Raw genomic sequence first — 57,543 nt, 5'->3', positions numbered from 1 at the left:
TACCTCGGCTCCCTGATGCTCAGCGCGTCCAAGCGCACCCAGCATCCCAAGGAGGTCGCCCAGTTCATCGACTTCATGGTGCACGAGCCCGAGGTTGCCAAGATCATGGGCTACGACCGCGGGGTGCCCGCGACGCAGGCCCAGTACGACGCGTTCCAGCCGACCGACCCGGTCAACAAGGCGATCGCCGCGTACGAGGAGTCCCTCGTCGCGGCCGGTGTCCTGGAGCCCATCACCCCGCACCCGAACGGCGCGGACATCTGCGAGGCCGCGTTCCTGCGCATCGGAGAGGAACTCGGGCTGGGCACGCGCTCGGTGGACGACGCCGTCAAGCAGTTCTTCACCGAGTCGAAGACGGCTCTCGGCATCTGATGGGAACCGCCGTGACACACGCCCCTGCGACGGAGGACCCGACCCGGGACTCCGAGCCGCGGCAGCGTCCGGCCAAGGCTCCCCGCCCCGCCGCGCTCAAGCGGCGGGGCCGCCGGGAGAACCTGGCCGGCTATCTCTTCATGTCCCCCTGGATCGCCGGATTCCTGCTGCTCACGGCAGGCCCGATGATCGCCTCGCTCTACTTCGCCTTCACCGACTACAACCTGTTCGACGCGCCTCGGTGGATCGGCCTCGACAACTTCTCCGAGATGTTCGCCGACCCGCGCTGGCGCCACTCGGTGCGGGTCACCCTCTGGTACGTGGCCGTGGGCACGCCCCTGAAGCTGATCGCGGCCCTCGGCGTGGCGCTGCTCCTGGCCCAGAAGCGGCGCGGGCAGGCGTTCTACCGGGCCGCCTTCTACGCGCCGTCGCTGATCGGCGCCAGCGTCTCCATCGCGATCGTCTGGAAGGCGATCTTCTCCGACGACGCGATCGTCGACCGTACGCAGAAGATCTTCGGCATCGACGTCGGCGGCTGGACCGGCGATCCGGAAATGATCATCTACAGCCTGGTGGCGCTCACCGTCTGGCAGTTCGGTGCCCCCATGGTCATCTTCCTCGCCGGTCTCAAGCAGGTGCCGCGTGAGCTGTACGAGGCGGCCGAGGTCGACGGGGCGGGGACGTTCCGGCGGTTCTGGAACATCACCCTGCCGATGATCTCCCCGGTCCTCTTCTTCAACGTCCTGCTGGAGACGATCCACTCGTTCCAGATCTTCAGCTCGGCGTACATCGTCGGTGGCGGCGCCGGCGGCAATGCCTGCGGTCCGGCCGACGGCTCCATGGTCTACACCTGTTATCTGTACGTCCAGGGCTTCGAGAACAGCCGGATGGGACTGGCCTCCGCGATGGCCTGGCTGCTGCTGGTCGCGGTCGCCCTGGTGACGGCGGTGCTGTTCTGGTCCCAGAAGCGCTGGGTGCACTACGAGGAGGGTGCCCGATGAGCGCACAGGCCACCGAGATCACCCCGGCCCCGGTACCCTCCACGCGGACGGGGGCCCTGCGGCGCAGACTGCCGGGCTCCCTCGCCTGGCACCTCGGGTCGCTCGCGATCCTCGCGGTGATCCTCTACCCGGTGATCTGGGTCGTCGGCGGCTCGCTCAAGAGGAGCGAGGACATCGTCGGCAGCCTGGACCTGCTGCCCGGCGACCCGGTCATCGAGAACTACACCCGGCTCGCCGACGGTATCGCCGACATCCCCATCTCCACGTTCTTCCTCAACTCGCTCACGCTCGCCGTCGGCTCGGTGATCGGGATCCTGGTGTCCTGCTCGCTGACGGCGTACGCCTTCGCGAAGATCAGGTTCGCGGGCCGCAACCTGCTCTTCACGCTGATGATCGGCACGCTCCTGTTGCCCTACCACGTGCTGCTCATCCCGCAGTACGTGCTGTTCCGCAACATGGGAATGATCAACGAGTACACCCCGCTGCTGCTTCCGAAGTTCCTGGCGACGGAGGCGTTCTTCGTCTTCCTGATGGTCCAGTTCATGCGGAACCTGCCCAAGGAGCTCGACGAGGCGGCCCGGCTCGACGGCTGCGGGCACTTCCGGATCTACTGGTCGATCGTGCTGCCGCTGTGCCGGCCCGCGCTGATCACCAGTGCGATCTTCACCTTCATCAACTCCTGGAACGACTTCATGGGTCCGTTGATCTATCTGAACGAGCCCGACAAGTACACGGTCTCGCTCGGTCTGAAGATGTTCGTGGACCAGGACGCCGTGGCCAACTACGGCGGCATGATCGCGATGTCGCTGGTGGCCCTGCTGCCGGTGCTCGCCTTCTTCCTCGCCTTCCAGCGCTATCTGATCGACGGCATGGCCACCTCGGGCCTGAAGGGCTGAGGGGAGCTGACCATGGCCCAGTCCCGTGCCCGGGCGAGGACCGCCGCTCCCCGCGAGGAGTCGGTGCTCGCCGAACGGTTCGCGCTGTTCGCCGAGTGCCTGCTCACCGGTTTGTGGATCGCGCTGGCCTCCCTGCCCCTGCTGACCTACCCCGCCGCGTTCGCCGCCGGCTCCCGGCACCTCAGGCGCCGTACGGCCCATGAGGGCGGCGGCTGGCGGGAGTTCTGGGCCGACTTCCGGGCGGCGGTGCGCGGCGGCCTGCTCGTCGGGCTCGCCGGATGGGTGGCGCTCGCGGCGGTGTGGGTGGACGTCCGGGCCGTACGCGCCGGGATTCCGGGCGGGCCGCTGGTCGGCGTGGTCGGTGTGCTCGCGCTGATCGGCGCCGTGGTCGCCGGACTGCGCGCGGCGGCGGTCTGGCGGCCCGGCGACACCTGGCGCGCGCTGCTCGGTGCGGCCGGGCGGCGGACCGTGCTCGACCCCGCCGGGTCGTTCCTGCTCGTCGGCGGACTGGCCGTGGTGGTCTGTTCCGCCTGGTTCGTCGCGCCGCTGGCGATCCCGGTCCTCGGGGCCGTCGCGGCGGCGGCCGTGGCCGTGGAGGAGCGGTACCGCCGTCGCTGACCGCGGCGGGCGGTGCCGTCCGTCCAGGCCGACGCCCCGGAGGCGTCGCATTGCACCACTCTCTGTCATGCCCCTGACCACCAGCACGCAAGACGTCCCGTACGGAAAGGAAAGGCCATGTCCCCGATCGACCGCAGGTCCCTTCTCAAGGCGGCCGCCGTCGCAGGAGCCGCCGCGCAGTTCAGCTGGGCGCTGGGGAGCGCGGACGCGCAGGCCGCCCCGCCGGCCGAGGCGGCGAAAGCGGATCCGGTGACCCTGGACTGGCTCGAGGACGGAGGGCTCGGCGCCGCCCCCGGTTCGACCGTGGGTGTGCCGTGGCCCAAGGGAGCCTGCGAAAAGGAACAGTCGTTCTCTTTGGTCGACGCGGACGGCAAGGCCGTCCCCGTGCAGTCCTGGCCGATCGGCTACTGGCCCGACGGCTCCGTGAAGTGGACTGCGCACGCGGTGGGCGCGGGCGCCGGCTCCGGCAAGCTCACCCTCGCGGCGGGCACACCGGCGGCGCCGGCGAAGAAGGTCACCGTCGACGAGCGCGCCACCACCATCGACGTGTCGACCGGAGTCATCACCGCCAAGATCGGCAAGTCCGGCTCCACGCTCGTGAAGTCCGTGCTGCGGGGCTCCACCGAGATCGCCCACAGCGGCCATCTGGTACTGCTGCGCCAGCCCGAGGTCGAGGAGGGCGACCAGGGCACGGAGAAGACCCAGCGCTACGAGAGCCTCATCGACGAGGTCGAGGTCGAGCAGGAGGGCCCGGTGCGTGCCGTGGTCCGCATCGACGGCAAGCACCGCAGAGGAAGCCACAGCTGGCTGCCCTTCTCGATCCGCCTCTACTTCTACGCGGGCGCGGAGTCGTTCCGCATGGTGCACACCGTCACCTTCGACGGCGACCAGCAGGCCGGAAAGGCCGGCGGCGACTTCGTCCGGGGCATCGGCGTCCGCTTCGAGGTACCGATGCGCGACGCCGCGTACGACCGTCACATCCGTATCGGCGGCGAGGGCACGGGTCTGCTGCGCGAGGCGGTCAAGGGCGTCACGGGGCTGCGGCGCGACCCGGGGGCCGCGGTGCGCACCGCCCAGTTCGAGGGGAAGAAGCTGCCCGACCCCTCCACCTGGGACCAGCGTGTCACGACCCGTCTGCAGTACATCCCCGAGTGGGGCGACTACACGCTCTCGCAGCTGTCCGCCGACGGCTTCGGTGTCCGCAAGCGCACCAAGAAGGGCCACGGCTGGATCCCGGCCGGCGGTGGCCGGCGGGCCAGCGGCTTCGGGTACGTCGGTGGCGCGTCCGGCGGGTTCGCCTTCGGCCTGCGGGACTTCTGGGAGAAGTTCCCCGCCCAGCTCGACATCCGCGACGCGCAGACTGACACCGCCGAGGTCACCCTCTGGCTCTGGTCGCCCGAGGCACGGCCCATGGACCTGCGCTTCTACCACGACGGCATGGGCCAGGACACCTACGCCGAGCAGCTCGAAGGCCTCAACATCACCTACGAGGACTACGAGCCCGGCTTCGGCACCCCCTACGGCATCGCCCGCACCAGCGAACTCCTCTTCTGGGCCCACGAGTCCACGCCGGGCGCCGAGGCGATGGCCCGGCAGGTCGAGGCCGTCCGCACGCCCCCACAGCTCGCCGCCCCGCCCAAGCAGCTCGTCAAGGCGGGCGTCTTCGGCAGGCTGTTCGCCGAACCCGACCGGTCCACCGCCGCCAAGGCGAAGATCGAGGACCACCTCGATTTCCTCTTCACCTACTACAAGGACCAGGTGGAGATGCGCCGGTGGTACGGCTTCTGGGACTACGGCGACATCATGCACAGCTACGACCCCAGCCGTCACCAGTGGTGCTACGACGTCGGCGGTTACGCCTGGGACAACTCCGAACTCTCGCCGGACCTGTGGCTCTGGTTCGCGTACATGCGCTCCGGCCGCGCGGACATCTTCCGCTTCGCCGAGGCCATGACCCGCCACACCGGCGAGGTCGACGTCTACCACCTGGGGAAGTGGGCCGGACTCGGTACCCGCCATGGTGTCCAGCACTACGCCGACAGCGCCAAGCAGCAGCGGATCGCCAACACCACCTACCGCCGCTATTACTACTTCCTCACCGCCGACGAACGCGTCGGCGACCTCATGCACGCCAACGTCGACTCCGATGAGACGTTCCTCGTCCTCGACCCCATCCGCAAGATCCGCACCGAGCCCTACACCCCCGACCGCAACGCGCTGTCGATCGGCTTCGGCACCGACTGGTCCGGGCTCGTGTCCGCGTGGCTGACCGAGTGGGAGCGGCGCGGCCCCAAGTGGGAGAAGGCCAGGGCGCGCGTCCTGTCGACCATGGAGACGATCGCCGCGCAGCCCAACGGCTTCGTCCAGGGCACCGGGCTGTACGACCTGGACACCGGGAAGTTCGCCGTGGCGGACAAGCCGGTGGTCGGGGTGTCGCACCTGTCGGCCATGTTCGGGCTGGTCGAGATGTGCGCGGAACTGCTCGACCAGATCGAGATGCCCAAGTTCAAGGAGGCATGGCTCGACTACTGCCGCTACTTCAACGCGACGAAGGCGGAACAGGCCGCGCGGTACGGCTCCAACTTCGGCACCCTGCTGCTCTTCCAGGGCCACTCGCGGCAGGACGCGTACGCCGCCGTGCAGTTGAAGGACGACAAGCTCGCGGCCCGTGCGTGGCGGCAGTTCTACAACAGCGCCGACACCTGGGACTACAAGGAGTCGACCGACTGGACCACCAAGAAGATCGAGGGGCCGACAGCACTCGTGCCGGGCAGCGAGGCCGCGTGGGTGTCGACCAACGCGACGGCGCTGTACGGGCTGGCGGCGATCCAGAACCTGGCGTTGGTGGGCGACAAGATGCCGTGACGCTCCGCTGGGTGGGGCGCAGGGCCCGGGGAGTCTGGGGCCGGTTGGGGAACTACGGGATCGTTGTGGCTGGTCGCGCAGTTCCCCCGCGCCCCTGAGGGGCGCGCGCCTCAGGTCAGTCTGCCCAGCGCGTCCCGTACGCGGCGGGCGTCGCGCAGGCGTTGTTCGTAGGTGGCGCCCGCTGCCAACAGGACCAGGCCCGCCAGTGCGGGAGGCGCCCAACGGGGGAGGGCGTCGACGACCTGGGCGATGTAGGGCGCCAGTTCGTGCAGGGTGACCAGGGCGAGGGTGGCGCCGCCGAGGAGCAGCGGGGACTGGAGGCGGTGGCGGGCGCCCAGCAGGGTGACGGCCAGGGCAGCGGCGCCCAGCAGCAGCGGGCGGAGCCAGTGCGCGTCGCCCCAGGCCGCGACGAGGCTCGGGACGAGCGTGACGGCGAGGCCCGGTCCGTACGCCGTCCAGGACGAGGCGGCCGGGTCCCGGCGCCTGCGCAGCAGGCCGACGAGCAGGGCCGGGACGGTCACCGGCAGGGTGTACGCCTCCGGGGAACCGACCTCCCAGGCCGCGAGCCGTACCCAGGAGGCCAGGACGAGCAGGACGGTGGCCGCGTGGCCGAGCCGGCGGCGGTCCGGTCGGACGGCTGTGCCCATCACGATGACTCCGCAGAGCGCGAGGGTCAGGGCCAGCAGGGGCGGGTGCGTGGCGGAGAGGCCGATGGCCAGGAGGCCGGCGGCGGCGCCGGCCGCCTCGACCGGGATGGTCAGGGGTGAGTCGCCGAGGCGGGCCGCGAGCAGGGCCGCGCCGGCCGGGACGGCGAGGACGAGCAGCGCCGTGTGCCGCGGCTCCCAGCCGACGGAGGCGCCGATCGCGCAGGCCAGGGCGGTGGCGTGGACGAGGGCGGCGGGCGCCGTGAGAGGGCCGGTGCGCCGGTGTCGAGCGGCCGCCGCGAACAGGGCCGTCAAGGTGGCGAGGACGGTGAGCGTCGCCGCCTCGGTGGCCAGGGAGAGCAGGGCCAGGCTCACGGAGGTGACGAGGGCCAGTACGACACCCGCGAGGGGCAGCGGGGCTCGGAGGAGCCCGGGCTCCGCCGACCGGACGGACACGGCGAGCCCCAGGGCGGCCGCGACCAGGAGGCCCTGCGCCACCAGCCCCGCCGTGAAGGGCAGTTCGAGGACCGGGGGGAGCACCAGGGCCGTCGCCCAGGCGAGGACGAGGGCGCCGACCAGGGCCGGGGTGCGCCAGGAGACGGTGCGGGCGGCCACGGCCAGCACCCCGGCGACGACGGCGAGCACGAGGGGCACGGTCGCCGGGTTCGGCGGCCAGGGCACGTCGAGCGTCACCGCGGCGCGGGCGTCGGCGGGCGCGCCCGACCAGACCCGCTCGATCCGGCCCACCGGGCCGAGCAGCGCCACGACCACGGTCGGCAGCGTGGTGGCCACGGCCAGTCCCTGAACGACGCGGGAAGCGTGCACGAGGCCCCGGCGTACGGGCTCGGGGGCCCGCGTCCGAACGGCGGCCAACAGGGCTGTACCGCACAGGAGATGGGCCGGGACCGTCCAGACCCCGGGCAGGACCGAGCGGGCGACGCCACCGGCGCCGACGACCACCAGGAGACCGCCGGCGAGTGCGGTGCCGAGGGACAGGGCGGGCTTCGGGGCGAACCGGGCGGTCGTCAGGGCGATCGCCGCGGCGAGGGCGAGGAGCGCCGCCGCACGGACGGCGGCCCCCGGGCCGGCGGCGGCCCACGACAGCCAGCCGGCCGACGCCACACCCCAGGCGCCCCAGCCGAACGCGCCGACGACGGCGACGGTCCGTACCGGCCTCAGGGACACCCGGAGTGCGATCGCGGTGTCGGCCGCCGCGGTCACCAGCAGCACGGCCGCGACCGCCTCCACTCCCGCGCCCCTGGCGAACGTCCAGAGGAGAAGGGGGAGTTGAGCTGCGACCAGAGCGAGCGGGAGGGGCAGGGCAAGGGCGCTCCAAGAGACCGCCGGGTCCGCCGCCCCCGGTGCCGGCCGCAGGACGAGCCCGTACGCCGCCCACGCCGCCGCCAGCACCGCCGACGCGGCCGCCGCGTAGCCCGTGCCGTCCGCCCCGGCGAACGCGACCTCGTGCAGGGCGTACGCGTCCAGGACGGTGAGGGCGAGGCCGAGGCCCGAGACCGCCTCCGCGGTCGAGCGCAGGCCACGACGCAGGAGCGCCCACGGCGCGCCGAGCGCGGCCACGGTCACTCCACCGAGCACCAGGGCCCGGCCGCCGATCCCCAGGTGCCCCCAGCTGACCAGCGTGAACGCGATCGCCGCGACGGTCAGCAGGACGCCGCCGAGGACCAGCAGCACGTTCTGGACGTTCGGCGCCGTCGCCTCGGGGCGCCGCGCGGGCGGGGCAGTGGGCGCGCCGGACACGGGCGCCGCCGTGTACAGGGCGTTGACGAGCCAGGCGCGGCGTGTCAGCAGGAACACGCGGCGGGCGTCGAGCTGCCGCAGTTCGGCGTCGAGGACCCGCAGTTCCTCGGCAGGGGACGGAAAGGGCGTCATGCCACGCAGTGTGGTCGGCGGCACGCCGCGCGACATGAGTCCACGTACTCAGGTGGTACTCAGATCCCGCACGCAGGGCCTCCGCGCGGGCACAATCCGACCATGGACTGGTGTCACTACCGCTTCCGCAGCCGCTGGAGCCTGCCCGCGCCGCCCACCGCCGTCTACGACGCGCTCCAGCGCCCGGAGGACTATCCGCGCTGGTGGCCCCAGGTCCGCGAGGTGGTCCGGATCGACGACACCACCGGCACCCTCCGGATCCGCTCGGTCGTGCCGTACGAACTCGTCCTGACCGCGCGGGCCGTACGGCGTGACGCTACGGCCGGCGTCCTGGAGATCGCGATGACCGGCGACCTGAACGGCTGGGCCCGCTGGACGGTCACCGCCGACGGGCCCGGCACCCTCGCCCTCTACGACCAGGAGGTCGACGTCACCAAGCCCTTGCTGCGGCGCCTCGCCGTACCGGGACGGCCCCTGTTCCGCGCCAACCACACCCTGATGATGCGGGCGGGACGACGCGGACTCCTCGCCCACCTCGGGTCGCACGGCCAAGCGGTTTGAACCAGACCCGTCGGGACCTGTATGGTTCAGTCCGTTCCCGGGCGATTAGCTCAGTGGGAGAGCGCTTCGTTCACACCGAAGAGGTCACTGGTTCGAACCCAGTATCGCCCACCGGGTAGAGCCGGTCCGCACACGCGGACCGGCTTCTTTCATGCCGCCGCCGGCATGTCCGGACGCAGCGGCCACGCCGGGTCCACCGCCTCCTCCGTGCCACTGCGCGCGAACCAGGCCTGCAGGCCGCGGGCCTGCGCCGCGTGCCACACGGCCTGCAGCGTGTGCAGTTCGGCGGGGGAGAGGCGGGCCAGTCGGGTCGCGAAACGCTGCCCCACCGCGCGGACGACGTCCATCGCCGCCTGGGCGTCGGCTCCCGCGTCGTGCGCGCCGTCGAGCACCACCTCGTAGTGCGCGCACAAGTCGGTGAGCGTGCGCCGGCCCTTGCGGTAGCGGTCCAGATGCTTGTCCAGGACCCGGGGGTCGAGGACCCGCAGCGGTGTCGTCTCGAACCAGCGGTCCAGCGACGACGCGCGGTGCCGCCGCAACTCACGGTCCAGCAGCGTCAGATCGAACGGCGCGTTCATGACCACCAGTGGGCGGCCGCGTACCGCCTGCTCGGCCAGCGCCCTGGCTATCTCCTCCATCACCGGCGCCGGCCAGCGGCCGTCGCGCTGCAGCCGCTCGTCCGTCAGCCCGTGCACCGCTGTCGCCGCGGCGGGCACCGGCACGCCCGGGTTCACCAGCCACCGGGTCACCCGGGGGCGGGTACCGGGCGCGTCCTGGACGACCACGGCGGCCGACACGATCCGGTCGTTCTCGACGTCCACACCCGTGGTCTCCGTGTCGAACGCCGCCAGGGGCCCCTCGTACCAACACGTCATCTGTCCACAACTCCTTGTTCACCCACGGCAGCTGACGTCCCGTCTTCTGCCAGTTTGGTGATACCCGGGCTGTTTGCGCCGTACGCCGGAAGGAGACAACAGAAGTACGGGTCTGCGCAGTTCAGCGGCTCGGTACGGGGAAACACCAGCACTGGAAGGCTGTTGGTCATGGCCATTGCGCAGCCCGAGCGGGGCGGGCTGCTGCCCGAGCACGCGGCACCGCTCCGCGGCTCCCTCGCCACCACCGCCTGCATGGAGACACTGCAGGTGGGATATCTGCACGCGGTGGCCGCGGCGGCGGGCTGCTCGCTCTCCCAGCCCTTTCCGGACAACGGCATCGACTGGCACGTCAGCCACGGCTCGCCCGGTCACACGGTCGACGACGAGGTCACCATCAAGGTGCAGCTCAAGGCCACCTACCAGCTCGCGCCGAACCCGGCGGGCCGGTTCTTCTCCTTCACCCTCGACAACCAGCACCTGGCGAAGCTGGCCCGCACCCCCGTCTCGGTGCACAAGATCCTGGTCGTGATGATCGTCCCCCGCTCGCAGGAGCAGTGGCTGCGGGCCGGCCACGACCGGCTCGACCTGCGGCACTGCTGCTATTGGATCAACCTCGCCGGACACCCGATCACCGGCCGGCGGCGCACCACCGTGCGCATACCGACCTCGCGCATCTTCGACGACCGAGCGCTCTGCGAGATCATGACGCGGGTCGGAACGGGAGGCAGACCGTGACCCACGGCCCCATCGACGACGACTCCGGCGCGCGCCGCTACGACGAGGGACCCGGACGACGGCCCCACGACGACGCGTCCGCCCGGCGCCCACACCGCGCGGACACCTCCGGCCGCCACCCCTACGCGGACGACGGGACGCCGAGCCGCCCGCAGGGCGAGGACGGCCGGACACCCCGTCCGCGCGAGGAGGGCGCGCCCGTACGCCGCCCCATCGGAGAGCCCGTACGCCGGGTGCGCCCCCACGTCGTCGAGCCCACCTGGACCCGGCCGCCCGACCCCGACCAGGTCGACCCGGCCGTCCTCGGCGCCCTGCTGCGCCGGCACGGCTGGCAGCGGCGCGGCGGAGCCGCCGGCCGGTACGGCCGCTGGACCCCGCCGGGGCCGGCCGGGCGGGGCATGAGCCTGCTCGTGCCCGAGAACCGGGCCTTTCCCGACAGCGACGACCTGCTCGGCGAGGCCCTCACGGCGCTGTCCCGCAGCGGCTCGCCCGCCGCGCGGGACGTACTGGTCGCGCTCACCGTGCCCAGCGACGAGATCCACTGGTGGCGGGACGTGCCGACCGGCGCCCTGGGCACCGCCTCCTGGGGTGTCGAGGACCAACTGCGCGCGGCCGCCCGCCAGATGCTCCTCGCGGCGGCGCTGGCCACCCGCGCGCGAGCCGGGTACTACGGCGCCCGGCACCGGCTGCCCGCCGCCGCCTCCCTGGACAGCGTCCTCGTCGGCGCCGCCCCCGGCGGCCGCCGCCTCACCGCCTTCGTCCCCGTGGCCACCGGCCGCCCCCTCGCCCTGCGCCTGCACCAGGCCCTCTACGCCGCCCGCGAGGCCATCGACTACCGGCGCGCCACCGGTGGCATGGAGGCCTTCGACGGTGCCGTCGAGGCCGGGGTCAGCCATGAGCTGACCGAGGCGCTCGTCGCCCTCGTCCGCGGCACCGAGGGCGCCCGCGTCGCCGTCGACTGGGCGCCGGCTGCCGGGGTCCCCGAGGGCGGCGCATCACCGGCCGAGCCCGTCGAGTTCTCACCCGGCGACCTGCCCGTGCTGCGCGAGGCCGGGGCCCGCTATCTGCGGGAGGAGCCCTCGATGCCGGTGCGGATCACCGGAGCCGTGGTGCGGATGCGCCGGTCCGCCGGGCGCGGCGAGGGCACCGTACGGCTGCGGGTCCTCGCCGGGGCCGCGGTTCCGCACGTCCGTATGACCCTGGACGAGGAGGCGTACCGGATCGCGGGGCAGGCGCATCTCGTGGGGCTGCCGGTCCGGGTGCGCGGGAGGCTGGAGAGCCGCGGCGGGTTCCGGCGGCTCACGGACGCCGACGGGATCGCGCCCGTGCAGGTCGACGAGGCGGAGCGGGACCGGCTGATGAAGTCGCTGCAGGAGACCGCGGAGATCACGGCCTTCTTCGAGGAGGCCTGCGGAGGGGACTGAGGTATCTGTTTCGCGAGGAGCACCCCGGGCTCGGTACGATCCTTCCCAATGGCCCAGGCCGCAGCAGACCGGCCGGGCCGCCCCTTCAGGTAGGAGAAACCGGTGTCCGACGTCCGTGTGATCATCCAACGCGATTCCGAGCGGGACGAGCGCGTGGTGACGACGGGCACTACGGCCGCCGACCTCTTCGCCGGTGAGCGCACCGTCGTGGCCGCCCGCGTGGCCGGGGAGCTCAAGGACCTCGCGTACGAGGTGCGCGACGGCGAGACCGTCGAGGCCGTGGAGATCTCCTCCGAGGACGGCCTCAACATCCTGCGCCACTCCACCGCCCACGTCATGGCCCAGGCGGTGCAGGAGCTGTTCCCCGAGGCGAAGCTGGGCATCGGCCCGCCGGTGCGGGACGGGTTCTACTACGACTTCGACGTCGAGAGGCCGTTCACCCCCGAGGATCTCAAGGCCGTAGAGAAGAAGATGCAGGAGATCCAGAGGCGCGGCCAGCGCTTCTCGCGCCGCGTCGTCACCGACGAGGCCGCCCGCGAGGAGCTGGCGGACGAGCCGTACAAGCTGGAGCTGATCGGCCTCAAGGGCTCGGCCTCCTCCGACGACGGCGCGGACGTCGAGGTCGGCGCCGGCGAGCTGACGATCTACGACAACCTGGACGCCAAGACCGGTGACCTGTGCTGGAAGGACCTCTGCCGCGGTCCCCACCTGCCCACCACCCGCAACATCCCGGCGTTCAAGCTGATGCGCAACGCCGCCGCGTACTGGCGCGGCAGTGAGAAGAACCCGATGCTCCAGCGCATCTACGGCACCGCCTGGCCCTCCAAGGAGGAGCTGAAGGCGCACCTCGACTTCCTCGCCGAGGCCGAGAAGCGCGACCACCGCAAGCTGGGCAACGAACTCGACCTGTTCTCCATCCCGGACGAGATCGGGTCCGGCCTCGCCGTCTTCCACCCGAAGGGCGGCATCATCCGCCGGGTCATGGAGGACTACTCGCGCCGCCGGCACGAGGAGGAGGGCTACGAGTTCGTCTACACCCCGCACGCCACGAAGGGGAAACTCTTCGAGGTCTCGGGCCACCTGGACTGGTACGCCGACGGCATGTACCCGCCCATGCAGCTCGACGAGGGCGTGGACTACTACCTCAAGCCCATGAACTGCCCCATGCACAACCTGATCTTCGACGCGCGCGGTCGCTCCTACCGTGAACTGCCGCTGCGCCTCTTCGAGTTCGGGACCGTGTACCGGTACGAGAAGTCCGGCGTCGTGCACGGCCTGACCCGGGCCCGCGGCTTCACCCAGGACGACGCGCACATCTACTGCACCCGTGAGCAGATGGCGGACGAGCTGGACAAGACGCTCACCTTCGTCCTGAACCTGCTGCGCGACTACGGCCTCACCGACTTCTACCTGGAGCTGTCCACCAAGGACCCGGAGAAGTTCGTCGGCTCGGACGAGGCGTGGGAGGAGGCCACCGAGACGCTCCGCCAGGTCGCGGAGAAGCAGGGCCTCCCGCTGGTCCCCGACCCGGGCGGCGCCGCGTTCTACGGCCCGAAGATCTCCGTCCAGGCGAAGGACGCGATCGGCCGTACCTGGCAGATGTCCACGGTCCAGCTCGACTTCAACCTGCCCGAGCGCTTCGACCTGGAGTACACCGGCCCCGACGGCTCCAAGCAGCGACCGGTCATGATCCACCGCGCGCTGTTCGGCTCGATCGAGCGGTTCTTCGCGGTGCTGCTGGAGCACTACGCGGGCGCGTTCCCGGCGTGGCTGGCGCCCGTCCAGGCGGTCGGTATCCCGATCGGCGACGCGCACGTGGAGTACCTGCAGAAGTTCGCCGCCGAGGCGAAGAGGAAGGGGCTGCGCGTCGACGTCGACGCCTCCTCCGACCGGATGCAGAAGAAGATCCGCAACGCCCAGAAGGCCAAGGTGCCGTTCATGGTCATCGCCGGCGACGAGGACATGGCCGCCGGTGCCGTCTCCTTCCGCTACCGCGACGGCTCCCAGGAGAACGGCATCCCCGTCGAGGAGGCCATCGCGAAGATCGCGAAGGTCGTGGAGGACCGCGTCCAGATCTGAGGCCGTACCCCGCGGCGCGGTGACGGAGGGAGGCCCCCGGAGCGTTCAGCTCGCCGGGGGCCTCCCCTCGTCCTCCCGCGCGAACACCTGGATCAGCCACGACCCGAACGACCCCGTCACCGTGCCGAGCAGGGCAAGGCCGCAGGCCATCAGGAACACGGCGATCGTCCGGCCCATCGGGGTCACGGGGGTGACGTCGCCGTACCCGACCGTGGCGAGCGTCGAGCAGGTCCACCACACGGCGTCCCCGAAGGTCAGGATCGTCGCGCCCGGTGCGTCGTGCTCCTGCTGATAGACGGCGAGGGCGCCGGTGAAGCCGAGCAGGGTGACCGAGAGACCCGCGTAGACGGCCACGCGCGCGTGCAGGGAGAGCCGGGGCCGCTCGTGGTGACGCTGTACGGCATCGTGGATCTGCACGACGCGCAGGGGCCGCAGCAGTGGCAGCACCAGCACGACGGTGTCCAGCCAGTGGACGCGTACGAACCTCGGCCCCAGCCCGCTCAGCCGCCAGCGCACCGCGTAGTCGATCGCGAAGACCACCCAGGCCAGCACCGTCACCGCGAGACAGAGGTCGAGCCAGCCCTGGGGAAGGTCGTTTGCGAGCACCCGCACCGCGTACGAGCAGAGGAAGAGGGCCGACGCTCCGGCGAGGACGCGTCCGGTGCGCTGCTCCCAGCGGAGCGCGCGGCTGTCGAGGTCCATCGGCTCAGCTTGGCCCCGCCCGTCCCGCGGCGGTACCCGCCGACACGCCGCGAACGGGCGAAGCAATATGCTGCACTGCATGACGAGTGAGCCGGAGCAGCAGATCGGAGTGGGAACGCAGGACGCGTTCCAGCGCCTGTGGACACCCCACCGGATGGCGTACATCCAGGGTGAGAACAAGCCGACCGGTCCTGGGGCCGACGACGGCTGTCCGTTCTGCTCGATCCCGGCGAAGTCGGACGAGGACGGTCTGGTCATCAGGCGCGGCGATCACGTGTACGCGGTGCTCAACCTCTACCCGTACAACGGCGGCCACCTCATGGTCGTGCCCTACCGCCACGTCGCCGACTACACGGACCTCACCGGGCCGGAGACCGCCGAGCTGGCCGAGCTGACCAAGCAGTCCATGACCGCCCTGCGCGCCGCGTCCGGCGCGCACGGGTTCAACATCGGCATGAACCAGGGCACGGTCGCGGGTGCCGGTATCGCGGCCCACCTCCACCAGCACATCGTTCCCCGCTGGGGCGGCGACACCAACTTCATGCCGGTCGTCGGCCACACACGGATCCTGCCGCAGCTCCTGGCCGACACGAGGAAGATGCTCGCGGACGCCTGGCCGACGGTGTAGCCGTCGAGGGGGCGCGGTTTTCGTCACCGGGCCGCGCCCGACAACGCACCCTCACCCCCACGCACCCCCCACCCCCAGCCGGCGCAGCGCTCACGCGTCGTAGAGGTCCGCCTTCCGCGGCGACACGTCCTGCACCGCCCCGCTGAGGAACCCGGCCCGGGAACCGAACTTCTCGGTGTCCACGCCGTTGTCCTTCAGGACCTTGATGGCGGCGTTGTGCACCACACGGAGCACCGGCGTGGCGGCGCGCAGCGCGTCGTCGGCCATGAAGCGATGCCGCCAGGGCTGGTCGGCCCAGGCGTGCCGCAGGCCGAACGGCTCGGGCAGGCCGATGGATCCACCGAGCCAGTTGAGCAGTGGCGGGTACCAGGTCAGCGGGGCGCGCGCGGAGAGCCGTACGACCTCGTCCGCGTCGACGAGGGGGAGTTTCACCTTGCGGGTCTCCCAGAACCTCAGCGACTTCTGGACTTCCTTCTCCTTGGCCGCCGGTCCGGTCGTGAACAGCCCGTGCACCGGGCCCAGGGCGTGCCCGGTCACCTCGATGCGCAGCGTCTGGTGCAGCACGGTGACCGTGACCATCATGGTGATGATCAACTGGCCGTCCCAGAGCGTCCACTGGACTCCCAGGTAGTGCCGGTTGCCGCTGCCGAAGTGCTGCTTGTTGCAGATCTCCTGTATCGCGTGGGACTTGTACTGGTAGGCGTCCACGTCGGTGCTCTCGGGCCGGGCCACGGCGCCGGCGCCCTCGCCGATGGGGCTGACGACCCAGTGCTTGATGGAGGGTGCCGTGAAACCACCGGTGTTGAGGGGGGTGCGCTCCAGCATGCGCAGCTGGTCGTGGATGGCGCGTATGACGTCCCAGCTGCGGAACGGGTGGATCTCCTTGCCGGACTCGGCCGGTACGAGATCCTCGGCGAGCTGCCAGGCGCCCCAGCGGGTGCCCATGCCGAGGATGCCCTTGGGGCCGGCATAGAAGACGAGGTTGGAACGCTGCTCGGCGCTGAGCCGGGCCAGCTCCTTGCGCAGCTGCTCGGCCTTGGTCTCGTTGGGGCTGCCGGGCACGGCCTCGGGGATCTTGGCGCCGACCCCGCCGCCGGCCAGCAGGCCGGCCCAGCGGTCCCGCAGGTCCGCGGCGGCGCGTTCGCAGATCTGCTTGGCCCAGAACCAGCCCACCACGGGCAGCACCACACAGGCTCGGGCGTACCAGCCCCAGATACCGTCGAACGGCATCCTGAGCAGGAAGATCACCGCGAGGGCGCCCACGGCGACCAGCACGGTGGTGCCGAGGGCGCCGGCGCGCTTGTCCCGCTTGGCGACCGTGGAGCGGATCTGGAAGACGAGCAGCCAGAGGAGCAGACCGGGCAGGAAGAGCAGGCCGCACAGGACCATCACCGCCGAGAGCCAGTTGTCGCGCTCCCGGCGGATGTTGTTCGCCGCGAGACAGTGCTCGACGACGACCTGCGGTTCCATGCCGAAGGACTGGATGAGGGGTTTGCGGCCCGCGCCGACCATCCGGTCCCGCACCGCGAGGGAGAACGCCTCCCCGAGGTTCGGCCGGAAGATCGTCGCCCACTTGCGGCCCGGTTTGACCGCGGACTTGTGCCAGTCGTTGTTTGCCTTGAGGATCTCCGCGATCTCGTTGTCCCGGTAGGCCGCGGACGCCAGGGCGTACGTCGCCGCGGTCTGGCCCGCGGTGCCCATCAGCGGCACCTGTGCCCCGGGAGTGAAATCGAAACTGTCCGCCACCGCCGCCGCCCCCATCGCCGCACACTCGCTCCTGCGGCTCTTCCCGACTTCCGTGCTCCGCACACCTGTTGATCAGGTCATAACCCGATCCGGGCCCGATCGAGCCATACTTGTCGATCAGGTGATCAGCGTATCCGCAGCGACGGACACCGTGCGGTGCGAAGAACGGACATTCACGGAACCCGCCGTCCGTGGACCGGCGTTGCCGCGTCATCGCCCTGTGGTGGCCCCGCGACCGTCCCGCCGACGGCGGCCGGCGAAACGGCCGGAACCGTTCGCCGGCACACCGCCGGGATCATGCCGGGGCCACACCCCGGGGACCGTATCCTCCGACGCGGCCCCGGACCGTCAGCGCTCCTTGATCTGTGCGCGGACCTTCTCGGCCACGTGGGAGGGCATCGGCTCGTGCCGCGTGTACCGGCGGCCGAACCGCGCGGTGCCGTGGGAGAGGGAGCGCAGATCGACGACGTACCGGTCGATCTCGATCTCCGGTACCTCCGCCCGCACCAGGGTGCGCCCGCCGCCCGCCTGCTCGGTCCCGACGACCCGGCCGCGCCGCCCCGACAGATCGCTCATCACGGGGCCCACATAGGAGTCACCGACCAGGACCGACACCTCGGCCACCGGCTCCAGGAGATGGATCTTCGCTTCCGTCGCGGCCTCGCGCAGCGCCAGCGCGCCCGCCGTCTGGAACGCGGCGTCCGAGGAGTCCACCGAGTGCGCCTTGCCGTCCCGCAGCGTGATCCGGACGTCGATGAGCGGATAGCCGGCCGCGACGCCCTTGGCGGCCTGCGCCCGCACCCCCTTCTCGACGGACGGGATGAACTGCCTCGGCACGGCTCCGCCGACGACCTTGTCGACGAACTCGATGCCCGAGCCGCCCGGCAGCGGTTCCACCTCGATCTCGCAGATCGCGTACTGCCCGTGCCCGCCGGACTGCTTCACGTGCCGGCCGCGCCCGGCCGACCTGTCGGCGAACGTCTCCCGCAGGGAGACCCGGTGCGGTACGACGTCGACCTGGACGCCGTACCGGCTGCGCAGCCGTTCCAGTGCCACGTCCGCGTGCGCCTCGCCCAGACACCACAGGACGACCTGGTGGGTGTCCTGGTTCTGTTCGAGCCGCATGGTCGGGTCCTCGGCGACGAGCCGGGCCAGCCCCTGGGAGAGCTTGTCCTCGTCGGCCTTGCTGTGCGCCTGGATGGCGAGCGGGAGCAGCGGGTCGGGCATCTCCCACGGCTCCATGAGCAGCGGGTCGTCCTTGGCCGACAGCGTGTCCCCGGTCTCGGCGCGGCTCAGCTTCGCGACACAGGCCAGGTCGCCCGCGATGCAGTGCGTGAGCGTCCGCTGCTGCTTGCCGAAGGGCGTGGACAGGGCACCGATCCGCTCGTCGACGTCATGGTCCTCGTGCCCCCGGTCGGCGAGGCCGTGCCCGGACACGTGCACCGTCGCGTCGGGTCGCAGCGTGCCGGAGAAGACCCGTACCAGCGAGATACGGCCCACGTAGGGGTCACTGGCAGTCTTCACGACCTCGGCGACCAGCGGTCCGTCCGGGTCGCAGGCGGCCTTGATCTCACGGGGACTGCCCTCGGGGGTGGTGACGGCGGGTGTCTCGCGCTCCAGGGGGGTGGGGAAGCCGCCGGTGACCAGTTCGAGGAGTTCGACCGTGCCGAGGCCCTGTCTCGCGCCGTCGGCGGCGGGGGCGGCGGCCAGCACGGGGTGGAAGACCCCGCGGGCGACGGCCCGTTCCAGGTCCTCGACGAGGATGGTGACGTCGATCTCCTCACCGCCGAGATAGCGGTCCATGAGGGTCTCGTCCTCGCTCTCCGCGATGATCCCCTCGATGAGCCGGTTGCGGGCCTCCTCGATGGCAGGCAACTGCTCGGGGCCCGGCTCGGACTCCTTGCGCTCCCCGGAGGAGTAGTCGAACAGCTTCCGCGACAGCAGCCCGGTCAGCCCGGTCACCGGCGCGTGCCCGTCCGGGCCCTGCGGGCCGTGCAGCGGCAGATAGAGCGGCAGTACGGCGTCGGGGTCGTCCCCGCCGAACGTCTCCGCGCAGATACGGGTCATCTCCTCGAAGTCCGCCCGCGCGGCCTCCAGGTGCGTCACCACGATCGCCCGCGGCATGCCGACCGCCGCGCACTCCTCCCACACCATGCGGGTCGAGCCGTCCACGCCGTCCGAGGCCGAGACGACGAAAAGGGCCGCGTCCGCCGCTCGCAGACCGGCCCTGAGTTCCCCGACGAAGTCGGCGTATCCGGGGGTGTCCAGAAGGTTGATCTTGTACCCGCCCCATTCGACGGGGACCAGGGAGAGCTGCACCGAGCGCTGCTGCCGGTGTTCGATCTCGTCGTAGTCGGAGACGGTGCCGCCGTCCTCCACGCGGCCCGCCCGGTTCACCGCCCCCGCCGTCAGCGCGAGAGCCTCCACCAGAGTCGTCTTGCCCGAACCGGAGTGGCCGACCAGCACCACATTCCGTACGGACGCGGGGTGGTCGGCCGCCGTAGCCCTGCCGGCGGCTCCGGGATGTGCGTTCGCCTTGTCGCCCATGGTCCTGCCTCCCGTGCACGGTGAGGTCACTGTGGGCGCGGACACGCGGATCCGCGTGCGATGGCGGCTCCGATGACGCCCGCGGTGCCTTCGAGCTTTCCACTCGCGTCACCGCGCGTCCATACGGGGGACGGGATCGCTCCCCACGGCCCGGGGACACGGCGGGCTGGTGCCCGACGGTCGTACACGCGCGCGCGTGGCTACGATGGGCCAGCCGGATGGCCAGCAGGGGCCACGCGGCGACACCGACCCTCGGGAAGGCCATGCTGAACAAGTACGCGCGTGCATTCTTCACGCGTGTCCTCACACCGTTCGCCGCGTTTCTGATCCGCAGGGGGGTCAGCCCCGACACGGTCACCCTCATCGGCACCGCCGGAGTGATCGCGGGCGCGTTGGTCTTCTACCCCCGGGGCGAGTTCTTCTGGGGCACGATCGTCATCACGCTGTTCGTGTTCTCGGACCTCGTCGACGGCAACATGGCCCGCCAGATGGGCCGCTCCAGCCGCTGGGGCGCGTTCCTCGACTCCACGCTCGACCGGGTCGCCGACGGCGCGATCTTCGGTGGCTTCGCCCTCTGGTACGCGGGCAAGGGCGACGACCTCGCCCTGTGCGCCGTCTCGATCTTCTGCCTGGCGAGCGGCCAGGTCGTGTCGTACACCAAGGCGCGCGGCGAGTCGATCGGTCTGCCGGTGGCGGTCAACGGACTCGTGGAGCGCGCCGAGCGGCTGGTGATCTCGCTGGTCGCGGCCGGTCTCTCCGGCCTGCACGCGTTCGGCGTGCCCGGCATCGAGGTCCTGCTGCCCATCGCCCTGTGGATCGTCGCCGTCGGCAGCCTCGTCACCCTGATCCAGCGCGTCGTCACCGTGCGCCGCGAGTCCGCCGAGGCCGAGGCGGAGGCGGCCGCCGCGACCGCGCAGGAGTCGCCGGACGCCACCCGGAACAGCGAGGCGACCCCGTGAGCGCTCTGCGGGAGCGGGTGACCGACGGGCTGTACGGCCTCGGCTGGGCCACCGTCAGGAAACTCCCTGAGCCCGTCGCCGTCCGCCTCGGCCGGACGATCGCCGACGCCACCTGGAAGCGGCGCGGCCCCCTCGTGCGCCGGCTGGAGGCCAACTACGCGCGCGTGGTGCCGGACGCGAGCCCCGAGCGCCTCGCCGAGCTGTCCCGCGCGGGCATGCGCTCCTACCTGCGCTACTGGATGGAGTCCTTCCGCCTCCCGGCCTGGAGCGAGGAGCGCATCAGGACCGGCGTCACCGTCAAGGACGTGCACCGCCTCACCGACTGCCTCGCCTCCGGCCGGGGCGTCGTCCTCGCCCTGCCGCACCTCGCCAACTGGGACCTCGCGGGCGCCTGGGCCACCACCGAGCTGAAGACCCCGTTCACGACGGTCGCCGAGCGCCTCAAGCCCGAGACGCTCTACGACCGCTTCGTCGCCTACCGCGAGGGCCTCGGCATGGAGGTCCTGCCGCACAACGGCGGCTCCGCCTTCGGCACCCTCGCGCGGCGGCTGCGCGACGGCGGCCTGGTCTGCCTGGTCGCCGACCGCGACCTGTCGGCGTCCGGCGTCGAGGTCGACTTCTTCGGCGAGCCCACCCGGATGCCCGCCGGACCGGCCCTCCTCGCCCAGCAGACCGGCGCGCTGCTGCTGCCGGTGACGCTCTGGTACGACGACTCGCCCGTGATGCGGGGACAGGTCCACGCACCGATCGAGGTACCCGAGTCAGGTACCCGCGCCGAGAAGACGTCCGTCATGACACAGGCGCTGGCCGACGCCTTCGCCACCGGCATCGCCGACCACCCGGAGGACTGGCACATGCTCCAGCGCTTGTGGCTCGCGGACCTGGACCCCGCCAAGAGCCCAGAAGCCGGCTTCGAGGCCGGTTCCGAGGCCAAGGGATCCGAGAAGGGACGCCCGTGAGGATCGGGATCGTCTGCCCCTACTCCTGGGACGTACCCGGGGGAGTCCAGTTCCACATCCGTGACCTGGCCGACCACCTCATCCGGCTCGGCCACGAGGTGTCGGTCCTCGCCCCCGCCGACGACGACACACCGCTGCCGCCGTACGTCGTCTCGGCGGGCCGGGCGGTCCCGGTGCCCTACAACGGCTCGGTGGCCCGCCTGAACTTCGGCTTCCTGTCGGCGGCGCGCGTACGGCGCTGGCTGCACGACGGCACGTTCGACGTGATCCACATCCACGAGCCGGCCTCCCCGTCGCTCGGCCTGCTGGCCTGCTGGGCCGCACAGGGCCCGATCGTCGCCACCTTCCACACCTCCAACCCGCGCTCCCGGGCCATGATCGCGGCGTACCCGATCCTGCAGCCCGCGCTGGAGAAGATCAGCGCGCGGATCGCGGTGAGCGAGTACGCCCGCCGCACCCTGGTCGAACACCTCGGCGGCGACGCGGTGGTCATCCCGAACGGCGTCGACGTCGACTTCTTCGCCCGCGCCAAGCCCAGGCCCGAGTGGCAGGGTGACACCCTCGGCTTCGTCGGCCGCATCGACGAACCCCGCAAGGGACTGCCGGTCCTGATGAAGGCCCTCCCGCGGATCTTCGCGGAGCGCCCGAAGACCCGGCTGCTGGTCGCCGGGCGCGGGGACGAGGAGGAGGCGGTGGAGACGCTGCCGAAGGAGCTGCGCTCCCGCGTCGAGTTCCTCGGCATGGTCAGCGACGAGGACAAGGCCCGCTTCCTGCGCAGCGTCGACCTCTACGTCGCCCCCAACACCGGGGGCGAGAGCTTCGGCATCATCCTCGTCGAGGCGATGTCCGCCGGTGCCCCCGTCCTCGCCTCGGACCTCGACGCCTTCGCCCAGGTCCTCGACCAGGGCGGCGCGGGCGAACTCTTCGCCAACGAGGACGCGGACGCCCTCGCTGCGGCCGCCGTACGCCTGCTCGGCGACCCGGACCGCCGCGCCGAACTCCGGGCTCGCGGCAGCGCCCACGTCCGGCGCTTCGACTGGTCCACCGTCGGGGCCGACATCCTCGGCGTCTACGAGACGGTCACGGAGGGAGCGGCCTCGGTCGCGGCGGACGAACGAGGAGGACTGCGGGCGCGGTTGGGGCTGGCCCGGGACTGAACGCGTGGCGGTCGCGGCGCCCGGCGTGGGGGCGCCGACGTCGTATGCGGTGGTGACGGGCGCCGGTAGTAGCCTTGCCGCCCGTGACTTCGACACTCATCTGGATCGCCGTCGTCCTCTTCGCGATCGGTCTCTATCTGAGCTGGACCGCGGGACGACTCGACCGACTGCACGCGCGCATCGACGCCGCCCGCGCCGCGCTCGACGCGCAGCTGCTGCGCCGTGCGTCGGTCGCCCAGGAGCTGGCCACCTCCGGGGTGCTGGACCCGGCCGCCTCGATCGTCCTCTACGAGGCGGCGCACGCGGCTCGGCAGGCCGAGGAGGAGCAGCGCGAGGTCGCCGAGAGCGAGCTGAGCCAGGCGCTGCGGGCCGTGTTCGCGGACGCGCAGCAGGTGGAGGTGGTTCGGGAGGCGCCGGGCGGGGAGGACGCCGCGAACGAACTGGCCCAGGCCGTCCGCCGGGTGCCGATGGCCCGGCGCTTCCACAACGACGCGGTGCGCGCGGCCCGAGCGCTGCGCCGGCACCGTAAGGTGCGGTGGTTCCGGCTCGCCGGTCACGCCCCGTTCCCGCTCGCCTTCGAGATGGACGACGAGCCGCCGGCGGCGCTGGCGGACCGGGCGACCTCGTGAGGTTGTCGCGGCCTGAGAGGGCGGCGGCACCCCCACAAAACGATCCACCGCCTCCCCATTGGCCCTTGCAGTGGCCTGCACCCCTCGCGTTTCCTCGGTGACTGCAGCGATTGCACAACCCTTCTTCCCCGAGCTTCCCCCGAGCGAGGTCAACCCGTGTCCAGCACCCTCTCCCACTCCGCCCAGACCCCCGAGACCGGCACCGCCCGCGTGAAGCGCGGCATGGCCGAGCAGCTCAAGGGTGGTGTGATCATGGACGTCGTCACCCCGGAGCAGGCCAAGATCGCCGAGGACGCGGGCGCCGTCGCCGTCATGGCCCTGGAGCGGGTCCCCGCCGACATCCGCAAGGACGGCGGCGTGGCCCGGATGTCGGACCCCGACATGATCGAGGGCATCATCGAGGCCGTCTCCATCCCGGTCATGGCGAAGTCCCGGATCGGCCACTTCGTCGAAGCCCAGGTCCTGCAGTCCCTCGGCGTGGACTACATCGACGAGTCCGAGGTCCTCACCCCGGCCGACGAGGTCAACCACAGCGACAAGTTCGCCTTCACGACCCCCTTCGTCTGTGGTGCCACCAACCTGGGCGAGGCCCTGCGCCGCATCGCCGAGGGCGCCGCGATGATCCGCTCCAAGGGCGAGGCCGGCACCGGCAACGTCGTCGAGGCCGTTCGTCACCTGCGCCAGATCAAGAACGAGATCGCCCGCCTGCGCGGCTACGACAACAACGAGCTGTACGCCGCCGCCAAGGAGCTCCGCGCCCCGTACGAGCTGGTCAAGGAGGTCGCCGAGCTGGGCAAGCTCCCGGTGGTCCTCTTCTCCGCCGGTGGCGTGGCGACCCCCGCCGACGCCGCGCTGATGCGCCAGCTCGGCGCCGAGGGCGTCTTCGTCGGCTCCGGCATCTTCAAGTCCGGCGACCCGGCCAAGCGCGCCGCCGCCATCGTCAAGGCCACCACCTTCTACGACGACCCGAAGATCATCGCCGACGCCTCCCGCAACCTGGGCGAGGCCATGGTCGGCATCAACTGCGACACCCTCCCCGAGGCCGAGCGCTACGCGAACCGGGGCTGGTAAGCACCCATGAGCGACACCCCCGTCATAGGCGTCCTGGCTCTCCAGGGCGACGTACGGGAGCACCTCGTCGCCCTGGCCGCGGCCGACGCCGTGGCCAGGCCGGTGCGGCGCCCCGAGGAACTCGCCGAGGTGGACGGCCTCGTCATCCCCGGCGGCGAGTCCACCACCATCTCCAAGCTGGCCGTCCTCTTCGGCGTCATGGACCCGCTCCGCGCGCGCGTGCGCGACGGCCTGCCCGTCTACGGCACCTGCGCCGGACTGATCATGCTCGCCGACAAGATCCTCGACCCGCGCTCGGGCCAGGAGACGATCGGCGGCATCGACATGATCGTGCGCCGCAACGCCTTCGGCCGTCAGAACGAGTCCTTCGAGGCCGCGGTCGACGTCAAGGGCGTCGAGGGCGCCCCCGTGGAGGGCGTCTTCATCCGGGCCCCCTGGGTCGAGTCCGTGGGCGCCCGGACGGAGGTGCTGGCCGAGCACGAGGGCCACATCGTCGCCGTGCGCCAGGGCAACGCACTCGCCACGTCGTTCCACCCGGAGCTGACCGGCGACCACCGGCTGCACGCGCTGTTCGTCGAGATGGTGCGCGCGAACAAGGCTGCGGAGTCCTTGTAGGATCTCTGGGGTTCGTTGCAGAGATGGGTTACGCGAAGGAGACAGGCAGATGTCCGGCCACTCTAAATGGGCTACGACGAAGCACAAGAAGGCCGTGATCGACGCCAAGCGCGGCAAGCTCTTCGCGAAGCTGATCAAGAACATCGAGGTCGCGGCCCGGATGGGCGGCGTCGACATCGAGGGCAACCCGACTCTGTACGACGCCATCCAGAAGGCGAAGAAGCAGTCGGTCCCGAACAAGAACATCGACTCCGCGGTCAAGCGCGGCGGTGGCCTCGAAGCCGGCGGCGCCGACTACGAGACGATCATGTACGAGGGGTACGGTCCGAACGGTGTCGCGGTGCTCATCGAGTGCCTCACCGACAACCGCAACCGCGCCGCCTCCGACGTCCGCGTCGCCATGACCCGCAACGGCGGCTCGATGGCCGACCCGGGCTCCGTCTCGTACCTCTTCAACCGCAAGGGCGTCGTCATCGTCCCCAAGGGCGAGCTGTCCGAGGACGACGTGCTGGAGGTCGTGCTCGACGCGGGCGCCGAGGAGGTCAACGACCTGGGCGAGTCCTTCGAGGTGCTCAGCGAGGCCACCGACATGGTCGCGGTCCGCACCTCCCTCCAGGAGGCCGGCATCGACTACGACTCCGCCGAGGCCAACTTCGTCCCGACCATGCAGGTCGAGCTGGACGAGGAGGGCGCCCGGAAGATCTTCAAGCTGATCGACGCCCTGGAGGACAGCGACGACGTGCAGAACGTCTTCGCCAACTTCGACGTGAGCGACGACGTCATGGCCAAGGTCGACGCGTAACGCTCCGCGGTATACCGCAGCTCCGGCGGGCCGGTGGGACACGTCCTACCGGCCCGCCGCCGTTGTCGGTGGCAGCGGATAGCCTGACGGCAGCCAATGATCGCCGTCCACGGGCCGCAACCATCAATCGAGGACCCCGACGGTGCTCAGCCAGGTCCGCGAGAGCGGCGGCGGATCAGCCGCAAAGAGGGGAGGGGGCGCGGTGCGCGTACTCGGGGTGGACCCCGGACTGACGCGGTGCGGCGTGGGCGTCGTCGAGGGAGTCGCGGGCCGGCCGCTGACCATGCTCGGTGTCGGAGTCGTACGGACGCCCGCCGACGCCGAGTTGGGCCGGCGCCTCGTCGCGATCGAGCAGGGCATCGAGCAGTGGCTCGACGAGCACCGCCCCGAACACGTCGCCGTGGAAAGGGTCTTCAGCCAGCACAACGTCCGGACGGTCATGGGCACCGCCCAGGCCAGTGCCGTCGCCATGCTGTGCGCCGCCCGCCGCGGCATCCCCGTCGCCCTGCACACCCCCAGTGAGGTCAAGGCCGCCGTCACCGGCAGCGGCCGGGCCGACAAGGCCCAGGTCGGGGCCATGGTGACGCGCCTGCTCCGGCTCGACGCACCCCCGAGACCGGCGGACGCCGCCGACGCCCTCGCCCTCGCCATCTGCCACATCTGGCGGGCACCCGCGCAGAACCGCCTCCAGCAGGCCGTCGCCCTGCACGCTTCGAAAGGCCGTACGCCATGATCGCCTTCGTCACCGGCCCGGTCGCCGCCCTCGCCCCCGACTCCGCGGTGGTCGAGGTGGGCGGGATCGGCATCGCGGTCCAGTGCACGCCCAACACCCTCTCCGGGCTGCGCATGGGACAGCAGGCCAAGCTGGCCACGTCCCTGGTGGTCCGTGAGGACTCGCTCACCCTCTACGGCTTCGTGGACGACGACGAACGCCAGGTCTTCGAACTGCTGCAGACCGCGAGCGGGGTCGGACCCCGTCTGGCCCAGGCGATGCTGGCGGTGCACACCCCCGACGTGCTGCGCCGGGCGGTGGCCACCGGTGACGAGAAGGCGCTGATCGCCGTCCCCGGCATCGGCAGGAAGGGCGCCCAGAAGCTGCTGCTGGAACTGAAGGACCGCCTCGGCGAGCCCGTCGGCGCCCCCGTGATCGGCGCCCCGGTCACCCAGGGCTGGCGCGACCAGCTGCACGCCGCCCTGATCGGCCTCGGGTACGCCACCCGCGAGGCCGACGAGGCCGTGTCGGCCGTGGCCCCCCAGGCGGAGGCCGCCCAGGGCACGCCCCAGGTCGGACAGCTGCTGAAGGCCGCCCTCCAGACCCTCAACCGAACGCGCTGAACATCCCCGGCCGGGCCCGCCGACCCGCGCACCGCAGCTCCGCCCATCCGACCGCGACCACGAGGCACACGCAATGAACTGGGACGACACGACCGACGACACCGCCGCCGAGAGGCTGGTGGGCTCCGTCGCCGACCGTGAGGACCAGGCCGTCGAGGCTGCCCTGCGCCCCAAGGACCTGGGCGAGTTCATCGGTCAGGAGAAGGTCCGCGAGCAGCTCGACCTGGTCCTGCGGGCCGCACGCGCGCGCGGCGCCACCGCCGATCACGTACTGCTCTCCGGAGCCCCGGGCCTCGGCAAGACCACCCTCTCGATGATCATCGCGGCCGAGATGGGCGCCCCCATCCGGATCACCTCCGGCCCCGCCATCCAGCACGCCGGCGACCTGGCCGCGATCCTCTCCTCCCTCCAGGAGGGCGAGGTCCTCTTCCTCGACGAGATCCACCGCATGTCCCGGCCCGCCGAGGAGATGCTCTACATGGCGATGGAGGACTTCCGCGTCGACGTGATCGTCGGCAAGGGCCCCGGCGCCACCGCGATCCCCCTCGAACTGCCGCCGTTCACCCTGGTCGGCGCCACCACGCGCGCGGGCCTGCTGCCGCCGCCGCTGCGCGACCGCTTCGGCTTCACCGCGCACATGGAGTTCTACGAACCCGCCGAGCTGGAGCGGGTCATCCACCGCTCGGCGAACCTCCTCGACGTCGAGATCGACACGGACGGCGCCGCCGAGATCGCGGGCCGCTCCCGCGGCACCCCGCGTATCGCCAACCGTCTGCTGCGCCGCGTACGGGACTACGCGCAGGTCAAGGCCGACGGCTTCATCACCCGTGACATCGCCGGGGCCGCCCTCGCCGTCTACGAGGTGGACGCCCGGGGCCTCGACCGCCTCGACCGGGGCGTCCTGGAAGCCCTGCTCAAACTCTTCGGCGGCGGACCGGTCGGCCTGTCCACGCTCGCGGTAGCGGTGGGGGAGGAGCGCGAGACCGTGGAGGAGGTGGCCGAGCCCTTCCTCGTCCGGGAGGGACTGCTGGCCCGGACCCCCCGCGGCCGGGTCGCGACCCCGGCCGCCTGGGCCCACCTCGGACTCACCCCGCCACGCGGTACGACCGGGGGAAACGGACAACAGGACCTGTTCGGGGCGTGACCCTCTCGTGACGGCGCGGTACTCGCCCGGCATGGAACCCCGGTGACATGCTGTGCGTTGTTCCATCACGGTGGACTCGCTTAGACTCCGCCGATGCCGCCCTTGCCGGCAGCGCACATACCCCCAACCATCAGGCCGCTCGCCATCGCGGTCGTGTGAAGGAAGTTCCGACCCGTGAGTCTCGTGACCCTCCTCCCGTTCATCGTGCTCATCGGGGCCATGATCCTGATGACCCGATCGGCCAAGAAGAAGCAGCAGCAGGCCGTCGACATGCGGAACCAGATGCAGCCCGGTTCCGGCGTCCGCACGATCGGGGGCATGTACGCGACCGTCAAGGAGGTCAGCGAGGACACGGTCCTCCTCGACGCCGGGCCGGGCGTCGAGCTGCTGTTCGCCAAGAACTCCATCGGTGCCGTCCTCAGTGACGAGGAGTACAACCGCATCGTCCACGGCATCGAGCACGACCTGAAGTCCGACGTCGTCCCGGACGACGCCTCCTCCCTCACCGAGACCGACGAGCCCTCCGACGACGCTTCCGCCGCTTCCGACGACAAGCCCATCGACCTCGGCAAGAAGGACGCGCCCGACGACGCGGCCGACGACACCGCCGAGGCGAAGGCCGACGAGGCCAAGGCCGACGAAGCAGAGCCGAAGAAGACCGACGGCGAGTCCGACGCGAAGTAGTCACGTCCCGGGAGTGCGAGCGAGAACCGCCCGCGCCCCGGGAACGTGCCGTTCTCGCCCGGATTCCCGACACCAGTCATGGCCGCCGCCGCGCTGACCCCGCACGGCGGCCCGAGAGGGAGTACGAGAAGGTGGCAGCACCGAAGAAGGGCCGGAGCGCGAGCGCCCAGGGCAAGCCTGGGCGCGCGCTGGTCCTCATCCTGATCGCCCTTGTGGCGCTCACCGGGGGAATGTTCGCCTCCGGACACACCACTCCGCGTCTCGGCATCGACCTCGCCGGCGGTACGAGCATCACGCTCGAGGCGAGGAGCGGCCAGGAATCGGCGATCAACAAGACCAACATGGACACCGCGGTCGAGATCATGAACCGCCGTGTCAACGGTCTGGGTGTCTCCGAGGCCGAGGTCCAGACCCAGGGCGATCGCAACATCATCGTCAACATCCCCAAGGGCACGAACTCCAAGGAGGCCCGGGACCAGGTCGGCACCACGGCGAAGCTCTACTTCCGTCCGCTGCTGCGGACCGACAGCGGCACGCCGACGCCGAGCACCACGCCGAGCGAGTCCGCGAGCGGCAGTGCCTCGCCCAGCTCCTCCGGTGACAAGGCCGGCGAGAAGCCGGACAAGGCGACCTCGCCCGAGTCCTCCTCCCCGACGGCCACCGCCACCTCGCAGGGCCGCGCGGTCACCGACGCGCTGAAGGCCGACCCCACGCCGTCCACCAGCGCCTCCGGGTCGGCCAAGGCGTCGCAGTCCGCCCAGGCCACCGGCGGCGCCTCACCGAGCCCGACCGCCGACAAGGCGACGCAGGCGCTCATCGACCGGTACAACGCCCTCGACTGCTCCGACCCCAAGCAGCGCGCCAAGCTCGGCAAGGGCAAGACCACCGACACGATCATCGCGTGTGGTCAGGACAACGGCGCCTGGAGCAAGTTCGTCCTCGGGCCGGTCGGCGTCGACGGCACGGACGTCACCAAGGCGCAGGCCCTCCTCGACACCCAGAACGGTGGCGGCTGGAAGGTCGTCATGGACTTCAACGACGCCGGCGGCAAGAAGTTCACCGAGGTCACGAAGGCGCTGGCGGCCCAGACCTCGCCGCTGAACCAGTTCGCGATCGTCCTCGACGACGACGTCGTCTCGCACCCCCAGGTGACCAGCGCGATCACCGGCGGCAAGGCCGAGATCTCCGGCAGCTTCACCCAGCAGGAGGCCGAGAGCCTCGCCAACATGCTGTCGTACGGCGCCCTCCCGCTCACCTTCAAGACGGCGAGCGTCACCACCGTCAGCCCCGCGCTCGGCGGTGAGCAGCTGCACGCCGGTCTGATCGCCGGCGCCATCGGTCTGGCCCTGGTCATGATCTACCTGATCGTGTACTACCGCGGTCTGTCCCTCATCGCCATCGCCTCCCTGCTGATCTCGGCGGCCCTGACGTACGTGCTCATGGCCCTGCTCGGCCCGGCCATCGGCTTCGCCCTGAACCTCCCCGCGGTCTGTGGCGCGATCGTCGCGATCGGCATCACCGCGGACTCGTTCATCGTGTACTTCGAACGCGTGCGGGACGAGATCCGCGAGGGCCGCTCGCTGCGCCCCGCAGTCGAGCGGGCCTGGCCGCGTGCCCGGCGCACCATCCTCGTCTCCGACTTCGTGTCGTTCCTCTCCGCCGCGGTGCTCTTCGTGGTCACCGTCGGCAAGGTGCAGGGCTTCGCGTTCACGCTCGGTCTGACGACGGTGCTCGACGTCGTGGTGGTCTTCTTCTTCACCAAGCCGCTGCTGACACTGCTGGCCCGTACGAAGTTCTTCGGTGGCGGCCACAAGTGGTCCGGCCTCGATCCGCAGCGACTGGGCGCTCAGCCCCCGCTGCGCCGTACCCGCCGTCCCGCCGTCCCCGCCGACCCGAAGGAGGCCTGAGATGTCGAAGCTCGGCGACCTCGGAGCCCGACTCCACCGCGGCGAGGTCGGTTACGACTTCGTCGGCCACCGCAAGATCTGGTACGGCGTATCCATCCTGATCACCATCGCGGCCATCGCGGGCCTCGCGCTCCGCGGTCTGTCGATGGGTATCGAGTTCCAGGGCGGCGCCGTCTTCACCACACCGAAGACGAGCGTCTCGGTCGCCCAGGCCGAGGAGTACGCGGAGTCGGCGTCCGGCCACGACGCGATCGTCCAGAAGCTCGGCAGCGGCAGCGACGGCAGCCTCCGTATCCAGATCTCGGGCATCGAGACGGCCCAGGCCGACAAGGTCTCGGCGCAGCTGGCCGAAGACCTGGACATGAAGCCGGAGGACGTCGCCGGTGAACTGGTCGGCCCCAGCTGGGGTGACCAGATCGCCAACAAGGCCTGGCAGGGTCTCGTCATCTTCCTGGTCCTCGTGGTGATCTATCTGGCGATCGCGTTCGAGTGGCGCATGGCCATCGCCGCTTTCGTCGCCCTGATCCACGACATCACCATCACGATCGGCATCTACGCGCTGGTCGGCTTCGAGGTGACACCGGGCACGGTGATCGGTCTGCTCACGATCCTCGGTTACTCGCTCTACGACACGGTCGTCGTCTTCGACAGCCTCAAGGAGCAGACCAAGGACATCACCAAGCAGACCCGCTGGACGTACGCCGAGATCGCCAACCGTTCGATCAACAGCACCCTGGTGCGGTCGATCAACACCACGGTGGTCGCGCTGCTGCCGGTCGCCGGTCTGCTGTTCATCGGTGGCGGTGTTCTCGGCGCGGGCATGCTGAACGACATCTCGCTGTCGCTGTTCGTCGGCCTCGCGGCCGGTGCGTACTCGTCGATCTTCATCGCCACACCGCTCGTCGCCGACCTCAAGGAGCGCGAGCCGCAGCTGAAGGCCCTCAAGAAGCGGGTCCTCGCCAAGCGGGCCCAGGCCGGGCAGGGCAGCCAGGAGCCGGCGGCCGACGGACCGTACGACGACGCGTCGGTGGCGGCCACCCCCGCGGTGGTCGGTCCGCGCGCCCAGTCCGGGGGCCGCAGCCGCGGCCGGGGCGGCAAGCGGCGATGACCGACATCAAGGAGCTGCTGCTCAGCCGTATCCGTGACGTCGCCGACCATCCCGAGCCGGGCGTGATGTTCAAGGACATCACCCCGCTGCTCGCCGATCCGGCGGCGTTCACCGCGCTGACGGACGCGCTGGCGGAGCTGACGGTCCGGCACGGCGCCACGAAGATCGTCGGCCTGGAGGCCCGGGGCTTCATCCTGGGCGCCCCGGCCGCCGTCCGCGCGGGCGTCGGCTTCATCCCCGTACGCAAGGCGGGCAAGCTCCCCGGGGCCACGCTCAGCCAGGCGTACGACCTGGAGTACGGCTCCGCCGAGATCGAGGTGCACGCCGAGGACCTGGTCGAGGGCGACCGTGTGATGGTCATCGACGACGTCCTCGCGACCGGCGGCACGGCCGAGGCCTCCCTGCAGCTCATCCGACGGGCGGGCGCCGAGGTCGCGGGCGTGGCGGTGCTGATGGAGCTGTCCTTCCTGCCGGGCCGGCAGCGCCTGGAGTCCGCGCTGGCCGGGGCGCCGCTGGAGGCCCTGATCACCGTCTGAGACCCAGCGGACACACCATCGGGTCCGAGCGGACGCACCGCCCGAGGACCCGGCGGACGAGCACCCGAAGGGCGCCCCGGAACTTCCCGGGGCGCCCTTCGCCCTCTCCCGCCCCGCACGCCGGTGGAGCGGGAGATCCTCCCAGGAATCCACGGGACGCACCTCGTGTTGCACGGGTAGACGTCCCTCACACCGGCCTGAAGGCGATCCCGGGACGCAGGATCGCTACCATGGGTGGTCCGGAGCCTGACCGGGGGACCCGGATCGCGCACGAGGAGCCCTCTTGGCAGACGAGGCCCAGCACCTGACCGCCGCCAAGCCCGAGTCCGCCTCGGGCTCCGCGGCCGAGCCCGCGCCGGACGCGACCGAGCACGCGAACGCGACTCCGAAGTCCGCGCAGAGCCCGGTCGAGCACGCCCAGTCCGCGCCCGCCGACAAGGCCGCCGGCTCCTCGCGCCCCAAGCCGGACCCGGCCGACAGCCCCGCCCCGGCGCCCGCCCCACGCCCCGCGGCCACGGGCCAGCCCGCGCGCTCCGGCTCCTCCAACCGCGTGCGCGCCCGTCTCGCCCGCCTCGGCGTGCAGCGCTCCAACCCGTACAACCCGGTCCTGGAGCCCTTGCTGCGGATCGTGCGCGGCAACGACCCGAAGATCGAGACGTCGACGCTCCGGCAGATCGAGAAGGCCTACCAGGTCGCCGAGCGCTGGCACCGCGGCCAGAAGCGCAAGAGCGGCGACCCGTACATCACGCACCCGCTCGCCGTCACCACCATCCTGGCCGAGCTGGGTATGGATCCGGCCACCTTGATGGCCGGACTGCTGCACGACACGGTCGAGGACACCGAGTACGGCCTCGACCAGCTCCGCCGCGACTTCGGCGACTCCGTCGCCCTCCTCGTCGACGGCGTCACCAAGCTCGACAAGGTCAAGTTCGGTGAGGCCGCCCAGGCCGAGACCGTGCGCAAGATGGTCGTCGCCATGGCCAAGGACCCGCGCGTCCTGGTCATCAAGCTCGCCGACCGCCTGCACAACATGCGCACCATGCGCTACCTCAAGCGCGAGAAGCAGGAGAAGAAGGCGCGCGAGACCCTGGAGATCTACGCGCCCCTCGCCCACCGCCTGGGCATGAACACCATCAAGTGGGAACTGGAGGACCTCGCCTTCGCGATCCTCTACCCCAAGATGTACGACGAGATCGTCCGGCTGGTGGCCGAGCGGGCCCCCAAGCGCGACGAGTACCTGGCCATAGTGACCGACGAGGTCCAGCAGGACCTGCGGGCCGCCCGCATCAAGGCGACCGTCACCGGCCGCCCGAAGCACTACTACAGCGTCTACCAGAAGATGATCGTCCGGGGTCGGGACTTCGCGGAGATCTACGACCTGGTCGGCATCCGTGTCCTGGTGGACACCGTCCGCGACTGCTACGCGGCCCTGGGCACCGTCCACGCCCGCTGGAACCCGGTTCCGGGGCGGTTCAAGGACTACATCGCGATGCCCAAGTTCAACATGTACCAGTCGCTGCACACGACGGTCATCGGGCCCAACGGCAAGCCGGTCGAACTCCAGATCAGGACGTTCGACATGCACCGCCGCGCCGAGTACGGCATCGCCGCGCACTGGAAGTACAAGCAGGAGGCCGTCGCCGGCGCCTCCAAGGTGCGCACGGACGCGCCCCGGAGCACCGGCAAGGACGACCACCTCAACGACATGGCGTGGCTGCGGCAGCTGCTGGACTGGCAGAAGGAGACCGAGGACCCGGGCGAGTTCCTGGAGTCCCTGCGCTTCGACCTGTCCCGCAACGAGGTGTTCGTCTTCACGCCGAAGGGTGACGTGATAGCGCTGCCGGCCGGCGCGACACCCGTGGACTTCTCCTACGCGGTGCACACCGAGGTCGGCCACCGCACCATAGGGGCCCGCGTCAACGGACGGCTCGTCCCGCTGGAGTCGACCCTGGACAACGGCGACCTCGTGGAGGTCTTCACGTCCAAGGCGGCCGGCGCCGGACCGTCCCGGGACTGGCTGAACTTCGTGAAGTCCCCGAGGGCCCGCAACAAGATCCGCGCCTGGTTCTCCAAGGAGCGGCGCGACGAGGCCATCGAGCAGGGCAAGGACGCCATCGTCCGCGCGATGCGCAAGCAGAACCTGCCGATCCAGCGCATCCTCACCGGCGACTCGCTCGTCACCCTCGCCCACGAGATGCGCTACCCGGACATCTCCGCCCTCTACGCGGCCATCGGCGAGGGCCATGTCTCCGCGCAGAGCGTCGTGCAGAAGCTCGTCCAGGCCCTCGGCGGCGAGGAGGCGGCCACCGAGGAGATCGACGAGGCCGTACCGCCCACCCGCGGCCGCAGCCGCAAGCGCCGCGGCAGCAACGACCCCGGTGTCGTGGTCAAGGGCGTCGACGACGTCTGGGTCAAGCTCGCCCGCTGCTGCACACCCGTCCCCGGCGACCCCATCATCGGCTTCGTCACCCGCGGCAGCGGCGTCTCGGTCCACCGCAACGACTGCGTCAACGTCGAGTCGCTCTCCCGGGAGCCGGAGCGGATCCTGGAGGTCGAGTGGGCACCCACCCAGTCCTCGGTCTTCCTGGTGGCCATACAGGTCGAGGCCCTGGACCGCAGCCGGCTGCTGTCGGACGTCACCCGCGTCCTGTCCGACCAGCACGTCAACATCCTGTCCGCCGCCGTCCAGACCTCCCGCGACCGGGTCGCCACCTCACGCTTCACCTTCGAGATGGGCGACCCCAAGCACCTGGGCCACGTCCTGAAGGCCGTACGCGGCGTCGAGGGCGTCTACGACGTGTACCGGGTGACCTCGGCGCGGCGGCCGTAGGCACGACACGGAACACGTGAGAGGGGCTCCCGTACGGACCGTACGGGAGCCCCTCTCACCTGCCTGTCGCGGGAAGCGTCAGCCGCCGAACTCCTGCAGACCCTTCAACGCCTGGTCCAGCAGGGCCTGACGGCCGTCCAGCTCACGCTGGAGCTTGTCGGCCTTGGCGCTGTTGCCCTGGGCGCGGGCCGCCTCGATCTGGCCGCGCAGCTTGTCCACGGCGGCCTGCAGCTGGCCCGTGAGACCGGCCGCGCGGGCACGGGCCTCCGGGTTGGTCCGGCGCCACTCCGCCTCCTCGGCCTCCTGGATGGCCCGCTCGACGGCGTGCATCCGGCCCTCGACCTTGGGGCGGGCGTCGCGCGGGACATGGCCGATGGCCTCCCAGCGCTCGTTGAGCGAGCGGAAGGCGGCACGCGCCGTCTTCAGGTCGGTCACCGGCAGGATCTTCTCCGCCTCCCCGGCCAGCTCCTCCTTGAGCTTCAGGTTCTCCGACTGCTCCGCGTCCCGCTCGGCGAACACCGAGCTGCGGGCGGCGAAGAAGACGTCCTGGGCCCCGCGGAAGCGGTTCCACAGATCGTCCTCGTGCTCGCGCTGGGCGCGGCCCGCCGCCTTCCAGTCGGCCATCAGCTCGCGGTAGCGCGCCGCCGTGGGACCCCAGTCGGTCGAGTTCGACAGACTCTCGGCCTCCGCGACCAGCTTCTCCTTGGTCTTGCGGGCGTCCTCGCGCTGTGCGTCGAGCTGCGCGAAGTGGGCCTTGCGACGCTTGGAGAACGCCGAGCGGGCGTGCGAGAAGCGGTGCCAGAGCTCGTCGTCGGACTTGCGGTCCAGCCGGGGCAGCCCCTTCCAGGTGTCCACCAGCGCCCGCAGCCGCTCACCGGCGGAGCGCCACTGGTCGGACTGGGCCAGCTCCTCCGCCTCGGTGACCAGGGCCTCCTTGGCGTGCCGGGCCTCGTCGGACTGCTTCGCCCGCTGCTGCTTGCGCTCCTCGCGGCGCGCGTCGACCGTCTCGACGAGCTTGTCCAGCCGGACCTTCAGCGCGTCCAGGTCACCGACGGCGTGATGCGCGTCCACCTGCTCGCGAATGTGGTCGATCGCGACCTGAGCGTCCTTCGCCGACAGATCGGTGGTCTTCACTCGCTTCTCGAGGAGGCCGATTTCGACGACCAGGCCCTCGTACTTGCGCTCGAAGTAGGCCAGCGCTTCCTCGGGGGAGCCGGCCTGCCAGGAACCGACGACCTGCTCGCCGTCGGCCGTACGCACGTACACGGTCCCCGTCTCGTCGACGCGGCCCCACGGGTCGCTGCTCACAGCGCCTCCTCCACATGATGCCTGCTAGGGGCCTCAGCGCCCCCGGGCATCGTCCACAGTTTCGTCACGGCCAACATAGGCGACCGGCGGGTTGCCTGTCCGCATCCCGCGCGACCGAAATTTCACCGACGGGGGTCAGGACTTCTTGACAGTCGCCTTGTTGATCACGACGGTCGCGTTGGGCGTCCCATCGCCCATGCCGGTGTTCTCCCCGGCCTTGGCGATCTTCGACAGGACCTTCATCCCGGCCTTGGAGATCGTGCCGAACGGCGTGTAGTTGGCCGGCAGCGGACTGTCCTGGAACACGAGGAAGAACTGGCTGCCGCCGCTGTTCTTGCCCTCGCCGGTCTGCGCGTTGAACTGGTTGGCCATCGCGACCGTGCCCGCCGGGTACGTGTCGCCCTTCAGACGCGGGTCCTTGAGGTTCTCGTCCGGGATCGTGTAGCCGGGGCCGCCCATGCCGGTGCCCTGCGGGTCACCGCACTGCAGCACGTAGATGCCCTGCGTCGTCAGACGGTGGCACTTGGTGTGGTCCAGGTAGCCCTTGTTCACCAGGAAGTCGAACGAGTTGACCGTGTGCGGGGCCTTCGCCGCGTCCATCGTTATGGGGATGGAACCGCAGGTCGTCCGCAGATCCATCGTGTACGTCGCGGTCTTGTCGATCGTGATCGCGGGTTCCTTCTTGAAGGTGAGCTTCTCCACCTTGCCCGCGGCCGGCTTCTCGCACGGATCCGGCGCCTTGCTGGGGCTGGCCGAGGGGCTCTGCGACACCTCCGCGCCCGCGTTGTCCTTCTTGTCGTCGCCCTTCAGTACGTCGGTCGTGTACAGCGCGACGCTGCCCACCAGGATCACACCGAGCACCGAGGCGATCACGGCGTTGCGGACATGGGCCTTGCGTCGCGCGGACGTACGCCGCTGCTGCTGCCGCAAGAACTTCTCCCGGGCGAGCTGACGCCGCCGCTGATCCTGGCTGACCACGGGGTTCTCTCCTCATACGTCTCGTCCGCCGACAGGTGTCGCGCGTCCGTCGAGTCGACTGATTGCGTGTGACCCGTACCGTATATGGGTTCGCTGAGGAAACGGCAGCGCCGGTAGGCTCTGATCCACAGCAACCCACCACCCTCGTAGGCCACAAGAAGGACGATCGTGCTCATTGCCGGGTTCCCCGCCGGGGCCTGGGGGACCAACTGTTATCTGGTCGCCCCCGCCGCCGGTGAGGAGTGCGTGATCATCGACCCGGGCCACCAGGCCACCCAGGGAGTCGAGGAGACGCTGAGGAAGCATCGGCTCAAGCCCGTCGCCGTCGTCCTCACCCATGGCCACATCGACCATGTGGCCTCGGTCGTCCCGGTGTGCGGCGCGCACGACGTGCCGGCCTGGATCCACCCCGAGGACCGGTACATGATGAGCGACCCCGAGAAGGCGCTCGGCCGATCCATCGGCATGCCGCTCATGGGCGAGCTGACCGTGGGCGAGCCCGGTGACGTCAGGGAGCTGACCGACGGCGCGAAGCTGGAGCTGGCCGGTCTGGAACTGGCGGTCTCGCACGCGCCGGGCCATACCAAGGGGTCGGTGACCTTCCGGATGCCCGAGAACCCGGAGATCCCGTCCGTGTTCTTCTCCGGGGATCTGCTGTTCGCCGGCTCCATCGGACGCACCGACCTGCCCGGCGGTGACATGGCCGAGATGCTCGACTCGCTGGCCCGCGTGTGCCTGCCGCTCGACGACTCGACCGTGGTGCTGTCCGGCCACGGCCCCCAGACGACCATCGGCCAGGAGCGCGCCACCAATCCGTATCTGCGGCAGGTGGCCGCCGGCGGCCAGGGAGCGGGTCCGACGACCCCTCCCCGACGAGGAATGTGACGAGAGACCTTCCGTGAGCACCTTTCAGGCCCCCAAGGGCACGTACGACCTGCTGCCCCCGGACAGCGCCAAGTACCTGGCCGTCCGCGAGGCCATCGCCGCCCCGCTGCGCGACTCCGGCTACGGCTACATCGAGACGCCCGGCTTCGAGAGCGTCGAACTGTTCGCACGCGGTGTCGGTGAGTCCACCGACATCGTGACCAAGGAGATGTACGCCTTCGAGACCAAGGGCGGCGACCGGCTGGCCCTGCGCCCCGAGGGCACCGCCTCCGTGCTGCGCGCGGCCCTGGAGGCCAACCTCCACAAGACCGGCAACCTCCCCGTCAAGCTCTGGTACTCCGGCTCGTACTACCGCTACGAACGCCCCCAGAAGGGCCGTTACCGCCACTTCTCCCAGGTCGGCGCCGAGGCGATCGGTGCCGAGGACCCGGCCCTGGACGCCGAGTTGATCATCCTGGCCGACCAGGCGTACCGCTCGCTGGGACTCAGGAACTTCCGCATCCTGCTCAACAGCCTGGGCGACAAGGAGTGCCGGCCGGTCTACCGCGAGGCGCTCCAGAACTTCCTGCGCGGACTCGACCTCGACGAGGAGACCCTGCGCCGCGCGGAGATCAACCCGCTGCGCGTCCTCGACGACAAGCGCGAGTCGGTCCAGAAGCAGCTCGGGGACGCCCCCCTGCTGCGCGACCACCTCTGCGACGCCTGCAAGGCGTACCACGAGGAGGTGCGCGAGCTGATCACGGCGGCGGGCGTCGCCTTCGAGGACGACCTCAAGCTGGTGCGCGGCCTCGACTACTACACCCGGACGACCTTCGAGTTCGTCCACGACGGTCTCGGCTCCCAGTCCGCGGTGGGCGGCGGCGGCCGCTACGACGGCCTCTCCGAGATGATCGGCGGCCCCGCCCTGCCGTCCGTCGGCTGGGCCCTCGGCGTCGACCGGACCGTCCTCGCCCTGGAGGCGGAGGGCGTCGAGCTCGAACTCCCCGCCGCCACCAGCGTGTATGCGGTACCGCTCGGCGAGGAGGCCCGCCGCCTGCTGTTCGCCAAGGTCACCGAACTGCGCAAGGTGGGCATCGCGGCCGACTTCGCCTACGGCGGCAAGGGCCTCAAGGGCGCGATGAAGAACGCCAACCGCAGCGGCGCGCGCTACACGGTCGTCGCCGGGGAGCGCGACCTCGCCGAGGGTGTCGTCCAGCTCAAGGACATGGAGTCCGGTGAGCAGGTCGCCGTCGGCGTGAACGAGATCGTGGCCGAGCTGGAGGCCCGGCTCGGCTGAGTCGAACCCTTGTCGCCCCTGCCACCCTGTACGGGTGGCAGGGGCGACTTTTACGTCCTGCGAACGGTCCGGGCGCGAGGGTGTACGGCACAATGACCGTGCCCCAGCGGCCCCTTCGACGCTTTGGAATCGACGGAATCGACGTGATGAGCAAGACGACAGTCAGGGACGTCTCGACCACCGATCGCGAACGCACCGACGCCCCGCGCACGGTGGGCGGCAGCCGTGCCTTCGCGATCCTGCTGCTGATCACCGGCGCGGCCGGGCTGCTCGCGTCCTGGGTCATCACGATCGACAAGTTCAAGCTGCTGGAGGACCCGAGCTTCACGCCGGGCTGCAGCCTCAACCCGGTGGTCTCCTGCGGCAACATCATGAAGAGCGCCCAGGCCTCCGTCTTCGGGTTCCCCAACCCGATGCTCGGGCTCGTCGCGTACGGCATCGTCATCTGCGTCGGCGTGAGCCTGCTCGCCCGCGCCACCTACCCGCGCTGGTACTGGCTGACCTTCAACGCGGGCACCGCCTTCGGCGTCGGCTTCGTGACCTGGCTGCAGTACCAGTCCCTGTACAACATCAACTCGCTCTGCCTGTGGTGCTGCCTCGCCTGGGCCGCCACGATCCTGATGTTCTGGTACGTCACGTCCTCCAACATCCGCAACGGCTTCCTGCCCGCTCCCGGCTGGCTGAAGGGCTTCTTCGGCGAGTTCACCTGGGTCCTGCCCGTGATGCACATCGGCATCATCGGCATGCTGATCCTGACCCGCTGGTGGGACTTCTGGACCAGCTGACGGCTGCTCCTGCCGGGGGCGGCCGCCGGGGCCGGGTTGTCAGTGGCGTGACATAGGGTTTTCCGTGTGGAGCCCGATCTGTTCACCGCCGCAGCCGAAGAACGCCAGGAGAAGGACCCGGCCGCCAGCCCCCTGGCCGTACGGATGCGCCCGCGCACCCTGGACGAGGTCGTGGGCCAGCAGCATCTGCTCAAGCCCGGCTCGCCCCTGCGCCGACTGGTCGGCGAGTCCGGAGGCGGACCGGCCGGCCCCTCCTCGGTGATCCTCTGGGGCCCGCCCGGCACCGGCAAGACGACCCTGGCGTACGTGGTCTCCAAGGCCACGAACAAGCGTTTCGTGGAGCTCTCCGCGATCACCGCGGGAGTCAAGGAGGTCCGCGCGGTCATCGAGGGCGCCCGCCGCGCCACCGGCGGCTTCGGCAAGGAGACCGTCCTCTTCCTCGACGAGATCCACCGCTTCAGCAAGGCCCAGCAGGACTCCCTCCTCCCCGCCGTCGAGAACCGCTGGGTCACCCTGATCGCGGCGACCACGGAGAACCCGTACTTCTCCGTGATCTCCCCCCTGCTGTCCCGCTCCCTCCTCCTCACGCTCGAACCCCTCACCGACGACGACCTGAGCGGCCTGCTGCGGCGCGCGCTGACCGACGAGCGCGGTCTGAAGGGCGCCGTCACCCTCCCCGAGGACACCGAGGCGCACCTCCTGCGGATCGCCGGCGGCGACGCCCGCCGCGCCCTGACCGCCCTGGAGGCCGCGGCCGGCGCGGCCCTCGACAAGGGAGAGGGGGAGATCGGTCTCCAGACACTGGAGGAGACCGTCGACCGCGCCGCCGTGAAGTACGACCGCGACGGCGACCAGCACTACGACGTGGCCAGCGCCCTGATCAAATCCATCCGGGGTTCGGACGTGGACGCCGCGCTGCACTACCTGGCCAGGATGATCGAAGCCGGTGAGGATCCCCGGTTCATCGCCCGCCGCCTGATGATCTCCGCCAGCGAGGACATCGGCCTGGCCGATCCCAACGCCCTGCCCATAGCCGTCGCCGCCGCCCAGGCCGTCGCCATGATCGGCTTCCCCGAGGCCGCGCTCACCCTCAGCCACGCCACCATCGCCCTCGCCCTGGCCCCGAAGTCGAACGCCGCTACGACGGCCATCGGCGCCGCGATGGAGGACGTACGCAAGGGCCTGGCCGGTCCCGTGCCCCCGCACCTGCGGGACGGGCACTACAAGGGCGCGGCCAAGCTCGGGCACGCCCAGGGCTACGTGTACCCGCACGACCTCCCCGAAGGGATCGCCGCCCAGCAGTACGCGCCGGACGAGATCCAGGGGCGGGAGTACTACGCCCCGACCAGGCACGGAGCCGAGGCCCGGTACGCCGACGCGGTGGAGTGGACCAGGAAGAACCTCGGTCGGAAGCAGTCCTGAAGCCCCTGTAGACTCCTCCCAGTGCTGCGTCCCGTGTCCGGCTCCGGTCGGCGCCTCAGGCGGGACATCCAGCCGGATCTTCACGATCCAGGAGCGTCGCGCACCGTCGTAGGTGTCGCGGGCAGCCCACCACCACTCGGAGTTCCGGGACCGGTCGGTGGGCCGTTCGTGTGCTGCACGTATGTGCCCAGACCAGGGGAGCGGCTACCCGGCATGTCCCTAGCGGACCTGACGGGATTCCCCGGCTGCGGATGCGACCTCCCGTAACCCTGAGGCAGCCGAATTGAAGGAAAAGGAAAAGAAGTGGCGAACCAGTCCCGCCCCAAGGTCAAGAAGTCGCGTGCCCTCGGCATCGCGCTGACCCCGAAGGCCGTCAAGTACTTCGAGGCCCGCCCCTACCCGCCGGGTGAGCACGGCCGTGGCCGCAAGCAGAACTCGGACTACAAGGTCCGTCTGCTGGAGAAGCAGCGTCTGCGCGCGCAGTACGACGTGTCCGAGCGTCAGCTCGTCCGCGCCTACGAGCGTGCCTCCAAGGTCCAGGGCAAGACCGGTGAGGCCCTGATCATCGAGCTCGAGCGCCGTCTCGACGCGCTGGTCCTGCGTTCGGGCATCGCCCGCACGATCTACCAGGCCCGCCAGATGGTCGTCCACGGCCACATCGAGGTCAACGGCCACAAGGTCGACAAGCCGTCCTTCCGCGTCAAGCCGGACGACGTCGTCATGGTCCGTGAGCGCAGCCGTCAGAAGCCGCTGTTCGAGGTCGCCCGCGAGGGTGGCTTCGCCGCGGACGGTGAGACCCCCCGCTACCTGCAGGTGAACCTCAAGGCCCTGGCGTTCCGCCTGGACCGCGAGCCGAACCGCAAGGAAGTTCCGGTCATCTGCGACGAGCAGCTCGTCGTCGAGTACTACGCCCGCTGATCCCTTCCCAGGGTCTTCGACGGTCGTAGGACACACGCACCGAGCGTCAGCCCGTCGTCCCCCCGCCCTCTGTGGCGGGCGGGGCGGCGGGCTCTCGCCTTCCCGCGGCGGGGTGGCACCGCGGGCGTGCCGGATAGGCATTAATGCGGTACTGAGCGATCGCTGCGGCGCGATAGGCTCGGGACACGAGTTTTCGACGTTCAGGCATGTTCCAGGGAGCGGGTGCAGACAGTGTCCGGTGGAGAGGTGGCCGGGATCCTGGTGGCCGTCTTCTGGGCGATCCTGGTCTCCTTCCTCGCCGTCGCGCTGGCGAGGCTGGCCCAGACGCTCAAGGCGACCACCAAGCTCGTCGCGGACGTGACCGACCAGGCCGTCCCCCTCCTCGCCGACGCGTCCACCGCGGTCCGTTCCGCGCAGACCCAGATCGAGCGGGTCGACGCCATCGCGTCGGACGTCCAGGAGGTCACGTCGAACGCCTCGGCGCTCTCCACGACCGTCGCGTCCACCTTCGGCGGCCCCCTCGTCAAGGTCGCCGCCTTCGGCTACGGCGTACGCCGGGCCATGGGCGGCCGCCGGGAGGGCGAGCCCGCCGAGGAGCGACGTCGTACCGTGATCGTGGGACGCACTGTCGCGGGCCCCCGCCGGAGCAGGCGTGACACCCGTGGAAAGAAGGACTGACCGAGCGATGTTCCGTCGTACGTTCTGGTTCACCACAGGGGTCGCCGCCGGAGTGTGGGCCACCACCAAGGTCAACCGCAAGCTCAAGCAGCTCACCCCGGAGCACCTGGCGGGCCAGGCCGCGCACAAGGCGGTCGAGGCCGGCCACAAGCTCAAGGACCGGGCGATCGGCTTCGCGCTCGACGTCCGCGGCCACATGGCCCAGCGGGAGGCCGAACTGGGCGAGGCCCTCGGCATCGAGGCCAACCCCGACAGCTACCCGGAGCTGCCCGCCCCGAGGCATGTCGTCGCCATCGAGAACAGCAACACCCCGAAGTACAGCAGGAATCCGAGGTACGTCGACAGCTCGTCGTACCCGTACAACCGGAATGAGGACCACTGATGGAGTCGGCCGAGATTCGTCGCCGCTGGTTGAGCTTCTTCGAGGAGCGCGGTCACACCGTTGTCCCTTCGGCGTCGCTCATCGCGGACGACCCGACTCTGCTCCTGGTCAACGCCGGCATGGTTCCTTTCAAGCCGTACTTCCTCGGTGAGGTCAAGCCCTCCTTCTCCCGCGCCACCAGCGTGCAGAAGTGTGTCCGCACACCGGACATCGAAGAGGTCGGCAAGACCACCCGGCACGGCACGTTCTTCCAGATGTGCGGCAACTTCTCCTTCGGCGACTACTTCAAGGAAGGCGCCATCAAGCACGCCTGGGAGCTGCTCACCAGCCCCCAGGACAAGGGTGGTTACGGCCTGGAGCCGGAGAAGCTCTGGATCACCGTCTACAAGGACGACGACGAGGCCGAGCGCATCTGGCACGAGCAGATCGGCGTGCCCAAGGAGCGCATCCAGCGCCTGGGCATGGGCCCCAACTTCTGGTCGATGGGTGTGCCCGGCCCGTGCGGCCCGTGTTCCGAGATCAACTACGACCGCGGCCCGGAGTTCGGCGTCGAGGGCGGCCCGGCCGTCAACGACGAGCGCTACGTGGAGATCTGGAACCTGGTCTTCATGCAGTACGAGCGCGGCGAGGGCACCTCCAAGGAGGACTTCGAGATCCTCGGCGAGCTGCCCAGCAAGAACATCGACACGGGCCTTGGCCTGGAACGCCTCGCCATGATTCTGCAGGGCGTGCAGAACATGTACGAGATCGACACCTCCATGGCGGTCATCGACAAGGCCACCGAGCTCACCGGTGTCTCGTACGGCAACGCCAAGGACTCCGACGTCTCCCTGCGCGTGGTCACCGACCACATCCGCACCGCCGTGATGCTCATCGGCGACGGCGTCACCCCCGGCAACGAGGGCCGTGGCTACGTCCTGCGCCGCATCATGCGCCGCGCCATCCGCAACATGCGGCTGCTCGGTGCCACCGGCCCGGTCGTCAAGGACCTCATCGAAGTCGTCATCGGCATGATGGGCCAGCAGTACCCCGAGCTCATCACCGACCGTGAGCGCATCGAGAAGGTCGCCCTCGCCGAGGAGAACGCCTTCCTCAAGACGCTGAAGGCCGGCACGAACATCCTCGACACCGCCGTGACGGAGACCAAGGCCTCAGGTGGCCAGGTCCTCGCCGGCGACAAGGCCTTCCTGCTCCACGACACCTGGGGCTTCCCGATCGACCTCACCCTGGAGATGGCCGCCGAGCAGGGCCTGTCCGTGGACGAGGACGGCTTCCGCCGCCTGATGAAGGAGCAGCGGGACCGCGCCAAGGCCGACGCCCGCGCCAAGAAGACCGGCCACGCCGACCTCGGCGCCTACCGCGAGATCGCCGACGCCGCCGGGGAGACGGAGTTCATCGGCTACTCGGACACCGAGGGGGAGTCCACGGTCGTCGGCATCCTCGTCGACGGGCTCTCCTCGCCCGCCGCCACCGAGGGCGACGAGGTCGAGATCGTCCTCGACCGCACCCCGTTCTACGCCGAGGGCGGCGGCCAGATCGGCGACACCGGCCGGATCAGGGTCGACTCCGGTGCCGTCATCGAGATCCGCGACTGCCAGAAGCCGGTCCCGGGTGTGTACGTCCACAAGGGCGTCGTCCAGGTCGGCGAGGTGACCGTCGGCGCCAAGGCCCAGGCCTCCATCGACGGCCGTCGCCGTACGGCCATCGCCCGCGCCCACTCGGCCACCCACCTCACCCACCAGGCCCTGCGGGACGCCCTCGGCCCGACGGCCGCCCAGGCCGGTTCCGAGAACCAGCCCGGCCGCTTCCGCTTCGACTTCGGTTCCCCGTCCGCCGTTCCGACGGCCGTGATGACCGACGTCGAGCAGAAGATCAACGAGGTGCTCTCCCGCGACCTGGACGTCCACGCGGAGATCCTGAGCCTCGACGAGGCCAAGAAGCAGGGCGCCATCGCCGAGTTCGGCGAGAAGTACGGCGAGCGGGTCCGTGTCGTCACCATCGGCGACTTCTCCAAGGAGCTGTGCGGCGGCACCCACGTCCACAACACCTCGCAGCTCGGCCTGGTCAAGCTGCTCGGCGAGTCCTCCATCGGCTCCGGCGTGCGCCGTATCGAGGCCCTGGTCGGCGTGGACGCCTACAACTTCCTCGCCCGTGAGCACACGGTCGTCGCCCAGCTCCAGGAGCTGATCAAGGGCCGTCCGGAGGAGCTCCCGGAGAAGGTCTCCGCCATGCTCGGCAAGCTGAAGGACGCCGAGAAGGAGATCGAGAAGTTCCGCGCCGAGAAGGTGCTGCAGGCCGCCGCCGGCCTCGCCGAGTCCGCCAAGGACGTGTCCGGCGTCGCCGTGGTGACCGGTCAGGTCCCGGACGGCACCACCGCCGACGACCTCCGCAAGCTGGTGCTCGACGTGCGCGGACGCATCCAGGGCGGTCGGGCCGCCGTGGTCGCCCTCTTCACCGCCGTGAACGGCAAGCCGCTGACGGTCATCGCCACCAACGAGGCCGCCCGCGAGCGCGGACTGAAGGCCGGCGACCTGGTCCGCACCGCCGCCAAGACCCTCGGCGGCGGCGGTGGCGGCAAGCCGGACGTCGCCCAGGGTGGCGGCCAGAACCCCGCCGCCATCGGCGAGGCCGTGGACGCGGTGGAGCGCCTGGTCGCCGAGACGGCCAAGTGAGCACGACGGATCACACGAGCGGAGCCGACGGCCCGGCCATGCGCCGCGGCCGTCGGCTAGCGCTCGACGTCGGCGACGCCCGCATCGGGGTCGCCTCCTGCGACCCCGACGGGATCCTCGCCACCCCGGTCGAGACCGTTCCCGGACGCGACGTTCCCGCAGCCCAGCGGCGATTGAGCCAACTGGTCGACGAGTACGTACCCATAGAGGTAATCGTCGGACTCCCTCGCTCCCTCAAGGGGGGCGAGGGACCCGCCGCAGTCAAGGTACGGGGATTCGCCCAGGAACTGGCCCGCATGATCGCGCCGGTCCCGGTCAGACTCCTCGACGAGAGGATGACCACGGTGACGGCCGGTCAAGGTCTGCGTGCCTCAGGAGTGACATCCAAAAAGGGCAGGTCGGTCATTGACCAGGCGGCGGCCGTGATCATCCTGCAACAGGCGCTGGAATCCGAACGGATGTCAGGTAAAGCTCCGGGCGAGGGCGTCGAAGTGGTCATCTGATCGCGATACGGTAACGTTCCGCGCGATGTGGTGGCCTTCGAACAGCCACCGCACAAAAAGAGGCGGGGACGAACGCCGGGCCACAGGTCCCGCGTGACCGCCGCCTCGCGGCTCTAGGGGATCGATGACTGAGTATGGCCGGGGCCCAGGCTCCGAACCGTGGCATCCGGACGACCCGTTGTACGGGGACGGCGGATGGGACGGACAGCAGGCCCAGGGCCGGCAGTCCTCGTACGGCGGCCAGCCGCAGCAGCAGTACCCGGAGCAGCAGCAGTACCAGCAGCAGTACGACAACGGCAACGGCGCCTGGAACAACGGCCATCAGGGCCACCAGGACGCCTACGCCCAGCAGCAGTACCAGCAGGAGTACGGCGACCCCGCGCAGCAGTACGCCGGCCAGAACCAGCATCAGCAGTACCCCGGTCATGGCCAGCAGCAGTACGGCCACACCGACGGCGGCTGGAACAACGGAACACACCAGCACACACAGGCCCCTTACGTCGCGGACCCGGCCGACCCCTACGGGGCACAGCAGCAGGCGATGGCCTACGGCGGGGGCCAACAGGACTTCTACGGCACGCCGGACGCGTATCCGCCGCCGGAGCCGCCCTCACGCCGGGGCACGGAATCGGCGGCCGCTCCCGCGGCCGCCCCGGAGCCCGCCCCCGAACCCGAGAAGCAGCCGGCCGCCGAGCGGACGGACTGGGACCCCGGGCCGGACCAGGGCGAGCACGCGTTCTTCGCCGGTGGCGGTGACGACGACGAGGAAGAGGCAGAGGAACGCTCGGGCCGGGTGGGCCGGAAAGGCCGCGGCGTTAAGTCAGGCAAGGGCGGTAAGCCGGGCAAAGGCGGTAAGAAGCGCCGCAGCGGCTGCGCCTGCCTGGTGGTCGTCATGGTCTTCGGCGGCGGCTTCGCAGGCGTCAGCTACTTCGGCTACCAGTTCTACCAGAGCCGTTTCGGCGATGTCCCCGACTATGAGGGGAACGGTACGAACGAGACCGTGACGATCACGGTCGAAAAGGGCGAGTTCGGATCGGCTATCGGGCAGAAGCTGAAGGCGGCCGGGGTCGTCAAGAGTGTTGATGCTTTCACGGCCGCACTCGCGCAGAACCCTGAGAAGGACATCCAGGCGGGCGTTTATCTCCTCAAGAAGGAGATGTCCGCCAAAAGCGCTATCGCTCTGATGCTCGATCCGAAAAGTCAGAGCAACTTCACGGTCGCCGAGGGTGTGCGTAACAACGACATTTACGTCCAGATCGACAAGGAACTGGGTCTTGACAAGGGTACGACCCAGGATGTCGCCGAGAAGAAGTGGGAGACCCTCGGCCTTCCCGACTGGGCGAACGACAACAAGGACATCAAGGATCCGCTGGAAGGATTCCTCTACCCGTCCACGTACCCGGTCGCCAAGGGCATGAAGCCCGAAGCCGTCCTGAAGGAAATGGTCGACCTCGCCAAGGCGAAGTACGAGGAGATGGACCTGGAGGGCAAGGCCAAGGGCCTGAAGCTGGAGAGCCCGCTCCAGGTGCTCACCGTGGCGAGCCTCGTCCAGGCCGAGGGGAAGTACAAGAGGGACTTCCTCAAGGTCGCCCGGGTCGTCTACAACCGGCTCGACAAGAACAACACCGAGACCTACGGGCTCCTCGACTTCGACTCCACGGTCAATTACCTGCGCGGTGAATCCAAGCTGGCCACGGGTTCGGTCAACTCGCTCCGGCAGATCAACGACCCGTACAACACCTACAAGATCAAGGGTCTGCCGCCCGGCCCGATCGACAACCCGGGCGAGGTGGCCATCAAGGCGGCGCTCAAGCCGGCGAAGGGCGACTGGTACTACTTCGTGTCGATCAACGCGGACGAGACGCTGTTCGCCGTGACCAACGAAGAACACAACAGGAACCGCAAGAAGTACGAGGAAGCGCAGAACGGATAGATGAGCCGCACCGCCACCAAGCACCGGGCCGCCGTGCTCGGTTCGCCGATCGCCCACTCGCTGTCCCCGGTGCTGCACCGGGCCGCGTACGCCGAACTCGGGCTCACCGACTGGACGTACGACCGTTTCGAGGTCGACGAAAAGGCGCTGCCCGGGTTCGTCGAAGGACTCGGGTCGGAGTGGGCCGGGCTGTCGCTGACGATGCCGTTGAAGCGGGCGGTCATTCCGCTGCTGGACGAGATCAGCGAGACGGCGGCCTCCGTGGAGACCGTAAACACGCTGGTGTTCGCGGAGGACGGGCGGCGGGTCGGCGACAACACCGACATCCCCGGGATGGTCGCCGCGCTGCGCGAGCGCGGCATCGAGCAGGTGGAGTCGGCGGCCGTCCTCGGCGCGGGAGCCACCGCTTCCTCCGCGCTGGCCGCGCTCGCCCGGATCTGCACCGGCGAGGTCGTGGCGTACGTCCGCAGTGCGGCCCGGGCCGCCGAGATGCGGCAGTGGGGCGAGCGGCTGGGCGTCGAGGTGCGTACGGCGGACTGGTCGGAGGCCGAGCGTGGGCTGAGCGCCCCCCTCGTCGTCGCCACGACACCGGCCGGGGCGACGGACGTGCTGTCCGGTGCGGTGCCGGAGATGCCGGCGACGCTGTTCGACGTGCTGTACCACCCGTGGCCCACCGAGCTGGCCGCGCGATGGTCCGCGTACGGCGGGGCGGTGGTCAGCGGGCTCGATCTTCTGGTGCACCAGGCCGTGCTGCAGGTCGAGCAGATGACCGGGTGCAAGACGGCTCCGGTGAGCGCGATGCGGCGGGCGGGGGAGCGGGCTCTGGCCGAGCGCGGCTGAAGCCGTCCGGGCGTGTGCGGAGAAGGGCGGGTCCGAGGGGCCGGTCCACGGCGAGGAACCGCCGTGCGCGCCGTCCGCCAGATGGACCTGCGACCGGGGTCCCGCCCCGGACGTGGGAGGATCGGAGGTGGCGGGCCGGGGCCGCGCACCGGTAGCCGTCGCCGTACGCGAGGAATCGCGTACACGCAGGCAGGACGACGCAGTACCGGACGCGAGCATGGAGGAGCACCGTTGAGCAGGTTGCGCTGGCTGACCGCGGGGGAGTCCCACGGTCCCGCACTCGTCGCGACGCTGGAGGGTCTTCCCGCCGGCGTGCCGATCACCACGGAGCTGGTGGCGGACCATCTGGCCCGGCGGCGCCTGGGCTATGGGCGCGGTGCGCGGATGAAGTTCGAGCGCGACGAGGTCACCTTCCTCGGCGGTGTGCGGCACGGACTGTCCATGGGATCGCCGGTGGCGATCATGGTGGGCAACACGGAGTGGCCGAAGTGGGAGCAGGTCATGTCGGCCGACCCGGTCGACCCGGAGATCCTCGCCGGCCTCGCCCGTAACGCCCCGCTGACCCGGCCCCGCCCGGGACACGCCGACCTGGCGGGCATGCAGAAGTACGGCTTCGACGAGGCCCGGCCCATCCTGGAGCGGGCCTCCGCCCGGGAGACCGCGGCCCGGGTCGCCCTCGGAGCCGTCGCCCGGTCGTACCTCAAGGAGACGACCGGCATCGAGATCGTCAGCCACGTCGTGGAGCTGGCGGCCGCGAAGGCCCCGCAGGGTGTGTACCCGACGCCGGCCGACGTGGAGAAGCTGGACGCGGACCCCGTGCGCTGCCTGGACGCGGACGCGTCGAAGGCGATGGTCGCGGAGATCGACCAGGCCCACAAGGACGGCGACACCCTCGGCGGGGTCGTCGAGATCCTGGCGTACGGCGTGCCCGTGGGCCTCGGCTCGCACGTGCACTGGGACCGCAAGCTGGACGCCCGCCTCGCCGGCGCGCTGATGGGCATCCAGGCGATCAAGGGCGTCGAGATCGGCGACGGCTTCGAGCTGGCGCGGGTGCCGGGCTCCAAGGCGCACGACGAGATCGTGAACACCCCCGAGGGCATCCGGCGCGTCTCCGGCCGCTCCGGTGGCACCGAGGGCGGTCTCACCACGGGTGAGCTGCTGCGGGTCCGGGCGGCGATGAAGCCCATCGCGACCGTCCCGCGCGCCCTGCAGACCGTGGACGTGACCACCGGCGAGGCCACACAGGCCCACCACCAGCGCTCCGACGTCTCCGCCGTGCCGGCCGCCGGCATCGTCGCCGAGGCGATGGTGGCCCTGGTGCTGGCGGACGCGGTGGCCGAGAAGTTCGGCGGCGACAGCGTCACCGAGACGGCCCGCAACGTCCGTTCCTACCTCGACCACCTCGCGATCCGGTGAGCCCGGTGCCTCTGGTCGTCCTCGTCGGCCCCATGGGCGTCGGCAAGTCCACCGTCGGACAGCTGCTCGCCGAACGGCTCGGTGTCGCCTACCGCGACACCGACGACGACATCGTGGCCGAGCAGGGCCGCGAGATCGCGGAGATCTTCGTCGACGAGGGCGAGCCCGCCTTCCGCGCCATCGAGAAGGAGGCGGTGCGCGCCGCGCTGACCGGGCACGACGGCGTCCTCGCCCTCGGGGGCGGCGCGATCCTCGACGCCGACACGCGCGCCCTGCTGGCCGGACAGCGGGTCGTCTACCTCTCGATGGACGTCGAGGAGGCGGTCAAGCGCACGGGTCTCAACGCCGCCCGCCCGCTGCTGGCCGTCAACCCCCGCAAGCAGTGGCGGGAGTTGATGGACGCCCGGCGGTATCTGTACGAGGAGGTCGCCACGGCCGTCGTCGCCACCGACGGCCGTACGCCCGAGGAAGTCACCCGAGCGGCGTTGGATGCATTGGAGTTGAAGGAAGCTTGACTTTGCCCCCGGCCTGGCGGCGGGAGGTTTCAGCGGTCGCCCGCTGAAGTTCCTGCTTCGCCGACGATCGCCCCGTCCGGGAGGACTCCCGTTGAGGTCTTACACCGTCTCCACAGGCGGACGCCGCTGGCCCGGCGGCCAGGATGTTGCGGGCCGCGTTCACGGCGCGGTCATGCACCGCGCCGCACTCGCACGTCCGGAGCATCGAGACAAACCGGCGTCCCGAGCTGTCGTGGGACATCGTCACTGTCGTGGGCTGCGCACGGTCCGGGAGAAGGCGCGACCAACGGATGTCCAGGGGCTGTGTCATTTTGGCCAGGGTCAGCTTGCCATCGCGCCACGCGAAGGCACTGCGGGTGTACTCGGCCGACGCGCGGGACTTCTTGCGCGACTTGAAGCGCGGGTACTTGGCCCGCTTGGCGAAGAAGTTCCCGAACGCCGTCTGAAGGTGGCGCAGGGCCTGCTGGAGCGGGACGGAGGACACCTCTGTCAGGAAGGCGAGTTCCTCGGTCTTCTTCCACTCCGTCAGCGCGGCCGACGACTGCGCGTAGGAGATCCGGCGCTGCTCGCTGTACCAGGCGCGCGTGCGATCCTCCAACGCCTTGTTGTACACGAGGCGGACACAGCCGAACGTGCGCGACAGCTCGGCCGCCTGCTCGTCCGTGGGGTAGAAGCGGTACTTGAACGCCCGCTTGACCTGCCGTGTCATGCGTCACTTTCTATCCGTTCCCGTGTGAGTCAAGGGTGTTGGTCAGCAAATTGCCGACACCGAACCGCCCTGACGGCGTTTCGGTATTCTTCGCCCTTCTCCACGGGAGTCCGTTCTTTCCCTGCTCTGTCGGCCGGGGTATCCACGAAGGAATCTTGATGAGCGAGACAGTGACCCGTATCCAGGTCGGCGGCACGGCGGGCACCGAGCCGTACGAGGTTCTGGTGGGGCGTCAGCTCCTCGGTGAGCTGGGCGGGTTGATCGGCAACCGGGTCAAGCGGGTGGCCGTGATCCACCCGGAGGCGCTGGAGGACACCGGAGAGGCGCTGCGGGCCGATCTGGCCGGGCAGGGTTTCGAGGCCGTCGCCATCCAGGTGCCGAACGCGGAGGAGGCCAAGACCGCCGAGGTCGCCGCGTACTGCTGGAAGGCGCTGGGGCAGTCGGGGTTCACCCGCACCGACGTCATCGTCGGCGTCGGCGGCGGGTCCACCACGGACCTCGCCGGGTTCGTCGCGGCGACCTGGCTGCGCGGGGTCCGCTGGATCGCCATCCCCACCACCGTGCTGGCCATGGTGGACGCGGCCGTCGGCGGCAAGACCGGCATCAACACCGCCGAGGGCAAGAACCTGGTCGGCTCCTTCCACCCGCCGGCCGGTGTGCTGTGCGACCTGGCCGCGCTGGACTCGCTGCCGGTCAACGACTACGTCTCCGGGCTCGCCGAGATCATCAAGGCCGGGTTCATCGCGGACCCGGTGATCCTGGACCTGATCGAGTCCGACCCGCAGGCGGCCCGCACGCCGGCCGGGCCGCACACCTCCGAGCTGATCGAGCGGTCGATCCGGGTCAAGGCCGAGGTCGTCTCCGGGGACCTGAAAGAGTCCGGCCGCCGCGAGATCCTCAACTACGGGCACACGCTCGCCCACGCGATCGAGAAGAACGAGCGCTACCAGTGGCGGCACGGCGCGGCCGTGTCCGTGGGCATGCACTTCGCGGCCGAACTGGGCCGACTGGCGGGCCGGTTGGACGACGCGACCGCCGACCGCCACCGCACGGTCCTGGGATCGGTCGGCCTGCCGCTGCACTACCGCTACGACCAGTGGCCGAGGCTCCTGGAGACGATGAAGGTCGACAAGAAGTCCCGGGGCGACCTGCTCCGCTTCATCGTCCTGGACGGCCTGGCCAAGCCCACCGTCCTGGAGGGTCCCGACCCGGCGATCCTCCTCGCCGCCTACGGCGAAGTGGGCCAGTAACGCCCGCTCGGGCAGCTCTTGCCCGATTCGCCTTGTGTCCCTGGCCACTTGGGCACTTCGGGCTGTCCCCGGCCGTTCACCAAACGACGGCCGGGGACGGTACCGTTCGGTAAGGGCGGGGTCGGAAGGCCCCGCCCCGCCAGTGTCGATGTGACTGTACGAGACGGAGTGGCACCGGATGCAGGACGCAGTGGGAGCTCCGCTGCCGCCGCCCCACCGGCCGGGGCAGGACCCGGCGGCCCCGTGGCCGCCGGCCGCGAACCAGCAGGGACACCCGGCCCCCCATCACCCGGGAGCGCCCGGCACGCACCCGCCAGGGCACCCGGTGCCCCCCGGCGGCCACCCGGCCGCGGTGCCGCCACCCCCGCCCGCACCCATGGCCCCGCCACCGGCCGCGCCCCCCGGTCCCGCCGCACCCGGCTTCACCGGCAGCCCCGGGCATCCGCACCCGCCGGCGCCGCCGCAGCAGACCGGGGCCCCACGCGACACCACCGGACACGTGCCACTGCCGCCGGGCGGCCCGGTCACCATGCCGCCGCCCGCCACCGGCGCGCCCGATGTCACCAGCACCACGCTCGCGGTCCTGCTCATAGGCCCCGCCGGAGCCGGCAAGACCAGCGTCGCCAAGTACTGGGCGGACCACCGCAGGGTGCCCACCGCGCACATCAGCCTGGACGACGTGCGCGAGTGGGTGCGCTCCGGCTTCGCGGACCCGCAGTCCGGCTGGAACGACAACTCCGAGGCGCAGTACCGTCTCGCCCGCCGTACGTGTGGCTTCTCCGCCCGGAACTTCCTGGCCAACGGCATCTCCTGCATCCTCGACGACGCCGTCTTCCCGGACCGCCCGGTCGTCGGCCTCGGCGGCTGGAAGCGGCACGTCGGCCCCGGGCTGCTGCCCGTCGTCCTCCTGCCGGGCCTGGAGATTGTCCTGGAACGCAACGCCGAGCGCTCGGGCAACCGCCGCCTCACCGACGAGGAGGTCGCCCGCATCCACGGCCGAATGGCGGGCTGGTACGGCTCGGGCCTCCCGATCATCGACAACTCCCAACTCGACGTCCCGGCCACGGCCCGCGTCCTGGACGAGGTCCTGGCCAGATCCATAGCCAGCCCTCCGAAGTGGTAGCCACCTGAACGACGGCGGCCGCGCCCCGTCAGGGGCGCGGGGAACCGCGCGAACGATCCCCACCGGCCCGCAGCCGACACACGACCCCAGACGAACAGCAGCGCACAGCCCGACCGCAACCTGCCGGGGGCGCGGGGAACTGCGCGAGAAGCCCCCACCGGCGCGCAGACGGCACACAACCCCCCGCCCCACCCACGTACCCCGCACCCCACCCCCACCCTCGCGCCCCCACTCGGCCCCGCCCAACCAGCGCCCGCCCAGCGAAGCTCATACGCTCGGGACATGTCTGAGGTCTACGCGGCCCGCAGAGCCCGGCTGAGAGAACGCTGCCAGGCCGGCGGCAGCCCCACCGCACTGGTGACCCGTCCGGCCAACGTGCGCTACCTCGCGGGAGCGGCACCGCGGGGCGCGGTGCTGCTGCTCGGCAGGAGCGAGGACGTCCTCCTCTGCGAGGCACCGCCGAGCGGGGAGATCGGCGAGGGCCGGCCCGACGACGCCGTACGCGTGCAGGTGCTGCCGCGCCCCGGCGGCGATCCGGCGGTCGCGGCCGCCGACCTGGCCACGGCCCTGGGTGCCGACTGCCTGGCCGTGGAGGAGCATCACCTCACCATGGCCCGGCACAGAGCCATCCGCTCCGTCGCGCCCCGGCTGCGCCTCGCCGACCTCGGCGGGGCGGTGGAGCAGCTGAGGGTGATCAAGGACGAGGAGGAGCTTTCCTGTCTGCGGATCGGCGCTGAGATCGCCGACCAGGCACTGGGCGAACTGCTCGAATCGATCCTCGTCGGCCGCACCGAGCGCCACCTCGCGCTGGAGCTGGAGCGCCGTCTCGTCGACCACGGCGCCGACGGCTCGGCCTTCGCCACCTCCGTCGCCGCCGGCCCGAACTCCGGCCGGCCCGGTCACCGCCCCACCGATCGCAGGGTCGAGGAGGGCGACTTCCTCTCCGTCTGTCTCGGTGCGACCTACCGCGGCTACCGGTGCGAGATCGGCCGTACGTTCGTGATCGGAACCTCCCCGGCCGACTGGCAGATCGAGCTGTACGACCTGGTCTTCGCAGCCCAGCGCGCCGGACGGGAGGCGCTGACCCCCGGTGCGGCCTACCGTGACGTGGACCGCGCGGCCCGCCAGGTCCTGGACTCGGCGGGGTACGGAGAGGGCTTGCCGGTGATGACGGGGCACGGGGTCGGACTCGAAATCGACGAGGACCCGCAGTTGGCCCCCGCGGCCATGGGTAAACTGGACGCTTGCGTGCCGGTCACCGTCGAACCGGGGGTCCACCTCCCGGGCCGGGGCGGAGTCCGGATCGATGACACGCTCGTCGTACGCCCCGAGGCGGACGGCGGACCCGAGCTACTCACCATCACGACCAAGGAGCTGCTCGCGCTCTAGCTCATCGGCTGGGCGCGTGGCCCGGGGTCGTCCACGTCAGTCCAGGAGATTCCGCAACCGTGGCTTCCACGAACGACCTCAAGAACGGCCTGGTGCTCAAGCTCGAAGGCGGCCAGCTCTGGTCCGTCGTCGAGTTCCAGCACGTCAAGCCCGGCAAGGGCCCGGCCTTCGTGCGCACCAAGCTCAAGAACGTGCTCTCCGGCAAGGTCGTCGACAAGACGTTCAACGCCGGCGTCAAGGTCGAGACGGCCACTGTCGACAAGCGCGACATGCAGTTCTCCTACATGGACGGCGAGTACTTCGTCTTCATGGACATGGAGACCTACGACCAGCTCATGGTCGACCGCAAGGCCGTCGGCGACGCCGCCAACTTCCTGATCGAGGGCTTCACCGCCACCGTCGCGCAGCACGAGGGCGAGGTCCTCTTCGTCGAGCTGCCGGCCGCCGTCGAGCTCGTGATCCAGGAGACCGAGCCGGGCGTCCAGGGCGACCGCTCCACCGGTGGCACCAAGCCCGCCACCCTGGAGACCGGCCACCAGATCCAGGTGCCGCTCTTCATCACCACCGGCGAGAAGATCAAGGTCGACACCCGCACCAGCGACTACCTCGGCCGGGTGAACAGCTAACCGTGGCTGCCCGTAACACGGCCCGTAAGCGTGCCTTCCAGATCCTCTTCGAGGGCGACCAGCGCGGGGTCGACGTCCTGACCGTCCTCGCGGACTGGATCCGGCACGCCCACAGCGACACCAGGCAGCCTCCGGTCAGCGAGTACACCATGCAGCTGGTCGAGGGCTACGCGGAGCACGCCAAGCGCATCGACGAGTTGATCGCGCAGTACTCGGTGGGGTGGACGCTCGACCGGATGCCGGTCGTGGACCGCAACATCCTGCGGCTCGGGGCGTACGAGCTGATCTGGGTCGACGCGACTCCGGACGCGGTGGTGCTGGACGAGATGGTGCAGCTGGCGAAGGAGTTCTCCACGGACGACTCGCCGTCCTTCGTGAACGGTCTGCTCGGCCGGCTGAAGGACCTCAAGCCCTCGCTCCGCCGGGAAGCCGAGTAGCGGACGGTCGGACGGAGAGCGCCGTAGGGGGTGCTGGGCGCAGTCGGCCGCGGGGGATCCGCGGCCGGCTGGTCGCGCAGTTCCCCGCGCCCCTTTCGGGGCGCTGTCCCGCTCCTCCGTGACCACGCGCCGTACGACACGTACGAAAAGCCGCCGGGGTGGCCCGAACCAACTGGTTC

Annotated in this window: 51 protein-coding genes and 1 tRNA gene (1 of these 52 only partly in view); 44 read left to right on the top strand and 8 right to left on the bottom strand. The window is 70.6% G+C overall.

Annotated elements, in window-relative coordinates; translation table 11 throughout:
• From ACFU5F_RS18310 to ACFU5F_RS18290, 5 genes are all read left to right on the top strand, one after another.
• A protein-coding gene (locus ACFU5F_RS18310) for an ABC transporter substrate-binding protein (protein WP_383888029.1) crosses the window boundary here: on the top strand, positions 1-372 show its 3' portion. 918 nt of this gene lie to the left of the window's left edge; 372 of the gene's 1,290 nt are visible here — the last part of the coding sequence; its start codon lies off the left edge, out of view; its stop codon occupies positions 370-372.
• Positions 372-1,373, top strand: coding sequence for a carbohydrate ABC transporter permease (locus tag ACFU5F_RS18305; protein WP_383888027.1), 1,002 nt, complete (start codon positions 372-374; stop codon positions 1,371-1,373). Before ACFU5F_RS18310 ends, ACFU5F_RS18305 begins: the two co-directional genes overlap by 1 nt.
• Positions 1,370-2,269 (top strand): carbohydrate ABC transporter permease, encoded by a 900-nt coding sequence (locus tag ACFU5F_RS18300; protein ID WP_383888025.1) that lies wholly within the window; start codon positions 1,370-1,372, stop codon positions 2,267-2,269. Before ACFU5F_RS18305 ends, ACFU5F_RS18300 begins: the two co-directional genes overlap by 4 nt.
• 12 nt (positions 2,270-2,281) lie before the next feature.
• Complete coding sequence (locus ACFU5F_RS18295) at positions 2,282-2,887, top strand: hypothetical protein (protein ID WP_383888023.1); 606 nt, start codon at positions 2,282-2,284, stop codon at positions 2,885-2,887.
• A gap of 117 nt (positions 2,888-3,004) precedes the next feature.
• Entirely contained in the window at positions 3,005-5,752 is a 2,748-nt protein-coding gene (locus tag ACFU5F_RS18290; RefSeq protein WP_383888021.1) for a Tat pathway signal sequence domain protein, read from the top strand.
• 110 nt (positions 5,753-5,862) lie between these two features.
• Here the strand turns inward: ACFU5F_RS18290 and ACFU5F_RS18285 are convergent, their stop codons facing one another.
• Positions 5,863-8,286 (bottom strand): SCO7613 C-terminal domain-containing membrane protein, encoded by a 2,424-nt coding sequence (locus tag ACFU5F_RS18285; RefSeq protein ID WP_383888019.1) that lies wholly within the window; start codon positions 8,284-8,286, stop codon positions 5,863-5,865.
• Between the two features lie 102 nt (positions 8,287-8,388).
• Between ACFU5F_RS18285 and ACFU5F_RS18280 the strand changes: the two genes are divergently transcribed.
• Both ACFU5F_RS18280 and ACFU5F_RS18275 read left to right on the top strand, forming a co-directional pair.
• The gene (locus tag ACFU5F_RS18280) at positions 8,389-8,847 is read left to right on the top strand and encodes an SRPBCC family protein (RefSeq protein ID WP_383888017.1); all 459 of its coding nucleotides are present in this window, start codon (positions 8,389-8,391) and stop codon (positions 8,845-8,847) included.
• 39 nt (positions 8,848-8,886) lie between these two features.
• Positions 8,887-8,958, top strand: a tRNA-Val gene (locus ACFU5F_RS18275).
• A 38-nt stretch (positions 8,959-8,996) separates the two neighbouring features.
• Here ACFU5F_RS18275 and ACFU5F_RS18270 read toward each other — a convergent pair.
• Positions 8,997-9,722, bottom strand: a complete 726-nt coding sequence (locus ACFU5F_RS18270) for a 3'-5' exonuclease (RefSeq protein WP_383888015.1) — start codon at positions 9,720-9,722, stop codon at positions 8,997-8,999.
• 168 nt (positions 9,723-9,890) lie between these two features.
• Here ACFU5F_RS18270 and ACFU5F_RS18265 point away from each other — a divergent pair, with 168 nt between their 5' ends.
• The 3 genes from ACFU5F_RS18265 to thrS all read left to right on the top strand — a co-directional run bounded on the left by ACFU5F_RS18265 (position 9,891) and on the right by thrS (position 13,960).
• Positions 9,891-10,457, top strand: coding sequence for a DUF4365 domain-containing protein (locus ACFU5F_RS18265; RefSeq protein WP_037725663.1), 567 nt, complete (start codon positions 9,891-9,893; stop codon positions 10,455-10,457).
• Positions 10,454-11,881: a hypothetical protein gene (locus ACFU5F_RS18260; protein ID WP_383888012.1), complete on the top strand. Its 1,428-nt coding sequence runs from the start codon at positions 10,454-10,456 to the stop codon at positions 11,879-11,881. Before ACFU5F_RS18265 ends, ACFU5F_RS18260 begins: the two co-directional genes overlap by 4 nt.
• A 102-nt stretch (positions 11,882-11,983) precedes the next feature.
• On the top strand, positions 11,984-13,960 hold the full coding sequence (gene thrS / locus ACFU5F_RS18255) for a threonine--tRNA ligase (protein ID WP_383888010.1): 1,977 nt from the start codon (positions 11,984-11,986) through the stop codon (positions 13,958-13,960).
• A 45-nt stretch (positions 13,961-14,005) separates the two neighbouring features.
• Here thrS and ACFU5F_RS18250 read toward each other — a convergent pair whose 3' ends face one another.
• Positions 14,006-14,662, bottom strand: a complete 657-nt coding sequence (locus ACFU5F_RS18250; protein ID WP_383888008.1) for a potassium channel family protein — start codon at positions 14,660-14,662, stop codon at positions 14,006-14,008.
• A 67-nt stretch (positions 14,663-14,729) separates the two neighbouring features.
• Between ACFU5F_RS18250 and ACFU5F_RS18245 the strand changes: the two genes are divergently transcribed.
• Positions 14,730-15,290, top strand: a complete 561-nt coding sequence (locus tag ACFU5F_RS18245; protein ID WP_383888006.1) for an HIT family protein — start codon at positions 14,730-14,732, stop codon at positions 15,288-15,290.
• Between the two features lie 90 nt (positions 15,291-15,380).
• Here ACFU5F_RS18245 and ACFU5F_RS18240 read toward each other — a convergent pair whose 3' ends face one another.
• Both ACFU5F_RS18240 and ACFU5F_RS18235 read right to left on the bottom strand, forming a co-directional pair.
• Positions 15,381-17,051: a hypothetical protein gene (locus tag ACFU5F_RS18240; RefSeq protein ID WP_383888004.1), complete on the bottom strand. Its 1,671-nt coding sequence runs from the start codon at positions 17,049-17,051 to the stop codon at positions 15,381-15,383.
• 333 nt (positions 17,052-17,384) lie between these two features.
• Complete coding sequence (locus ACFU5F_RS18235) at positions 17,385-19,583, bottom strand: elongation factor G-like protein EF-G2 (RefSeq protein ID WP_383888002.1); 2,199 nt, start codon at positions 19,581-19,583, stop codon at positions 17,385-17,387.
• Between the two features lie 218 nt (positions 19,584-19,801).
• Here ACFU5F_RS18235 and pgsA point away from each other — a divergent pair, with 218 nt between their 5' ends.
• The 15 genes from pgsA (at position 19,802) to ACFU5F_RS18160 (ending at position 35,319) form a co-directional block, all read left to right on the top strand.
• A complete protein-coding gene (gene pgsA / locus ACFU5F_RS18230) occupies positions 19,802-20,542 on the top strand; it encodes a phosphatidylinositol phosphate synthase (RefSeq protein WP_383888000.1) in 741 nt (246 codons plus the stop codon).
• On the top strand, positions 20,539-21,501 hold the full coding sequence (locus tag ACFU5F_RS18225) for a phosphatidylinositol mannoside acyltransferase (RefSeq protein WP_383887998.1): 963 nt from the start codon (positions 20,539-20,541) through the stop codon (positions 21,499-21,501). The genes pgsA and ACFU5F_RS18225 overlap by 4 nt, the downstream gene beginning before the upstream one ends.
• Complete coding sequence (locus ACFU5F_RS18220; RefSeq protein ID WP_383887997.1) at positions 21,498-22,658, top strand: glycosyltransferase family 4 protein; 1,161 nt, start codon at positions 21,498-21,500, stop codon at positions 22,656-22,658. The genes ACFU5F_RS18225 and ACFU5F_RS18220 overlap by 4 nt, the downstream gene beginning before the upstream one ends.
• An 83-nt stretch (positions 22,659-22,741) precedes the next feature.
• Positions 22,742-23,287 carry a membrane protein gene (locus ACFU5F_RS18215; protein ID WP_037725772.1) on the top strand — a complete coding sequence of 182 codons (546 nt, stop codon included), beginning with the start codon at positions 22,742-22,744 and terminating at the stop codon, positions 23,285-23,287.
• Between the two features lie 222 nt (positions 23,288-23,509).
• Complete coding sequence (gene pdxS / locus ACFU5F_RS18210; protein ID WP_231885297.1) at positions 23,510-24,358, top strand: pyridoxal 5'-phosphate synthase lyase subunit PdxS; 849 nt, start codon at positions 23,510-23,512, stop codon at positions 24,356-24,358.
• A 6-nt stretch (positions 24,359-24,364) separates the two neighbouring features.
• Complete coding sequence (pdxT, locus tag ACFU5F_RS18205; protein ID WP_383887994.1) at positions 24,365-24,973, top strand: pyridoxal 5'-phosphate synthase glutaminase subunit PdxT; 609 nt, start codon at positions 24,365-24,367, stop codon at positions 24,971-24,973.
• A 49-nt stretch (positions 24,974-25,022) separates the two neighbouring features.
• Entirely contained in the window at positions 25,023-25,775 is a 753-nt protein-coding gene (locus ACFU5F_RS18200) for a YebC/PmpR family DNA-binding transcriptional regulator (protein WP_059081914.1), read from the top strand.
• A gap of 202 nt (positions 25,776-25,977) precedes the next feature.
• Positions 25,978-26,508 carry a crossover junction endodeoxyribonuclease RuvC gene (ruvC, locus tag ACFU5F_RS18195; RefSeq protein WP_383887992.1) on the top strand — a complete coding sequence of 177 codons (531 nt, stop codon included), beginning with the start codon at positions 25,978-25,980 and terminating at the stop codon, positions 26,506-26,508.
• The gene (ruvA, locus tag ACFU5F_RS18190; RefSeq protein WP_383887990.1) at positions 26,505-27,110 is read left to right on the top strand and encodes a Holliday junction branch migration protein RuvA; all 606 of its coding nucleotides are present in this window, start codon (positions 26,505-26,507) and stop codon (positions 27,108-27,110) included. The genes ruvC and ruvA overlap by 4 nt, the downstream gene beginning before the upstream one ends.
• Positions 27,111-27,183: 73 nt before the next feature.
• Positions 27,184-28,254, top strand: a complete 1,071-nt coding sequence (gene ruvB, locus ACFU5F_RS18185; protein WP_013005007.1) for a Holliday junction branch migration DNA helicase RuvB — start codon at positions 27,184-27,186, stop codon at positions 28,252-28,254.
• Positions 28,255-28,428: 174 nt separating this feature from the next.
• A complete protein-coding gene (gene yajC / locus ACFU5F_RS18180; protein WP_383887988.1) occupies positions 28,429-28,938 on the top strand; it encodes a preprotein translocase subunit YajC in 510 nt (169 codons plus the stop codon).
• A gap of 131 nt (positions 28,939-29,069) precedes the next feature.
• Complete coding sequence (gene secD / locus ACFU5F_RS18175; protein ID WP_383887986.1) at positions 29,070-30,845, top strand: protein translocase subunit SecD; 1,776 nt, start codon at positions 29,070-29,072, stop codon at positions 30,843-30,845.
• Position 30,846: 1 nt separating this feature from the next.
• Positions 30,847-31,953: a protein translocase subunit SecF gene (gene secF, locus ACFU5F_RS18170; protein ID WP_383887984.1), complete on the top strand. Its 1,107-nt coding sequence runs from the start codon at positions 30,847-30,849 to the stop codon at positions 31,951-31,953.
• Positions 31,950-32,489: an adenine phosphoribosyltransferase gene (locus tag ACFU5F_RS18165; protein WP_383887982.1), complete on the top strand. Its 540-nt coding sequence runs from the start codon at positions 31,950-31,952 to the stop codon at positions 32,487-32,489. The genes secF and ACFU5F_RS18165 overlap by 4 nt, the downstream gene beginning before the upstream one ends.
• Before the next feature lie 283 nt (positions 32,490-32,772).
• Positions 32,773-35,319: a RelA/SpoT family protein gene (locus ACFU5F_RS18160; RefSeq protein ID WP_383887980.1), complete on the top strand. Its 2,547-nt coding sequence runs from the start codon at positions 32,773-32,775 to the stop codon at positions 35,317-35,319.
• A gap of 78 nt (positions 35,320-35,397) precedes the next feature.
• Here ACFU5F_RS18160 and ACFU5F_RS18155 read toward each other — a convergent pair whose 3' ends face one another.
• Together ACFU5F_RS18155 and ACFU5F_RS18150 are read right to left on the bottom strand one after the other, a co-directional pair.
• A complete protein-coding gene (locus tag ACFU5F_RS18155) occupies positions 35,398-36,627 on the bottom strand; it encodes a DUF349 domain-containing protein (protein ID WP_383887978.1) in 1,230 nt (409 codons plus the stop codon).
• Between the two features lie 135 nt (positions 36,628-36,762).
• On the bottom strand, positions 36,763-37,605 hold the full coding sequence (locus tag ACFU5F_RS18150; RefSeq protein WP_383887976.1) for a peptidylprolyl isomerase: 843 nt from the start codon (positions 37,603-37,605) through the stop codon (positions 36,763-36,765).
• A 168-nt stretch (positions 37,606-37,773) separates the two neighbouring features.
• Between ACFU5F_RS18150 and ACFU5F_RS18145 the strand changes: the two genes are divergently transcribed.
• The 13 genes from ACFU5F_RS18145 (at position 37,774) to ACFU5F_RS18085 (ending at position 51,830) form a co-directional block, all read left to right on the top strand.
• Positions 37,774-38,490 (top strand): MBL fold metallo-hydrolase, encoded by a 717-nt coding sequence (locus ACFU5F_RS18145; RefSeq protein ID WP_383887974.1) that lies wholly within the window; start codon positions 37,774-37,776, stop codon positions 38,488-38,490.
• A gap of 13 nt (positions 38,491-38,503) precedes the next feature.
• On the top strand, positions 38,504-39,766 hold the full coding sequence (gene hisS, locus ACFU5F_RS18140; protein ID WP_383887972.1) for a histidine--tRNA ligase: 1,263 nt from the start codon (positions 38,504-38,506) through the stop codon (positions 39,764-39,766).
• A gap of 146 nt (positions 39,767-39,912) precedes the next feature.
• On the top strand, positions 39,913-40,551 hold the full coding sequence (locus tag ACFU5F_RS18135) for a vitamin K epoxide reductase family protein (RefSeq protein WP_383887970.1): 639 nt from the start codon (positions 39,913-39,915) through the stop codon (positions 40,549-40,551).
• A gap of 66 nt (positions 40,552-40,617) precedes the next feature.
• Positions 40,618-41,973 carry a replication-associated recombination protein A gene (locus ACFU5F_RS18130; protein WP_383887968.1) on the top strand — a complete coding sequence of 452 codons (1,356 nt, stop codon included), beginning with the start codon at positions 40,618-40,620 and terminating at the stop codon, positions 41,971-41,973.
• Positions 41,974-42,276: 303 nt separating this feature from the next.
• Entirely contained in the window at positions 42,277-42,891 is a 615-nt protein-coding gene (rpsD, locus tag ACFU5F_RS18125; protein ID WP_005485453.1) for a 30S ribosomal protein S4, read from the top strand.
• A 231-nt stretch (positions 42,892-43,122) separates the two neighbouring features.
• The gene (locus ACFU5F_RS18120) at positions 43,123-43,569 is read left to right on the top strand and encodes a DUF948 domain-containing protein (RefSeq protein ID WP_275460637.1); all 447 of its coding nucleotides are present in this window, start codon (positions 43,123-43,125) and stop codon (positions 43,567-43,569) included.
• A 7-nt stretch (positions 43,570-43,576) separates the two neighbouring features.
• Positions 43,577-43,951, top strand: coding sequence for a hypothetical protein (locus ACFU5F_RS18115; RefSeq protein ID WP_383887966.1), 375 nt, complete (start codon positions 43,577-43,579; stop codon positions 43,949-43,951).
• A complete protein-coding gene (gene alaS, locus ACFU5F_RS18110; RefSeq protein WP_383887964.1) occupies positions 43,951-46,623 on the top strand; it encodes an alanine--tRNA ligase in 2,673 nt (890 codons plus the stop codon). The genes ACFU5F_RS18115 and alaS overlap by 1 nt, the downstream gene beginning before the upstream one ends.
• 38 nt (positions 46,624-46,661) lie before the next feature.
• Positions 46,662-47,126, top strand: coding sequence for a Holliday junction resolvase RuvX (gene ruvX / locus ACFU5F_RS18105; protein WP_383888083.1), 465 nt, complete (start codon positions 46,662-46,664; stop codon positions 47,124-47,126).
• A 124-nt stretch (positions 47,127-47,250) separates the two neighbouring features.
• Positions 47,251-49,059, top strand: coding sequence for an endolytic transglycosylase MltG (gene mltG / locus ACFU5F_RS18100; RefSeq protein ID WP_383887962.1), 1,809 nt, complete (start codon positions 47,251-47,253; stop codon positions 49,057-49,059).
• A complete protein-coding gene (locus ACFU5F_RS18095) occupies positions 49,060-49,899 on the top strand; it encodes a shikimate dehydrogenase (protein ID WP_383887960.1) in 840 nt (279 codons plus the stop codon).
• Between the two features lie 231 nt (positions 49,900-50,130).
• Positions 50,131-51,315 (top strand): chorismate synthase, encoded by a 1,185-nt coding sequence (aroC, locus tag ACFU5F_RS18090; protein WP_275459683.1) that lies wholly within the window; start codon positions 50,131-50,133, stop codon positions 51,313-51,315.
• A gap of 32 nt (positions 51,316-51,347) precedes the next feature.
• Complete coding sequence (locus ACFU5F_RS18085; protein WP_383888081.1) at positions 51,348-51,830, top strand: shikimate kinase; 483 nt, start codon at positions 51,348-51,350, stop codon at positions 51,828-51,830.
• Here ACFU5F_RS18085 and ACFU5F_RS18080 read toward each other — a convergent pair.
• On the bottom strand, positions 51,787-52,539 hold the full coding sequence (locus ACFU5F_RS18080) for an RNA-guided endonuclease InsQ/TnpB family protein (RefSeq protein WP_383887958.1): 753 nt from the start codon (positions 52,537-52,539) through the stop codon (positions 51,787-51,789). The two genes, ACFU5F_RS18085 and ACFU5F_RS18080, sit on opposite strands and share 44 nt — an antisense overlap.
• A 158-nt stretch (positions 52,540-52,697) precedes the next feature.
• On the opposite strand from ACFU5F_RS18080, the gene aroB reads away from it, so the two are divergent.
• From aroB to nusB, 5 genes are all read left to right on the top strand, one after another.
• The gene (gene aroB, locus ACFU5F_RS18075) at positions 52,698-53,789 is read left to right on the top strand and encodes a 3-dehydroquinate synthase (protein WP_383887956.1); all 1,092 of its coding nucleotides are present in this window, start codon (positions 52,698-52,700) and stop codon (positions 53,787-53,789) included.
• A 178-nt stretch (positions 53,790-53,967) separates the two neighbouring features.
• Positions 53,968-54,912, top strand: a complete 945-nt coding sequence (locus ACFU5F_RS18070; RefSeq protein ID WP_383887954.1) for an AAA family ATPase — start codon at positions 53,968-53,970, stop codon at positions 54,910-54,912.
• A 282-nt stretch (positions 54,913-55,194) separates the two neighbouring features.
• On the top strand, positions 55,195-56,301 hold the full coding sequence (locus ACFU5F_RS18065; protein WP_383887952.1) for a M24 family metallopeptidase: 1,107 nt from the start codon (positions 55,195-55,197) through the stop codon (positions 56,299-56,301).
• A 59-nt stretch (positions 56,302-56,360) separates the two neighbouring features.
• On the top strand, positions 56,361-56,927 hold the full coding sequence (efp, locus tag ACFU5F_RS18060; RefSeq protein ID WP_033532566.1) for an elongation factor P: 567 nt from the start codon (positions 56,361-56,363) through the stop codon (positions 56,925-56,927).
• Between the two features lie 2 nt (positions 56,928-56,929).
• Positions 56,930-57,364, top strand: coding sequence for a transcription antitermination factor NusB (nusB, locus tag ACFU5F_RS18055; protein ID WP_383887950.1), 435 nt, complete (start codon positions 56,930-56,932; stop codon positions 57,362-57,364).
• The last annotated feature ends 179 nt before the right edge of the window (positions 57,365-57,543 follow it).

Origin of the sequence: Streptomyces sp. NPDC057438, from assembly GCF_042802995.1 — a bacterium.
Lineage (GTDB): Bacteria > Actinomycetota > Actinomycetes > Streptomycetales > Streptomycetaceae > Streptomyces.
The sequence above is the reverse complement of the archived record's forward strand: the minus strand, read 5'-3'. Positions and strand labels throughout refer to the sequence as shown.

Bases quoted from the DNA above. Each gene is read 5' to 3' on its own strand.
- ACFU5F_RS18305 (WP_383888027.1), top strand. From the start codon at position 372: ATGGGAACCGCCGTGACACACGCCCCTGCGACGGAGGACCCGACCCGG.
- ACFU5F_RS18300 (WP_383888025.1), top strand. From the start codon at position 1,370: ATGAGCGCACAGGCCACCGAGATCACCCCGGCCCCGGTACCCTCCACG.
- ACFU5F_RS18295 (WP_383888023.1), top strand. From the start codon at position 2,282: ATGGCCCAGTCCCGTGCCCGGGCGAGGACCGCCGCTCCCCGCGAGGAG.
- ACFU5F_RS18290 (WP_383888021.1), top strand. From the start codon at position 3,005: ATGTCCCCGATCGACCGCAGGTCCCTTCTCAAGGCGGCCGCCGTCGCA.
- ACFU5F_RS18285 (WP_383888019.1), bottom strand. From the start codon at position 8,286: ATGACGCCCTTTCCGTCCCCTGCCGAGGAACTGCGGGTCCTCGACGCC.
- ACFU5F_RS18280 (WP_383888017.1), top strand. From the start codon at position 8,389: ATGGACTGGTGTCACTACCGCTTCCGCAGCCGCTGGAGCCTGCCCGCG.
- ACFU5F_RS18270 (WP_383888015.1), bottom strand. From the start codon at position 9,722: ATGACGTGTTGGTACGAGGGGCCCCTGGCGGCGTTCGACACGGAGACC.
- ACFU5F_RS18265 (WP_037725663.1), top strand. From the start codon at position 9,891: ATGGCCATTGCGCAGCCCGAGCGGGGCGGGCTGCTGCCCGAGCACGCG.
- ACFU5F_RS18250 (WP_383888008.1), bottom strand. From the start codon at position 14,662: ATGGACCTCGACAGCCGCGCGCTCCGCTGGGAGCAGCGCACCGGACGC.
- ACFU5F_RS18245 (WP_383888006.1), top strand. From the start codon at position 14,730: ATGCTGCACTGCATGACGAGTGAGCCGGAGCAGCAGATCGGAGTGGGA.
- ACFU5F_RS18240 (WP_383888004.1), bottom strand. From the start codon at position 17,051: ATGGGGGCGGCGGCGGTGGCGGACAGTTTCGATTTCACTCCCGGGGCA.
- ACFU5F_RS18235 (WP_383888002.1), bottom strand. From the start codon at position 19,583: ATGGGCGACAAGGCGAACGCACATCCCGGAGCCGCCGGCAGGGCTACG.
- pgsA (WP_383888000.1), top strand. From the start codon at position 19,802: ATGGCCAGCAGGGGCCACGCGGCGACACCGACCCTCGGGAAGGCCATG.
- pdxS (WP_231885297.1), top strand. From the start codon at position 23,510: ATGGCCGAGCAGCTCAAGGGTGGTGTGATCATGGACGTCGTCACCCCG.
- pdxT (WP_383887994.1), top strand. From the start codon at position 24,365: ATGAGCGACACCCCCGTCATAGGCGTCCTGGCTCTCCAGGGCGACGTA.
- ACFU5F_RS18200 (WP_059081914.1), top strand. From the start codon at position 25,023: ATGTCCGGCCACTCTAAATGGGCTACGACGAAGCACAAGAAGGCCGTG.
- ruvA (WP_383887990.1), top strand. From the start codon at position 26,505: ATGATCGCCTTCGTCACCGGCCCGGTCGCCGCCCTCGCCCCCGACTCC.
- ruvB (WP_013005007.1), top strand. From the start codon at position 27,184: ATGAACTGGGACGACACGACCGACGACACCGCCGCCGAGAGGCTGGTG.
- secF (WP_383887984.1), top strand. From the start codon at position 30,847: ATGTCGAAGCTCGGCGACCTCGGAGCCCGACTCCACCGCGGCGAGGTC.
- ACFU5F_RS18165 (WP_383887982.1), top strand. From the start codon at position 31,950: ATGACCGACATCAAGGAGCTGCTGCTCAGCCGTATCCGTGACGTCGCC.
- ACFU5F_RS18135 (WP_383887970.1), top strand. From the start codon at position 39,913: ATGAGCAAGACGACAGTCAGGGACGTCTCGACCACCGATCGCGAACGC.
- ACFU5F_RS18115 (WP_383887966.1), top strand. From the start codon at position 43,577: ATGTTCCGTCGTACGTTCTGGTTCACCACAGGGGTCGCCGCCGGAGTG.
- alaS (WP_383887964.1), top strand. From the start codon at position 43,951: ATGGAGTCGGCCGAGATTCGTCGCCGCTGGTTGAGCTTCTTCGAGGAG.
- ruvX (WP_383888083.1), top strand. From the start codon at position 46,662: ATGCGCCGCGGCCGTCGGCTAGCGCTCGACGTCGGCGACGCCCGCATC.
- mltG (WP_383887962.1), top strand. From the start codon at position 47,251: ATGACTGAGTATGGCCGGGGCCCAGGCTCCGAACCGTGGCATCCGGAC.
- ACFU5F_RS18095 (WP_383887960.1), top strand. From the start codon at position 49,060: ATGAGCCGCACCGCCACCAAGCACCGGGCCGCCGTGCTCGGTTCGCCG.
- ACFU5F_RS18085 (WP_383888081.1), top strand. From the start codon at position 51,348: ATGGGCGTCGGCAAGTCCACCGTCGGACAGCTGCTCGCCGAACGGCTC.
- ACFU5F_RS18080 (WP_383887958.1), bottom strand. From the start codon at position 52,539: ATGACACGGCAGGTCAAGCGGGCGTTCAAGTACCGCTTCTACCCCACG.
- aroB (WP_383887956.1), top strand. From the start codon at position 52,698: ATGAGCGAGACAGTGACCCGTATCCAGGTCGGCGGCACGGCGGGCACC.
- ACFU5F_RS18070 (WP_383887954.1), top strand. From the start codon at position 53,968: ATGCAGGACGCAGTGGGAGCTCCGCTGCCGCCGCCCCACCGGCCGGGG.
- ACFU5F_RS18065 (WP_383887952.1), top strand. From the start codon at position 55,195: ATGTCTGAGGTCTACGCGGCCCGCAGAGCCCGGCTGAGAGAACGCTGC.